At 45.7% G+C, this 43,010-nt stretch carries 36 protein-coding genes and 1 pseudogene; 18 read left to right on the forward strand and 19 right to left on the reverse strand.

The annotated features are described in order from the left end of the window. From CBX96_RS20480 to CBX96_RS20490, 3 genes are all read right to left on the reverse strand, one after another. Nucleotides 1-86: valyl-tRNA synthetase (locus CBX96_RS20480; RefSeq protein ID WP_109287910.1), on the reverse strand; the 86-nt coding region annotated here is incomplete at its 3' end. Between the two features lie 98 nt (nt 87-184). Continuing rightward, entirely contained in the window at nt 185-1,873 is a 1,689-nt protein-coding gene (locus tag CBX96_RS20485) for an NAD-dependent malic enzyme (RefSeq protein WP_109287911.1), read from the reverse strand. Nucleotides 1,874-2,123: 250 nt separating this feature from the next. Continuing rightward, nucleotides 2,124-3,680, reverse strand: a complete 1,557-nt coding sequence (locus tag CBX96_RS20490) for a cyanophycinase (RefSeq protein WP_170919376.1) — start codon at nt 3,678-3,680, stop codon at nt 2,124-2,126. Between the two features lie 538 nt (nt 3,681-4,218). On the opposite strand from CBX96_RS20490, the gene CBX96_RS20495 reads away from it, so the two are divergent. From CBX96_RS20495 to iadA, 3 genes are all read left to right on the forward strand, one after another. Then, complete coding sequence (locus CBX96_RS20495) at nt 4,219-6,825, forward strand: TonB-dependent receptor (RefSeq protein WP_109287913.1); 2,607 nt, start codon at nt 4,219-4,221, stop codon at nt 6,823-6,825. Nucleotides 6,826-6,895: 70 nt separating this feature from the next. Further along, nucleotides 6,896-8,341 carry a putative basic amino acid antiporter YfcC gene (gene yfcC / locus CBX96_RS20500; RefSeq protein WP_109287914.1) on the forward strand — a complete coding sequence of 482 codons (1,446 nt, stop codon included), beginning with the start codon at nt 6,896-6,898 and terminating at the stop codon, nt 8,339-8,341. Further along, a complete protein-coding gene (gene iadA / locus CBX96_RS20505; RefSeq protein ID WP_109287915.1) occupies nt 8,341-9,510 on the forward strand; it encodes a beta-aspartyl-peptidase in 1,170 nt (389 codons plus the stop codon). The genes yfcC and iadA overlap by 1 nt, the downstream gene beginning before the upstream one ends. Before the next feature lie 120 nt (nt 9,511-9,630). Here the strand turns inward: iadA and CBX96_RS20510 are convergent, their stop codons facing one another. The 3 genes from CBX96_RS20510 to CBX96_RS20520 form a co-directional block, all read right to left on the reverse strand. Beyond that, the gene (locus CBX96_RS20510) at nt 9,631-10,095 is read right to left on the reverse strand and encodes a DUF1456 family protein (protein WP_041412549.1); all 465 of its coding nucleotides are present in this window, start codon (nt 10,093-10,095) and stop codon (nt 9,631-9,633) included. Between the two features lie 151 nt (nt 10,096-10,246). Then, complete coding sequence (locus CBX96_RS20515; RefSeq protein WP_109287916.1) at nt 10,247-11,533, reverse strand: Nramp family divalent metal transporter; 1,287 nt, start codon at nt 11,531-11,533, stop codon at nt 10,247-10,249. 83 nt (nt 11,534-11,616) lie between these two features. Continuing rightward, entirely contained in the window at nt 11,617-12,159 is a 543-nt protein-coding gene (locus CBX96_RS20520; protein WP_109287917.1) for a PH domain-containing protein, read from the reverse strand. A 199-nt stretch (nt 12,160-12,358) separates the two neighbouring features. Between CBX96_RS20520 and CBX96_RS20525 the strand changes: the two genes are divergently transcribed. Together CBX96_RS20525 and CBX96_RS20530 are read left to right on the forward strand one after the other, a co-directional pair. Beyond that, nucleotides 12,359-14,944 (forward strand): TonB-dependent siderophore receptor, encoded by a 2,586-nt coding sequence (locus tag CBX96_RS20525; protein ID WP_086902017.1) that lies wholly within the window; start codon nt 12,359-12,361, stop codon nt 14,942-14,944. A gap of 117 nt (nt 14,945-15,061) precedes the next feature. Continuing rightward, on the forward strand, nt 15,062-15,691 hold the full coding sequence (locus CBX96_RS20530) for a glutathione S-transferase family protein (RefSeq protein WP_109287918.1): 630 nt from the start codon (nt 15,062-15,064) through the stop codon (nt 15,689-15,691). Between the two features lie 72 nt (nt 15,692-15,763). Here the strand turns inward: CBX96_RS20530 and CBX96_RS20535 are convergent, their stop codons facing one another. The 4 genes from CBX96_RS20535 to CBX96_RS20550 form a co-directional block, all read right to left on the reverse strand. Continuing rightward, nucleotides 15,764-16,264, reverse strand: coding sequence for a DUF4447 family protein (locus tag CBX96_RS20535; RefSeq protein WP_011623924.1), 501 nt, complete (start codon nt 16,262-16,264; stop codon nt 15,764-15,766). A 41-nt stretch (nt 16,265-16,305) separates the two neighbouring features. Then, the gene (locus tag CBX96_RS20540; RefSeq protein ID WP_109287919.1) at nt 16,306-16,713 is read right to left on the reverse strand and encodes an SMI1/KNR4 family protein; all 408 of its coding nucleotides are present in this window, start codon (nt 16,711-16,713) and stop codon (nt 16,306-16,308) included. Between the two features lie 250 nt (nt 16,714-16,963). Next, nucleotides 16,964-17,749 carry a RelA/SpoT domain-containing protein gene (locus CBX96_RS20545; RefSeq protein ID WP_109287920.1) on the reverse strand — a complete coding sequence of 262 codons (786 nt, stop codon included), beginning with the start codon at nt 17,747-17,749 and terminating at the stop codon, nt 16,964-16,966. A gap of 462 nt (nt 17,750-18,211) precedes the next feature. After that, nucleotides 18,212-20,296 (reverse strand): M13 family metallopeptidase, encoded by a 2,085-nt coding sequence (locus CBX96_RS20550; protein WP_109287921.1) that lies wholly within the window; start codon nt 20,294-20,296, stop codon nt 18,212-18,214. A 338-nt stretch (nt 20,297-20,634) separates the two neighbouring features. Here CBX96_RS20550 and rsuA point away from each other — a divergent pair, with 338 nt between their 5' ends. Further along, complete coding sequence (gene rsuA / locus CBX96_RS20555; protein WP_181382243.1) at nt 20,635-21,342, forward strand: 16S rRNA pseudouridine(516) synthase RsuA; 708 nt, start codon at nt 20,635-20,637, stop codon at nt 21,340-21,342. Nucleotides 21,343-21,428: 86 nt separating this feature from the next. On the opposite strand, the gene CBX96_RS20560 is transcribed toward rsuA, so the two are convergent. The 3 genes from CBX96_RS20560 to CBX96_RS20570 are packed head-to-tail and all read right to left on the reverse strand — an operon-like array spanning nt 21,429 to nt 23,493. Next, nucleotides 21,429-22,385 (reverse strand): DUF4097 family beta strand repeat-containing protein, encoded by a 957-nt coding sequence (locus tag CBX96_RS20560; protein ID WP_109287923.1) that lies wholly within the window; start codon nt 22,383-22,385, stop codon nt 21,429-21,431. Then, nucleotides 22,382-22,960: an anti-sigma factor gene (locus CBX96_RS20565; RefSeq protein WP_109287924.1), complete on the reverse strand. Its 579-nt coding sequence runs from the start codon at nt 22,958-22,960 to the stop codon at nt 22,382-22,384. Before CBX96_RS20565 ends, CBX96_RS20560 begins: the two co-directional genes overlap by 4 nt. Further along, nucleotides 22,960-23,493, reverse strand: coding sequence for an RNA polymerase sigma factor (locus tag CBX96_RS20570; protein ID WP_109287925.1), 534 nt, complete (start codon nt 23,491-23,493; stop codon nt 22,960-22,962). Before CBX96_RS20570 ends, CBX96_RS20565 begins: the two co-directional genes overlap by 1 nt. Before the next feature lie 402 nt (nt 23,494-23,895). Here CBX96_RS20570 and CBX96_RS20575 point away from each other — a divergent pair, with 402 nt between their 5' ends. Further along, on the forward strand, nt 23,896-25,758 hold the full coding sequence (locus CBX96_RS20575) for a methyl-accepting chemotaxis protein (protein ID WP_109287926.1): 1,863 nt from the start codon (nt 23,896-23,898) through the stop codon (nt 25,756-25,758). A gap of 184 nt (nt 25,759-25,942) precedes the next feature. On the opposite strand, the gene CBX96_RS20580 is transcribed toward CBX96_RS20575, so the two are convergent. From CBX96_RS20580 to lolB, 3 genes are all read right to left on the reverse strand, one after another. Beyond that, nucleotides 25,943-26,890, reverse strand: coding sequence for a ribose-phosphate pyrophosphokinase (locus tag CBX96_RS20580; protein WP_011623915.1), 948 nt, complete (start codon nt 26,888-26,890; stop codon nt 25,943-25,945). Nucleotides 26,891-27,002: 112 nt separating this feature from the next. After that, the gene (gene ispE / locus CBX96_RS20585) at nt 27,003-27,857 is read right to left on the reverse strand and encodes a 4-(cytidine 5'-diphospho)-2-C-methyl-D-erythritol kinase (RefSeq protein WP_109287927.1); all 855 of its coding nucleotides are present in this window, start codon (nt 27,855-27,857) and stop codon (nt 27,003-27,005) included. A 1-nt stretch (nt 27,858) separates the two neighbouring features. After that, entirely contained in the window at nt 27,859-28,503 is a 645-nt protein-coding gene (gene lolB, locus CBX96_RS20590) for a lipoprotein insertase outer membrane protein LolB (RefSeq protein WP_109287928.1), read from the reverse strand. Between the two features lie 254 nt (nt 28,504-28,757). Here lolB and hemA point away from each other — a divergent pair, with 254 nt between their 5' ends. The 3 genes from hemA to prmC are packed head-to-tail and all read left to right on the forward strand — an operon-like array spanning nt 28,758 to nt 31,977. After that, complete coding sequence (gene hemA / locus CBX96_RS20595) at nt 28,758-30,008, forward strand: glutamyl-tRNA reductase (protein ID WP_109287929.1); 1,251 nt, start codon at nt 28,758-28,760, stop codon at nt 30,006-30,008. 14 nt (nt 30,009-30,022) lie between these two features. Beyond that, a complete protein-coding gene (prfA, locus tag CBX96_RS20600) occupies nt 30,023-31,114 on the forward strand; it encodes a peptide chain release factor 1 (RefSeq protein ID WP_109287930.1) in 1,092 nt (363 codons plus the stop codon). Nucleotides 31,115-31,116: 2 nt separating this feature from the next. Beyond that, entirely contained in the window at nt 31,117-31,977 is an 861-nt protein-coding gene (gene prmC / locus CBX96_RS20605) for a peptide chain release factor N(5)-glutamine methyltransferase (protein WP_109287931.1), read from the forward strand. A 210-nt stretch (nt 31,978-32,187) separates the two neighbouring features. Here the strand turns inward: prmC and CBX96_RS20610 are convergent, their stop codons facing one another. Together CBX96_RS20610 and CBX96_RS20615 are read right to left on the reverse strand one after the other, a co-directional pair. Continuing rightward, nucleotides 32,188-32,754, reverse strand: coding sequence for an outer membrane beta-barrel protein (locus CBX96_RS20610; protein ID WP_109287932.1), 567 nt, complete (start codon nt 32,752-32,754; stop codon nt 32,188-32,190). Nucleotides 32,755-33,064: 310 nt separating this feature from the next. Further along, entirely contained in the window at nt 33,065-33,478 is a 414-nt protein-coding gene (locus CBX96_RS20615) for a GNAT family N-acetyltransferase (RefSeq protein WP_011623909.1), read from the reverse strand. A 118-nt stretch (nt 33,479-33,596) separates the two neighbouring features. Between CBX96_RS20615 and CBX96_RS20620 the strand changes: the two genes are divergently transcribed. The 4 genes from CBX96_RS20620 to kdsA all read left to right on the forward strand — a co-directional run bounded on the left by CBX96_RS20620 (nt 33,597) and on the right by kdsA (nt 37,078). Continuing rightward, nucleotides 33,597-33,992, forward strand: a complete 396-nt coding sequence (locus tag CBX96_RS20620; protein ID WP_011623908.1) for a SirB2 family protein — start codon at nt 33,597-33,599, stop codon at nt 33,990-33,992. Then, nucleotides 33,992-34,780: a tetratricopeptide repeat protein gene (locus tag CBX96_RS20625; protein ID WP_086902029.1), complete on the forward strand. Its 789-nt coding sequence runs from the start codon at nt 33,992-33,994 to the stop codon at nt 34,778-34,780. The genes CBX96_RS20620 and CBX96_RS20625 overlap by 1 nt, the downstream gene beginning before the upstream one ends. 144 nt (nt 34,781-34,924) lie before the next feature. After that, on the forward strand, nt 34,925-36,172 hold the full coding sequence (locus tag CBX96_RS20630) for a DUF819 domain-containing protein (protein ID WP_011623906.1): 1,248 nt from the start codon (nt 34,925-34,927) through the stop codon (nt 36,170-36,172). Nucleotides 36,173-36,229: 57 nt separating this feature from the next. Beyond that, the gene (kdsA, locus tag CBX96_RS20635) at nt 36,230-37,078 is read left to right on the forward strand and encodes a 3-deoxy-8-phosphooctulonate synthase (protein WP_011625269.1); all 849 of its coding nucleotides are present in this window, start codon (nt 36,230-36,232) and stop codon (nt 37,076-37,078) included. 141 nt (nt 37,079-37,219) lie between these two features. On the opposite strand, the gene CBX96_RS20640 is transcribed toward kdsA, so the two are convergent. Beyond that, nucleotides 37,220-38,989, reverse strand: a complete 1,770-nt coding sequence (locus CBX96_RS20640; RefSeq protein ID WP_109287933.1) for a flavocytochrome c — start codon at nt 38,987-38,989, stop codon at nt 37,220-37,222. A gap of 228 nt (nt 38,990-39,217) precedes the next feature. Between CBX96_RS20640 and CBX96_RS20645 the strand changes: the two genes are divergently transcribed. The 4 genes and pseudogenes from CBX96_RS20645 to CBX96_RS20660 all read left to right on the forward strand — a co-directional run. Next, entirely contained in the window at nt 39,218-40,246 is a 1,029-nt protein-coding gene (locus CBX96_RS20645; RefSeq protein WP_109287934.1) for a porin, read from the forward strand. A 114-nt stretch (nt 40,247-40,360) separates the two neighbouring features. Further along, a complete protein-coding gene (locus tag CBX96_RS20650) occupies nt 40,361-41,248 on the forward strand; it encodes a LysR family transcriptional regulator (protein WP_109287935.1) in 888 nt (295 codons plus the stop codon). Between the two features lie 15 nt (nt 41,249-41,263). Further along, nucleotides 41,264-42,487, forward strand: coding sequence for a DUF819 domain-containing protein (locus CBX96_RS20655; RefSeq protein ID WP_109287936.1), 1,224 nt, complete (start codon nt 41,264-41,266; stop codon nt 42,485-42,487). Nucleotides 42,488-42,666: 179 nt separating this feature from the next. Next, a pseudogene (locus CBX96_RS20660) lies at nt 42,667-42,885 on the forward strand (multidrug transporter); the annotation flags it as partial. Nucleotides 42,886-43,010: the final 125 nt, after the last annotated feature.

Genomic DNA, 43,010 nt, shown 5'->3' on the forward strand with positions numbered 1-43,010 from the left:
TCAACACGCTCTACAACGCCTAATTTAAAGGCTAATGTGTAATCTCGTTGTGTGCGCTTACTGCTTGAGTTAATTGATGTTGTCATAAAGAAATCCTCTTTATGTCAACGTATTTCAGGACGAGACATTGACTCAATAAAAAGCCCGTCGATTGACGGGCTTTTTATTGGAATAATGTCTGATATTAGAAAGACGTACGCTTATAACGGCGGTACTCTGGCTTCCAGAAATTATCTTCGATAGATTGCATCAGCAGCTCATCACTCGCAGGCAAGGATAGTCCTTGTTCAATCGCCACTTTACCGACGGCAAACGCAATATGCTTACTCACTGAGTGAATATCTTCCAGTTTTGGCAGGAGTGGTCCTGAGCCATTAATGGCTAACGGTGAGCATTCGGCGAGCGCGCGGCTCGATGCCATTAACATCGCATCTGAGACATGGCGAGCACCCGAGGCGAGTACACCTAAACCAATACCTGGGAAGATAAAGCTGTTGTTACATTGCGCGATTTCATAGGTTTCGCCATCGACAACAACAGGTTCAAACGGGCTACCCGTTGCCACTAAGGCTTGGCCAGACGTCCAGTGCAGAATGTCTTTTGGCGTCGCTTCAACACGGCTAGTGGGGTTTGACAGTGGGAAGATAATTGGACGTTCGCAGTGGCTATGCATTGCACGAACAATTTCTTCGGTAAACAGACCCGGTGCGCCCGATACGCCAATCAGTACCGTTGGTTTAGCGTTATTGACCACATCGAGCAGTGAAATATTGTCGCTGAAGTTATTCCAGTTGCTGATATCGGCACATTTTTGAGCCAATTTTTGTTGGAATGACAACAGGTTAGGCATGTTGTCGAGCAGCAGGCCCCAACGGTCAACCATGCAAACTTGGCTGCGGGCTTGCTCGTCGCTGATACCTTCAGACACCATTTGTGCAACGATAGCTTCGGCAATACCGCAACCTGCGCTACCGGCACCTAAGAAGGCGATGCGTTGTTTGTTCAGCTCAGTGCCCGCGGCTTTACAGGCGGCGAGTAATGAACCCACAGTCACGGCGGCGGTACCTTGAATGTCATCGTTAAAGCAGCAGTAGCGATCCTTATAACGCTCAAGGATTGGCATCGCATTCTTTTGGGCAAAGTCTTCGAATTGGATCAGTGTATCTGGCCAACGTACATGCACGGCTTGCATAAAGGCTTCGATAAACTCGGCATACTCTTCGCCGCCAATACGTGGATGGCGCCAACCCATGTACATAGGATCTTCCAGCAACTGTGGATTATCGGTACCTACGTCTAAGGTAATTGGCAGTGTGTATGCGGGACTGATCCCACCACAGCTGGTGTAGAGTGACAATTTACCAATCGGGATCCCCATGCCGCCAATACCTTGATCGCCTAAGCCTAAGATGCGCTCACCGTCGGTCACAACGATGATTTTTACTTTTTGGCGAGTCGAGTTATTGAGGATGTCGTCGATTCTGTCCTTATTCGGGTAGGATATGAACAGACCACGGTTTCGGCGATAGTTTTTCGAGAAGCGCTCACAGGCCAAACCTACCGTCGGGGTGTAGATAATTGGCATCATTTCGCTGATGTGGTTTTGCACTAAACGATAAAACAGGGTTTCGTTGGTGTCTTGAATGTTGCGCAGATAGATGTGCTTATCGAGATCGTTATTGAAACTTCTGAACTGATCGTAGGCGCGCGATGCTTGTTCTTCAATAGTTTCAATGGCATAGGGTACTAAGCCTTCGAGGTTAAAGAAAATACGCTCTTCTTCAGAAAATGCACTGCCCTTGTTAATCAATGGCGCTTCAAGAATGGCAGGTCCTGCAAACGGAAGATAGAGGGGGCGTTTATTATCGTCCATGGGTAACCTTTGAGTTATTGTTTAAGTGGTTCGGTACGTGCTTGAGACGTGCTATAGGTCACGTAAGGTTATCACGAAATGTGATCTTTGTTGCCTGTGTCGTGCGCTATTTGTGGCTTTTTTTGCAGCACAGGCAATTCTTACTGTTTAAAACAGGCTTCTGTTAAATTGTTGTAAATGCTTTTGCCGAGTAAATGGCTGTTTAACGGCTTTATTGAAACAAAAACGCAGCCTAGGCTGCGTAATAGAATCACTGCATTTCGAGCACTAAATTGATGGATTGATATCCCACAGCGCCTTGGGCTAGCTGGCAGCTATCATTTAGCAAAGGTTTAATCGTTAATCTGGCTTTATTTACCATGACTTGGTTTTGCTCTTCATCTAAGCATGCACTCTTCACCCATTGTGTAAAATTATTCACTACTGGCTTAGTTACTTGGGGTGAATTAGAGGTGGCTGTTACTGCAGTTTTCCTTATTGTTAATTCAGCAATTTTATTGCCCTCTTTGTCCATAGTGAGCACTGATCCCTTAGTGAGATAATGGGATATAGCGTTTATTTGAGAGTGAAAACTGTGTGCGGTTTTCTGCTTAACTTGTTCGATAACCCATACGCCATGTTGTCCAGAAACTGTGAGTTTTTGTGATTTAGTATCAACCAGTAAAGCTGTGTTTTCATCAATTCCAAACGCCGTCTCAGTACCAGTATTTGCGGCCAAGATCAGCAAGCGTAGCTGGCGATCCCGTTCAGTAAAGTGGGTATCGAGAATGCCAAAGGGGAAAAATCCTAAGCCCCCTTCAGGTCGGTAAGTCACTGCTGTAGCTGGAATTGCACCATCACAATTATTGAGTTCACAACGTTCACTTGGCGCCTTTGCTGCATACGTGCCAAAGGTGAGTGCCCCCTCGCTGGTGCCACCAGTAATCATATTATGTTGGGTCATGACTGCTGTGCCAGCACTGGTGCCGCCGATAACGATTTGTTGCTGAGCAAAGCGCTTTTTAACCAGTGTTAAGGCGTCACTTGGTTGACCCTCAGGCGTTAGCCAGGCTTTTAGGGTTAGACTTTGATCGCCTCCGTTGAGGAACAATCCATCCATTTGTTCAAGAAACTTGTAAAGTGTGTTTGGATTATCGCAGTAATCATGTTGACGTTGAGTCTTTGCAGGATAGAGCCTTTGTTTATCAATGTTTCCTTGGAGTTGCTGACGGAACAATGGCAGCATATTACATTCACCAGTGGCAATTCCCTTTTGCAGAGCAGCGTCAATGGGTAGCCAAATCACCTCTGCGCCCGCTTGCTCAAACACACTTAGATAAAAGTGAGCACTCTCAAAGGGATCTCTGGCCGATGCCGTAACGATAGCAATTAATGGCCGCTGTGCAGTCGGTTGCCTTTGTTGACGCTTTTTTAAGGCTTGCTGAACAAACAATCGATAAAGTTCAATAGTCTGTGAACTACGACTGGCATCAAGTATGACTTGCTCTTGTTTACTTGAACCATCCGCTTGCTGTTGTCCTTCGAGTAAATCGAGTAGGGCAAAATACGTTTTATCATCCAATGAGTTGAGTAACGCTGGATCGAATTTTCCAATCTTCTGTTTTAATTCGTTTAAGGGAATTAGCGCGGGGTATTTTTCTGCTGCTAAGCTGGCATTACGTAGATTGGTCTGTTGTGCTTGAGTGAGCATCTCAAGGCTTGGGTGAGCCAAAGCCCGCTCTAGCCATAATGGACTGAAATCATAGCGAATGTCACGTTTGGCGGTTGGCGAAAATGCGGTGTTGATTTTGCAATTTTCAGGTGACATTGAACTACAGGTCTTTATTCCTCCACCAACGAGCATCAGGTCAAATTGTAGCTGCTGAGGAGCTTGTTTTTGGGGTTGTAAAATAGGTAACGCATTGAGGTTGGGAGAAACTAAGACGCCAAAAAAACAGCAAAACGCTAGCAACTTCTTGGATCTAAAAAGTAAGTATTTTGATGATGGATGGTTCATGGTGGCACTCAATAAAAAAGTGTGCGCCATGTATTGACTCGGAGCTTATGTTACGGATAGCCTCTTAACGGGTCAATAACAAAAGACTGTTTTTTATAACATGAACTCTGCAGCAACTCTTTTCCAACGATATCACTATCGTACGTGGTATCTGTCCGAATGGTGGGACGAATAACCTACTGAACACGCTTGTGTTTAGTGGAGTTTTGTTCTGCTGTCTAACTCCCCTATCAATGATTTGATAGACGAAAGGCTTTCTGTAAAACATTAACTAATGCCATGCGTATTGACTCACGCACAGCAAAGCCACGTCTCAAAATTCTAATAAGATGATTTTCGGGAGCTTACCATGAGAAGTTCAGTACTTTTATGCACAATTTTTGGCTTGGCCTTGTCACCTATCGCAGTTGCAGTTGCAAATGAATTAGAAAAAAGTTCGCCAAATCAACCCGCGACAGAATCTGAGGTTGAACGGGTTGCCGTCACAGGTTCTCGCCTTAAGGGCGTGGATATGGAAGGGGCAAATCCCTTACAAAGTTTTAGTCAGGATGAAATCACTAAACGCGGTTATGCATCGGTCAGTGAGTTTCTCAAGGATTTACCTCAGGCTTCGAGTGCCGGAACCTTCTCCGAAACTGGCGGAGTGGGGGGCGCGGATGGCGCTCCTGCGGGAGCCTCTGGTGTGAGTTTGCGTGGATTAGGCTCTAGCTCAACCTTAGTGCTCGTCAATGGTCGACGGGTTGCTGTGGATTCATTTTCAAATGGCTCGGACTCCTTTGTTAACGTTAACGCGATTCCCTTATCTGCGATTGAGCGCATTGATGTATTAACCGACGGCGCCTCATCTATTTATGGCTCAGATGCGATTGCAGGTGTGATTAACTTTATCTTACGTAAGGATTTTGTTGGGCATGAGCTGACCGCTCAATATGGTGACGATACCTCGGATCATGATGCCAGCCGTAAAAATCTGACCTATGCGGGCGGTTTTGCAACGGAGAAAAGCAATACCACTGTCGTATTAGATTACGCAACCCGTAACCCCATTTTTAACAGTGATAGACCTGTCAACGTCACGTTTGAATCGAATACTCGCATGACAATTGATGGTAGCGATTATGCCGAAACCTGGTGTGGTAACGACACCCAAAAGGCAGGCACCCGTTGTAATTATGACTATGTGATCCAGCGGGCTATTCAGCCTGATTACGAAAATGCGGGGGCGACTTTCAATCATATTTATCGATTGGATAATGGTTTAGAGCTATTTGCTGAGGGCATGTATCAAAAAAATACGGGCTCAGCATATGAAGTACCTGCGGGCTATACCGTTGATGTAGCTGGTGACGCGGCGTTTATTCCGCAATATGTGAAGGATATTGATCTTAAAGATGGCAGCGTCAGTGATTTTATCACGGTGAGAACACGCTTTCCTGAGCGTCGAGTTCAGGAATACGATACACAAAGCTACCGTTTACTTGCGGGCCTGCGTGGTGAACTGGCGGAGTGGAGCTGGGAAAGTGCGCTGAGCTACGGCAAGTCGACTAATGAAATCAAAAACATATCTGGTTATATGAATGCGAATTTATTGGACGATGCTGTAGCGATGGGGAAATTTAATCCCTTTAATTTAGGTCGTGATAATACAGAGGCTGAGCTAGCGGCGCTAAGAGATCCCGGAGTTCGACGGGGTGAGTCCGAGGTGCTTTCTGTCGATTTTAATATTAGTGGCGAGTTATTTAATTTACCTGCTGGTACTGTAAGTTCAGTATTTGGCGGTGAATTCCGTAAAGAGGACATATTCGATAAACCGTCGGTTAATGCGGTCAATAACGAGATTATTGGCTTAGGGGCAAGTGATGCCGCAGCAGACCGCACCCAATATGCTGCCTATGGCGAGTTTAATTTTCCACTCACTGAGAGTTTGGATCTGATCGCAGCTTTACGTTACGACCATTACAGTGATTTTGGTGGCGATGTGAATCCTAAAGTATCGCTGCGTTATCGCCCAATAGATGAATTGGTGCTGAGGGCTTCATGGAGCACAGGTTTCAGGGCGCCATCGCTTTCCCAGCTTGGGGCGGGAACCTCCCTTAGCAGTCAATATATTAATTGCGGCGCTGACGAACCCTACAATAGTCTATGCGGTGTCGCGGGTGCTGAGTTTGGAGAGCTAGAATTTGATCAAGAAACCATTGGTAACAAAGGGTTAGAGGCTGAAAAATCTGAGGCATTGAATATAGGAATGTCTTGGAATGCTACTGACAATTTGCAATTTACTGTCGATTATTGGCGTTATGATCACGATGATATTGTCGATATTGATGCTAACACCACCTTAGATGCCTGCATTAAAAATCCTGCAAATATTGTCGATAGTATCGCAGCATTAGGAGACAACTTTGGCTGTGTTGTGGATAGCCAAGGAGATATTAGCTTCTTACGGACGGGTTATTTTAACGTCGGTAACCAATCGACCGATGGTTTAGATTATAAAGTGGACTATCGTCTTGAAACCGATGCGGCCGGCGAGTTTAGCTTTTATCTCGCGGGTACCGAAACCTTCTCCTTTGAGCGGCAATTGACTCCTTCTACACCGAAGGAGGATCTACTCGGTCGTTTAAGTGGCGCCTCTGAAATTGCTCGCCCTGAAAGCGTTATTGATCTCGGTACTGACTGGCAGCTGAATGATTTGAGCGTCAGTATCGCAGGACACTATATCAGCTCATTAGGTGACGGTGATTTTAAGTTTGATAATGAAACCGTAGATAGCTGGCTGACGTTTAGCGCTAGCGTGGGATATGAGCTAAGTGAGCACCATAGCTTGTTGTTGTCAGTGCGTAACTTAACCGATGAGGAGCCGCCTTATGCTTCATCCCCCACTAATGGTTATGCCAGTTCAGTACATGATTGGCTCGGCCGTCGCTGGAATATGAGTTACACCTTCAAGTTTTAATCAGTCTGTGGGCTGGCTTAATCGCGATTAAGCCAGCCCTTTGTCATCCTATTGATGAAGGTATTCCTCAATGAAATCACCCCAAGCGCGGCAAATGCCCGACGCCTTTGTTATCTTATTTTTTATTGTGTTACTCGCAGCAATCAGCAGCTACCTTGTCCCCGCGGGGTGGTTCGCGATGACGGAGATCATAGACTCTGCGGGAAATACCGTTAAGCGAATTGACCCACAGCAATTTTTTATTGCTCAAGATACTGCCCACCATGTGAGTTTGTTTTCCTCAACCGATAAAACGGGATTAGTTAACTTTGCCTTTGATGGTATGACCTCGGGCGACAGAATGGGCTCCGCCGTTGGGGTTGTTGCTTTTATTCTTATTGTGGGCGGCGCCTTTGGGGTGGTAATGGAAACTGGGGCTATTACCGCCTGTATCATGGCCGTGATAAACCAATTACAACGTAGTCAAATATTATTAATCCCGTTGCTTTTTGTTATTTTCTCACTGAGCGGTGCTGTTTATGGCATGAGTGAAGAAGCGATTGCATTTTGCATTGTCTTATTACCCCTATTTAACGCTCTGGGTTACAGTGCGGCAACGGTTGTGATGGTGACTTATCTGTCGACCCAAATTGGTTTTGCCACCTCTTGGATGAACCCTTTTAGCGTAGCTATTGCCCAAGGGATTGCCGATGTACCTTTAATGTCAGGTGCGGGACTTAGAATAGCTATTTGGTGTTTGTTTACCGCGGTAGGACTGGCTTTTACTCTGCATTATGCCAACAAACATCGTACTCCTTTGTTAATTAAAACAGAGCAACTTGAGCAAAGCACCTTAAGCACTCAATGCTCTTCCTTTGATATCATAGTGTTGCTTTGCTTGTTTGGCGTCATCCTGTGGGTTATTTGGGGGGGGGTAGCCAAGGGATATTATATTCCCCAAATTGCCAGCCAATTTTTTACCTTAGCCTTACTGGTTGGATTAATTAGCGTTTTATGGCGCAAACGCAGTTTGAACCAAATTTCAATGGCGTTCCAACGGGGGGCGAGTGAATTACTCCCGGCTGCCATGATCGTCGGTTTTGCCAAAGGGGTGGTGTTACTGCTGGGGGGAGATGATCCGCAGCAGCCTTCCATTTTGAATACTGTGCTGCATTATGCGGGTCAATGGCTCGCCTCCTTACCTGATGCTATTGCGGCACTGCTGATGTATCTGTTTCAATCTGTGATGAATTTTTTCGTCGCATCTGGTTCCGGACAAGCAGCACTGACTATGCCTATTATGGCGCCGCTGGCTGATATTGCTGGAATTAGCCGACAAATCGCGGTTTTATGTTTTCAATTAGGGGATGGTTTAACCAATTTGGTCATCCCTACATCCGCCTCCCTCATGGGCTGTTTAGGTGTAGCCAAGCTGTCTTATGGTCAATGGCTCGCGCTGATTTGGCGCTTTCAACTCTTATTGACGATTATGGCGAGTGCGGTGGTTTTATTTGCAATTTTTATGGGATATCACTGATGTTAACTTTAATTCGCAATGCCTTGGTCTACTCTCCACAATTACTGGGGCTACAGGATGTCCTATTTTGTGGGTCGAACATACTGCAAATTGCTAAAGGGATTAAATTACCCAATGCCGCTTGGGTCAAAGAAGTTGATGCCGATGGCTGTATCCTTATTCCTGGTTTGGTTGATCCTTTAGTGCATATTACTGGTGGCGGTGGTGAGGGGGGCTATCATACTCGAACGCCTGAAATGCAATTAACGGATGCCACACTTGCCGGAGTGACCACCTTAGTAGCCGCGCTTGGGACGGACGCGGTAAGCCGCAGTTTAAATGAGTTAGTGATTAAGGCGCGAGCATTAACCTATGAAGGCCTTAGCGTTTTTTGTTACACAGGCTCATATGAGTTTCCGGTTAAAACCATTACTGGTGACGTCACTCAAGATTTAATGATGATTGATAATGTGATTGGGGTTGGCGAGATCGCCATTGCAGATCACCGAGGCTCGCAACTTTCAGTTGCAGAACTCGCACGGGTGGCAGCGCAGAGTCGAGTGGGGGGGATGCTCAGTGGTAAAGCGGGTATTGTATTTGTTCATGTGGGCGATGGCGCATCGGGGCTCAAATTATTACATCAGGTTGCACAGCAATCGGATATTCCTCTGACTCAGTTTTATCCAACGCATATCAATCGCTCACAACCGCTGTTAGAGCAAGGAGTTGAATTTGCTAAAAAAGGTGGGGTCATTGATTTTACCACATCGACCAACCAACATTTCTTAAATGAAGGCGAAGTGTCAGTCACCGCGGCGGTTAAATTTGCACTGGAGCAGGGGGTTGATTTGAGCCGAATAAGCTTAAGCTCTGACGGTAATGCCAGCCTGCCCGTATTTGATCGTGCGGGGGAATGTATTGGGGTTGAGGTGGGGCAAGTCAGCAGTTTGTTTTACGCCATGTTGGCACTGGTTAAAAGTGGTTTTTCACTAGAGCAAATCCTCCCGTTGGTGACATCCAATGCGGCACGTAATCTCAAGTTAACGTGTAAAGGGGGCATTGCTCTCGATAAAGATGCTGATTTTGTTTTGTTAAACAATGATCTCACTATTAATAAAGTCTGGGGTAAGGGCAAACTGTTAGTGGATGATGGGATTGCCGTTAAATTGGGTACCTTTGAGGTTTGCTAGGACGTGTTGAGATGATTCTTTGAGCTAGATTGATGCTTTAGAACAAAAAATCCGAATATCATCGTTATTCGGATTTTTAAATTTCAGGCTAATCTTAGCGAGGCATTGATTTCAGCAGGATTATACGCCGCGGTATTTTAGCGATAAGCCACGGATAAAGTTACGCAGGATCTGGTCGCCACAGGCCTTGAAGTTTTTATGATCTGGGTTACGAAACAGTGCGCTTAACTCAGACTTAGACATTTGCACTTCGGCGAGCGCTAAGGTAGCCATAATATCTTCTTCACGCATTTCTAGGGCAACACGTAACTTTTTGAAGATTAAGTTATTGTTTAATTTTGATACTGGCTTTGGGATTTCAGCCCCTTCACGTAGACCGCGTTTTTCGATGATAAGACCATCTAAAAACTGACATAGGGTCGTGTCGTTACAGGCCTTATAGCCTTCTTCCTCTTCTTTGCGCAGCAGACTAATCATCTCTTCGGTTGGCACTTCTCTTCCAACTTTGGCAAAGATCTTAATCATTTTGGCATTGTTGAAATCAAACACGAAGCGCAAACGGCGCAAAATATCATTGTTAATCATGGTCATCTCTAGGCGCGGCTGCGCTGTCTGGTTTAAGAGCAGACATTATATACCCAAAGCGCCATAAAAGCAGGTGAGTCTATCTCACTGCTAAATACTCGCACCGTTACTGTGAGCGAAATGCTCTCCTGCATAGCGGCTGTGGGTTAGATTAAGCTTGAATGACGAGGTACCAGTAAATAAAAAGCACTGCAAAAATAAGCAAATAGCTTAATCCTATCCAAGAGAGGCCTTTCATTTTTATGCCATAACGATGAGCCTCTGGCAGTTGGGTGCTAGTCATTAAGCGATAGTTGAGCCATGCAAAAACTACTGTAGTCATAAAGGCTAAAATCATCACAAACTCCAACAGTGGCAGTAGGGCGCCCTTGAAAAACAGGATGAGCATTAACCCTAATGCGCTTACGCTGAGCATGATGCCCGTCAGGCGTTTGTCCGATTGCGCGTCGGTTACTGTGGTTTTAGAGAGCAGTTGCCAGCCCATGTTCAAGGTTCGGCTATAGCCATCGATGACAGTGACAGTGGTGCTGAAAATACATAAAAACGCCACTATGCCAATCAAATAGCGGCTTTCACCACCCATGACTTGGCTATATAAGTTGATTAATTGGTTCGCAAATTTGGCGCCAGAGTCGGAAAAGTGCTCACCACTGCCATGCATCACCAGCGCACCTAAGGCCAAAAAGACCACGGCTAACAGAGCGGTGACTAGATAACCTAAGTTGAAGTCTAAGATAGCTTGGGCGGGAGTAACGGGTGATGTCTTTTGTTTTTCCAATAACCACAACGAATTCCATGCGCTGACTTCAATAGGTGCAGGCATCCAGCCCATCATGGCGACCAAGAATCCCACATGGGCCCACTGCCAAGGTGAGGGGGAGACAAACTGGCTTTCTAGCGGTTTTACATGATCCAATGCCAAGGCGACGGCGATTAAGGTGGTGAGCGTCAGGGCGAACATGATGATCTTCGTCAGCCTGTCCAACAATGAATAGTGCCCTAAAATCAATAACAACAACGAACTTATCAGCACCAATAACGCCAACACATCAATAGGTAAGGGGATAAACTGGGTGAGCATGGCGGCGGTTAACATGCAGACCCCAGCGGTACTCGCAATAGAGGCTATCACATTAAGTCCAGTGAATAACCACAGATAACCTCGGCCCTGTTTAAGATAACCATGCAGCAGGCTTTCTCCCGTGGCGGCGGTGTAACGTGCACCCGCGGCAAAGAAGGGGTATTTCAGCAAGTTTACTCCCAGAATCACCCAGGCGAGTTGCCAGCCAAATTCTGCGCCAGAGCGGGTGGATGACACTAAATGTGAAGCCCCAATCGCGGCGGCGGCCATTAACACACCGGGTCCCATGGCTTTTATGCCGAGGGCCAGTTGGGCTGTCCAATTCATGGGGAGAGGTTTTACTTGAGAAGTCGCCATAATACGCAGGGTGTTTCCTTATCCGTTGGAAATGGTTTGCTCGATACTGAGCTATCTAAGCCGTTAAGTCGCGATGTTAACTGTTAAGAATTGTATTTGGCGGCGAGTAGGGCTTCGATGCGTTTTAAGCTTGCCGTCATTTCCACAAGTTGAGTCAACATTGCTTTATCTTCTGTGGGAGCGCTCGTCTCGCTGGTGGTATGTGCCTCACTTAAGCGTTCTTTTTGCTCCAAAATCTGCGCCCTAAAATCGGGGGCGTTGACTATGCCAACCAGACTAATTAAGGCGCCCGCGCCCGATTGTCCCGCAGTTTCTACCGTGAGTTTATGTAATCCCATCATGCGCATAATCGGCCCCTGAATGAGGGCGATATCGGTAATTTTATCTAAGGGAACCGTATTTTCTGTGCGAGTTAATATGCCTCTGCGCACGATCAGCTTTTTGCTGGTTAAGCGTGCACTCATATTGCTGATGTAGCGGCGAGTCCCCCATAACCCAATAGGAAACCAAAGTAATAACAAGGGAATACCAACAATACTTAAGGTGAAGTAAGCGGCCCCTGAGAGTAACCAGTACAAACCTAAATTATCTTCAAATTGGGCTTCATGAATTGTTTGTTCTTGCATGTTCTTCCTCAATGCCAATGTTCCATTTCGCTATCTTGAGAGATCTCAGCAGGAAAATACATGGTTTTTATTGGTAACAAAAGTTTAACTTTTTACAGTCCCCCATTGACTTTGTTTTACAACCGATTACCTTGGTTGTGTTAAAAATTAGTTTAATAAAAGTAAAATAAATTTAACGAATGAAGATTAGGGGATGTAAATGAAAAGACCTCAGATTCTACCCAGTGCTTGTGCTATTGCGATCGCAATGGCATTTGCCCCGAGTATTAGCTATGCAGCCGATAACGGCGCTGACAAAGTTGAACGCATTGAAGTAACGGGCTCTCGTATTAAGCGCACTGATATCGAGGGACCGTCACCCATTCAATCCATTGGCAAAGAAGATATTGCCAACATGGGTTTTGACAACCTGCAGCAGTTACTCGAACGTATGCCTGCCAACGGTGCTGGCGCTTTCTCTACCCGTGGGAACAGCCAAGACTCGACCGCAAACGGTGGTGCTTCAATCAGTTTGCGTGGCTTAGGCCCTGACGCCACTCTGGTATTGATTAACGGTCGCCGTGTTGCGGCAAGTGCCTTTGCCGAAGGTATCACTAACTCCTTCGTCGACATTAACAACATTCCGGTTTCGGCGATTGAACGCATTGATATTCTGAAAGATGGTGCATCGGCGATTTACGGTTCCGATGCGATTGCAGGCGTAGTTAACATCGTCTTGAAAAAAGACATCGAAGGGATTGAGGTTAACTTAGGTTACGGCGATACCCCAGGTACGGGTTACGATGAAACCACGGCAAGCGTCGTTTGGGGCGTCAAGTCCGAAAAGGGTAGCGCGTCGGTTATTCTCGATTATTTTAAAAACGATACCTTAGCGGCAACCGATTTGGGCCGTTTTGGCACAGCCGATCAAAGCCCTTACGGTGGTGAAGATTTCCGCTCCTCACGCGGTTTCCCCGGTTATTTTTATGTCGATGGTGTGAAGACCATCGACCCATCCTGTCCGCCCGATCGTGCAACGGCCAGCGGCAGCTGTTTATTTGACTATGGCCCATACAACTTAGTGATCCCTGAGGCTGAGCGTATCGGGGCTATTGGTCAATTCGATTACCATTTCAATGACGATTTAACCGCGTTCCTCGAGTTAGCCGCGCAACATAACTCTTCAATTGCGGGTGGTGCGCCAACACCTTTGGATGAAGATGCTGCCTTAACAGTGCCTGGCACTCACCCAAATAATCCTTGGGGCAAAGATATTGAAATCGGTCGTTTCCGTACTGTGGATGCGGGCGCACGTCGTTGGGATATCGAGTCCGACACCCTGCGTTTAGTCGCGGGTTTACGTGGCACGATTAAAGAGTGGGATTGGGAAGCCTCGGTACAACGCGGCCGCAGTGAATCGACTCAAACGGGCGATCGTACTCAAGGTTGGGTCAGAACCGATTACCTGCAAGCCGAAATTGATGCGGGTCGCTACAATCCCTTTGGCGGCACCATGAACTCGCAGGATGTGATCGATGCGATTACCACTAGCCTAGTTCGCCAAGGTTTATCGAGCATGACGTCTTACGCGGCAAACATTTCGGGCCAAGCGTTCACGCTGGCGGACCGCGATATTATGATGGCGGCGGGTGTGGAATACCGTGAAGAAAGTGTCAGCGACGTACCAGATGAACAGTTCCAACGAGGGCTGATTTTCGGTACCGAAGCGGTTTCTGCTGCGGCCTCCCGTGACCAATACGCAGGTTATGTGGAGTTCTCTATTCCTGTCACGGATAACTTTGAGCTGCAACTCGCGGGTCGCTACGACCACTACAGCGATTTTGGTTCAACCACTAACCCTAAAGTGGCGTTCCAATGGGGCATCACCGATGAGCTGACGAGCCGTGGTTCTTGGTCAACGGGTTTTCGCGCGCCTTCATTAGCACAAATCGGTTTAGGCCCATCACGCGAAAGTAGCTTCTTTATCGATACTTATCGCTGCGCCGCCGATGGTGTGGATTGTGAAGCGCTCGACTACAACACTGAATTCCAGGGTAACTCTGAGTTGGATGCCGAAGAGTCAGAAACATGGAACCTTGGACTTATCTGGGCGCCAAGCCAGAAGTTTGATATCGGGTTCGATGTTTACAGCATCACTCAAGATAACAAGATCGATAAGCAGCCATTGGGCGATATCTACACCGCAAACTGTAACGATCAAAACAGCACAGTGTGTGAGCGTTTAGCACCGCAAGCGGGTCAGACCTTAGGTCCTATCAGCATTATTCACTCAAGCTTTATCAACTTAAGCTCGCAGGATGTGCAGGGTGTTGACCTGTCAACCCACTATGGTCTTGAGCTAGATAGCTTTGGTGATTTGAAGTTTGGCCTAGAGTACAGCTACCTACATAACTTCGAAAAAGACGGTCTCGATTACACTGGCGAGTACAAGTTCCCACAACATCGCTGGTTACTCACCACGAATTGGACCATGGATAACTTCGCCGCCAACGTAAACTTGAGCTACATCGGTGAGTTCGAAGATACTCCAGATATCGACTTTGACGGCGTGTTAGACTTCGAAACTAACAAGTCTCGTATGGTTGATGCACAGTTATTAGTTGATATGTCAGGCAGTTACCGTTTCAACGAGATGTTTAAGCTGACATTAGGCGTGAACAACGTGTTCGATGAAGAGCCACCGTTTGCGATTGGTGACGGTGATACCGACCTCTATGGTTATGTGATTTCTGTACACAACCCAATGGGACGTTATATCTACACCAAACTGACAATGAACTTCTAACGAGTCATTGGTTGAGTCATTGGAAACGGCGCTTCGGCGCCGTTTTTGTATTTTACTCTGCCGTAACACAGTGTATCTTCGTTCTCGTTAATCAGTCATCACTAAAAGGACGTTAATATGATCACCTTATATGGCATGCCCCGCAGCCGTGCATTACGAGTCGCTTGGGTGTTAGAAGAGTTAGGCGCCGAATGGGCCTTTTCGTTTGTGGATATGAATAAGGGCGAGCACCGTAGCGCCGCGTTCTTAGCGCTCAATCCCTGCGGCAAAGTGCCAGTGTTAACCGACGATAATCTTGTATTGTCTGAGTCTGCGGCCATTTGCCTGTATCTGGCGGAGAAGTTTGGCAACTTGTTACCTGAAGCTGGCAGTGCAGCATCGGGTCTGCATCATCAATGGGTGAGTTTTATTATTACCGAACTCGAGCAGCCTCTATGGACCCTAGGCAAGCATAAATTCGCGCTGCCGGAAGCGCAGCGTCATCCTTCTATCATGCCTTGCGCTGTGTGGGAGTTTGATAAGGCGGCGGCCTTGGCCGAAGCTATGCTGCCCGATAGTGACTTTTTACTCGGTGACACCTTATCGGTTGCCGATATTCTGCTGGCGCATACACTGATGTGGGGCACCTTATTTGAGCAGCAGATCCCGCCTAAATTGGCGGCGTATCGCGATAGAATTGCGGCGCGTCCTTCGCGTAAATCGGCACTCGCCAAAATGGAAGCCGTCGCCAACGCAGCGCAGGCGTAATTGGCGCAAAGCGATAAAAAACAAAAGGGCAGAAGATTTACTTCTGCCCTTTTTGCTTAAGTCGTTTAGCGTTTATAGCTGAGTCGCCGCCCATTTGGCGCGGCTTTCACGGCTTTCGCTTAACCCATTTTGCTCACGGAATGCCTTGTAGGCTTCGACATCGAGATTGACTAAGCTAACATCCACTTCGAGCACCAGTTTACATTCTTTCTTAATGCGCCATGCCGCCGTATTGTATAGCTCAGTCAACGGCAGCGAGCTTAAAAATTCAGGATTATATTGGGTGTAAACGGCTTGAGTTGGATACACCACGAAGGCTAGGTGACGCTTAGGCTCTTTCTTGAATAAGGCTTCGATGCCGTCAGTGGTATTCAGTACTTGCATCTCGATAATATCATCGAGATCTAGCAGCTTTTTCTGTGCCAGTTCAGGGGCCTGTGTTTCAGCATTTTCCCAGGCTAATACATCGGCTTCGCTGTGGTTGGTCAGTTGTCCTACTTGAGCCGCACTGAGGCTGAGTGATTGGCGTAAGTAGCTCATTTCGATGGCGTTCAAGCCAATATTTTTAGACATAATGCGGTTCTCAAGTTGATAAAAATAAAATCTCGGTAAAATCAGTATCTGTTTTTAAGCCAAATATCTTCGACCCATTCCCAGAAGGATTCCCAATAAGTATCGGTAAAGTCACCGTTTTGCCAGAAGTGAACTTGGCCATCCTGATCGATACAGTAAAAGTCATCGCCCAATTGGCAGATGGCGATTAAGTCCCTTGGCAAGCCGATTGACCAAGCATAGCAGGTGACTTCGGGTAAATAGGTGTGTGAATAGGGATCGGCTGCAGTCACAGGCTCAATCGCGCCATAAATCACATCACTGGCATGGAGTAAGTATTCCTTTAATTCCCGTGGCAGCGGGATCAAAATCTGTTCCTCAACCTCCACTAACTGCTCGAATGTCGGTAACTCGAGTGGCACAGGCACGGTTTCGCTGCGTTCTTGGAGTTGCTCAATAATGTCGTGCATGGAATTTCCTTAAGGGTCGCCTTATGGCGCGGGATTATATAGGGAAACAAGGCTGGATGCGAGGGAAGGGCAGTGAGCTTGTAGTAGGGATAGTTCGGCTTTAGTTTGCGTATTTGCAGCAGTGACGCTTCGGGTTGAGTCAGGTGTGACTCCGTAAAAAAAAAGCGCTGGCATCTGTTTTCACAAATAGCCAGCGCAACAGTGGAAGTGGTACAGAGGTAAACGGTAAAGCGATTAAGCAAATGGGTGATTAAGCAACTGAGTTAGTGAGCAGCAATCCCTCATCGACGCGTTTATAGTTAAGCCAAGCTTTGTGATACAGCTTATGTGATTCTTGGCGCAGTTTAGCGATCTGCGCGGTTTCAAACTCACTTAACCCCCGTTGCTGTTTGATCGCGTTCGCCTCAATCTGTTGAACCTGTTCGTAAACCTTGTGTTCTGGGCCGCTTTTAATGTCGGCAATATCCTTAAGGTGTAATTGGACCTCGGCAATCATGCCGCTTTCTGGCAAACGTACCAGTAAGTTAAGGTCGCGATAACCTGAGGCTTTAGGCTCGGCGAAACGGTTTTTCTGTTTCACGACCTGAGCTTGCTCGCTTAAGGTGTAATAGCTTTGCATCAGCTCGGAGATACTGTTACTGACGATGCTGGCGCGGGCAAGGTCGGTGATCTGGCTTGCATCCCCATTAAATTTGGTGGCGACCTTCTCGGCGGCGCGTTGATAACTTTTCACATCAGGCAAAATCACCTGCGCCTGTGAACTGGCAGCCACTGTCTGCAACAGGCTTGCGAGTTCATTTTGGGCCGCGTGGGCATTGGAATATAAGTTGTCTAAACAGGCCGAAGCTTGACGTGGGGTGTCGAAGGTTTGAGTGTTTAGCGCATAAAGACCATGCAGATCATGGCTTTGAGCCTGTCTTGCACTGTAATTACCGCGTTCGGCTCTGCTGTCATTGATATCTAAAGGATTGGCTACGCCTGTGCGGGTCGATAATAAGAGTAGAAAGATAAAAAAGGTACGAAATAACTTATTCATAACGGCCTACTTCCTTATGGGAGTGATACACATCACAGGGATACCATAGGCTGGAGTGGCTTAATTAAAGCTGAATCAATGATGAAGACTTGTTCATGTTTGGTTTATACCAATCGTATTAAATATCTGTTCATTCAGCGGGAGTTAAACGGGCTTTAGACAAGGCGAAGGCTTGAAGGCATAGTGGCGCTCTGTCGAAAGCCTTAAACGCAGTATAAAGCACGTTCAACCCCGCCCTGCGGGAGCCTCACAGGCATCTCACTCCCGTGTTACATTGACTTAAAAGGGAATAACCATTTCTGCGTCAATGCGCCTTGGATTGAGATGCCTGTGAGGCTCTGAACTGATTAGATATTTAATGTGATTGGTATTAAGTTCACATTTTTCGCGCCTAAAAAATAGCGCCGCTCTTGTGAGCGGCGCTATTGGGTCAGTTTACTACTGTCTTGAATTAATTTGGGATTACCAAATTTTTACGCGTTTCTCTGGCGCTATATACATGGCATCACCTGGTTTCACATCATAGGTGGTGTAGAACTCAGGCATGTTAGATAGCGCACCCAGTGCACGGAATTCCGCAGGTGAGTGTGGATCTGTCGCTACGCGGTTACGCAGGGCTTCTTCTTTGGCTTTTGCACGCCAAATTTGCGTGAAGCCGATGAAGAAACGTTGGTCGCCAGTCAGACCGTCGATAACCGGTGCTTCTTTACCATTTAGCGACTTTTTGTACGCACGGTAAGCGATAGTCACACCCGATAAATCACCGATGTTTTCGCCTAAGGTCAGGCTGCCGTTCACGTGCAGATCGTCAAACACATAGTAACCATCGTATTGTGCGATCAGCGCCTTACCACGGGCTGAGAATTCTTCTAAGTCTTTCTCTGTCCACCAGTCACGCATATTGCCTTCGCCGTCGAACTTAGCGCCTTGGTCGTCGAAACCATGGCCCATTTCGTGACCGATAACCGCACCGATACCACCGTAGTTGACGGCATCATCCGCTTCCATGTTGAAGAAAGGTGGTTGCAGAATGGCAGCAGGGAACACGATTTCGTTCATGGTTGGGTTGTAGTAAGCGTTAACCGTTTGTGGGGTCATGTGCCACTCGTCTTTATCGATTGGCGCGCCTAACTTAGCCAGTGACTTAGCGTGCTCAACTTCGCTTGCGCGAACCGCGTTACCAATCAAATCATCGGCTTTGATGGTCAGCTTGCTGTAATCTTCCCACTTGTTTGGATAACCAATTTTCGGGTTGAATTTTGCTAATTTTTCGGCAGCAGCTTGCTTAGTTGTATCGCTCATCCAAGTCAGATCTTTGATGCTGTCGCCGTAGGCGCCGCGCAGGTTTTCAACCAATGCTTGCATGCGTTCTTTGGCTTCTGGTGCGAAGTGACGCTTCACGTACACTTTACCCACTACTTCACCTAATACGCCGTTGACTGCCGCAACACCGCGCTTCCAACGTGGCTCTTGTTCTTCTTGTCCGTTCAGGGTTTTAGAGAAGAAGGCAAAGTTCTCGTTGTCTAACTCTTCGCTCAAGTTGCTTGCCGCGTGGGTCAGCACTTGCCATTGCATGTAGGTTTTCCAAGTGGCCAGTTCGGTCGTTTTGAGGACTTCGTTCAGGCCTTGGATATAGCTTGGTTGGTTAACGATAATGTCGGTTTGCTTGTCAGCACCTAATGTCGTTAAGTAGCCTGTCCAGTCGATATCTGGCGCTAAGCTTGGCAGATCTTTAACTTGGTACAGGTTATAGGATTTAGTGCTGTCGCGGGTTTCAACCACATCCCAATGTTTAGAGGCAATCGCAGTTTCGAGTGCGAGGATAGATTCTGCGCTGGCTTTTGGATTAGCAAGGCCGGCTAGAGTAAACATTTTTTCGATATGGGCAAGGTAAGCCTTACGAATATTAACGAAACGCTCTGACTCGTTAAAGTAGTAGTCTTTTTCTGGCAGGCTTAGGCCGTATTGATACAGGTGAGTCGCGTAACGGCTAGAGTTTTTTGCATCGATATCGATGTAGAAAGCCATTGGCGTACCGGAGCCCATGATTTGGCTGTGGGCGAAGTATTTCACCAGCTCGTTTTTGTCTTTTAAGGCGTTGATAGCATCAAATTCGCCTTTCAGTGGCGTCACGCCCAGTTTGTTTAGCGTTGCTGTGTCCATAAATGAACGGTAAAGGTCAGCCACTTTTTGCTCGTCAGTGCCTTCGACCAGATTTGGCGTTGCAGCGACTTCTTCGATAATGGCTTTAACGTCATCACGGGATTTTTCACGCAGATCGTAGAAGGCACCAATGCTAGTGCGATCGGCTGGGATCTCGGCTTTCTTCAGCCAAGCGCCGTTAACATATTCATAGAAGTCGTCCTGTGGACGCACTGATTTATCGAAGTTTTCAAATTCGATACCTGAACCTAATGCTTTAGTCACAGCGGCAGCAGTGGCGGTTTTAGTGGTTTCTGGCGCTTTAACTTCAGCGGGTTTGTCATTACAGGCAGTGAGGCCCGCGATGAGTGAGGCACACAGTCCCCCAATGAGTACTTTTCTCATGTCGTTTCCTTCGAATTTGTTATTGTGCCCATCTCTGGGTCTGTTTGGCTGCAAAATGGGATTGCTTCAGGCGCAACGCTACGTATGTTAATGCTTTAGTGGGAATCTAAACAAGGTGATTACACTTTTTCAGCCGGATTTATTATCCATCAGTTGTAACTAAAAATTACCATGGTTGAATTTGGCCTAAAAACCGCCAAACATACCGTACGCAAGCTCTGTCAAGTAAGTAAGCACTTAGGTTTGCATTGCGTAATCGAGCACGCGTTTGGGTAATTTGATTGGCTAGGCTTTGCCCTTTCGTTCGTTGGGCCTCATAATACGGCGGTTTTCATTTATTGAAGTTGAGTCGTCCCGTGCGTTTAGACAAATTTATCTGTGAAAGTACCTCGCTTACCCGTTCTTTAGCGAAAAAAGCCCTGCACCGTGGTGACATCACCTGTGATGGGGTTGTGATTAAAGATGCTGGCTTTAAAGTGCTCGAGGGGATGCAAGTGTGCCTCGAAGGTGAGCCTATCTCCCTCGTCGGTCAGCGTTACCTGATGCTCAATAAGCCCGTGGATACGATTTGCTCGACCATAGATGAAGTCTACCCTTCGGTATTGTGCCTGCTGGATATCGAAAAGCCCGAAACCTTACACATTGCCGGCCGTTTAGATGCCGATACCACGGGCCTTGTGTTGATCACGAGCGATGGTCAATGGTCGCATCGGATCACCTCGCCGAAAAAAGACTGTGGCAAGCGTTACTTAGTGACGTTAGCCGATCCTGTGGATGAGAGTCTGATTGGCGTCTTTGCCGCTGGAGTGGAGCTGAGAAACGAGGACGGCCTGACAAAACCCGCAGTGCTTGAAATCATCGAGCCGCAGTTGGTGCGTTTAACCATTACCGAAGGCAAGTATCACCAAGTGAAGCGGATGTTTGCCGCCGTAGGCAATCATGTGGTTGGCTTACACCGCGAAAGCATTGGCAAAATTGAATTAGACGCAGAACTTGCTCTAGGCGAATGGCGCTATCTGACGAGCGAAGAAATCGCCTCGATTTAACACCGTTTGGCTAATAAAAATGCCGCTCCTGATGAGCGGCATTTTTATTGCTATTTTTTATCGTTAATTAGCGTTTTCTGATAAGGCTATTGTTTTTTCAGGATCAGATTACCGCTAATGGTATCCATCTTCACACTGGCGCTACCAGAGCCCGTTTGGAAGCTTAAGGATTCATTCGGCACGTATTTTTGTCTTTGTGGCACATCTTGGCTCAAGCCATTTTTGATTTTACCGCCTGGGCCGCCATTGAGCTCGAAATTAGCATCGGGTGTATCAGCAAATGTCACAATAATATCGCCACTAACGCTCTCTAGATTGGCTTTATCGAAGCTTTTTGCCAGTGACACTTGAGTGTCGCCGCTCACGGTGCGGACATTGACTTCTTTGGCGGTATTTAAGTCGGCTTTGATTTCCCCCGAAACCTGCTCGACTTTCACTTTATCGGCTAAGGTTTGGCTGTCGAGATCGCCGCTCACTAAACGGTATTTGATTTCGCCTTTGCTTTGGGTGTCTTTAATCTCACCGGAGACGGTATCTAACATTACTTTACCTGCTAACCCCTTAGTGGTGATATCGCCAGACACAGTGTGCAATGTCGGTGTGCCGTCCAGTGCTTCGGCGGTGATATTACCGCTAACGGTATTTAGCTCCAGCTCGCCTTGAGTCTGGCTGATTTGCAGATTGGCTGAAATCGTATCGGCGTTCAGTTTGACGGTTTTAGGAACCTTAATGGTGAGTTTTGAGCCGTTATTGTCGCTGCCGTTATAGTGACGTGGCATTTTATCTTCGATATTCAGGTTGTTACCTTTCTGCTCGAAGACAAAGCCTTCGCTCAACTCATCGAGAGTACCCGTCACGCTGACTTCATTTTTATCCCAGCTTTGAATTTGCACTTCGCCCCGTTGGACTTTGATTTGCAGCAGGGTATCGCTGCTCATCGGCAACTGTTTGTCCACACTTTCAGCGGCGAACACACTGCCCATAAGGCCAAGATAAAGCGTCGACACTAAGAGACTGGTTTTCGTGAGGGTAAAATGGCTCATATGCTATTTCCTTGTGTTGAGTTTTGAATCGGAAGTTTTTGGCCTTGCTGTAGCAAATCGAGTTCACGTTGTTGCACCCAAAGCCAGAGTTGCCAAAGTTGTTTGTCGGTTGGATTAGCTTGTAACGCTTGATAAATCTGTTCGCCGGCACGGCGTAATTCCGCTAAGCCTTGCTCTAATGGCGCGCCAAATCGACTGGTTTGCCAAGCCACAACCGTCGGGGTTTGTTCGAGGCTCGTCACTTGGGCTTGATGTGTCTGGGCAATTTGGCTTAGCAGCGTGTGCAGCGCTTGTTCATCATCCGCCGGTTGGCTGACGATTTGTTCAGGGAGCAACGTGTTTACCGGAGCTTGAGTGTAAAAACCGAAGAACACCGCTAGCACTACAGTTGCGGCAATCGCCCATTGCACGCCTTGCAGTCGCGGCGCTTGGCGACTCGCCGTTTGCGACGCCAATGGCTTATCCATACGTTTTTCGATGCCTTGCCAAAGATCCCGTTCGGGAGTTAATGCTTTGGGGGCATCATCAATCAACTGCTGGAGCTTGGCCTCGCGGGGATCGTTAGATAAGGACATTACAGCATCTCCTGTAGTAATTGCTTGGCTCTGTGGTACTGGGTCTTGCTGGTTCCCACGGCAATACCAAGTAATTGCGCAATTTCTTCATGTTGATAACCTTCAATGGCGCAGAGCACAAACACGATACGCGCCCGCTCTGGCAATTTGAGGATCAACTTGTCTAACCCTTGATAATGCTCATCTGCGCTTGAATGTTCATCGTCACTCTCCATCGGGATAAAACGTGCCCAAAATGACTTTTGCTTACGGATAAAGCTCAGTGCCTGATTCACACAAATGCTGTGTAACCAAGTGGAAAATTGGCTCTCTCCCCTAAACTGCGGCAATTTCTGCCAGACCAGAATAAAGCACTCTTGGGTGATTTCTTCCGCCTGCGAGGCTTGGCCTGATAAGCGCAGTGATAGGGCATATACCCTTGGATGATGCTGTAAATACAGTTGCTTAAATGCGGCTCTATTGCCTTGGCAGGCCAAGGTGATGAGGTCAAATTCTGACATTGCATCGTTGAGTGGGAGTCTCCCTGCCGTCACTGTATTTTCCTGTCATCTAGGTGAATGGTTATTGATTGGACGCTATGAAAAGCCGAAAAGGTTTGTATCCAATAAAAAAATAGTCGGTTTATTTTTTAAATATTGAGTAACTCTTTTGTTAGTTGTAGTAAAATTAGTTAGGTTTTTTGATGCTAACTTTTTGAAGTTATTAATTTTATACCAAATGGTATTCAGGTGTAATCGCTAATACAGCAGGATAAATCATTCGTGATATTAAGCCTAATACTGGTGTTGCAGTTCATGGTGATGGTGTGAAGAGGAGCATTGCTTGACCAGTGCACAATAAATAAAAGATAAACTTTGTATATCAGGGATATTTTGCTGTTAAAGGCCTAACTCCCAGCTATCTTTTTAAGAGATGTTATTTATTAGGGGCTTTTTATGTTAATCCGCTCAAAGTTGTTACTCAGTGCCGCTGTATCCGTTACGGCCTTGATTGCCATGTTTGGATTGCAGCTTCATTCTAATTCGGTTGAGTCGGAACTCTCCCACGCCGCGCAAACCGTTCTCGAGCTAGAACGAGACGTATTGCTACTGCGTAAAAATGAGAAGGATTTCTTTGGTCGTAAAGATATGCAGTATGTTCAACAGCATAGTGAGGTACATGCCAAGATTGACCAGCTAGTCCCGAGTCTTGAGAGTATTTTTAAAAAATACCAAGTTTCTACTACGTCACTCGAAAGCTTTGATCGTAACCTAAATCAGTACCAGGTCGCCTTCAATGAAGTGGTGCAGCTTCAGCAAGAAATTGGTTTAACGCCTAAAACGGGTCTCTACGGCACCCTAAGAACGGCTGTGCATAATGTCGAGTCCATGCTGAAGGAATACGACCAGTTACCCCTCGAAGTCGCTATGTTGCAGTTACGCCGCAACGAAAAAGACTTTATGCTGCGCCGCGAGATGAGCTACGTTGAGACCTTCGACGCTAACATCGCCAAGTTCAACGCTAGCCTAAGGGTATCGAGTTTAGACACGGATACTCAAAATAAAATTGCGGCCTTAATTGAGCAATATCAAAAGGATTTTAAAAGCTTAGTCAACAAAGAGCAGCAGCTTGGACTCAGTGAAAAAGATGGCACCATGGCGAAATTGATCGCAGCCAATAAGTTGACCGAAGTCAGTGCTGACGAGCTGCATAATCTTGCGTTAAAAGCCATCGATGATACTCAAAGCAGCAGTGTGAATATCGGGATTTTGGTCTTTGTTATTATCGCCTTGATCCTTGCTGTGATTACCTACCTCATCATCCGCAGCATTATTACCCCGGTCGAGCGTATTACTCAGGTCATCTCGCGTATCGAAGTCAGTAAGGATTTAACCCTTAGATGCGATGCCTCAACCCAAGATGAATTGGGCGAAATTGCACAGCATTTCAATAGCATGGTGGGAAGCTTCCAGCAGCTTATCGAGCAGGTTATTGAGTCGGTTGCGACAATCAACACTTCCTGTAAGAGTGTGTCAGAGAACGCAATGCTCGCCTCCGAAGGCGTTGCCCAGCAGCTTAATGAAACCGATATGGTGGCGACGGCGATTACTGAAATGGGCGCGACCATTGATGAAATTGCTAAAACTACCGAGCTTGCGGCCCTCAAAGCGGGTAAAACCCATGAGAATGCCCAATTAGGGCAAACAGAGGTTGAGCAAACCATTCTTAAGATCAGACAATTGTCAGATCAGATTAACAGCAGCGCCTCTGTGGTGGATGAGCTCGAGCGTGATAGTGAAACCATTGGTAGTGTGCTCGATGTGATCCGTGGCATTGCGGAGCAAACCAACTTACTGGCACTCAATGCGGCGATTGAAGCAGCTCGCGCGGGTGAACAAGGCCGTGGTTTTGCCGTGGTTGCCGACGAAGTGCGTAGTCTGGCGATGCGAACTCAATCATCGACTCAGGAAATTGCCAACATTATTCAAACCTTGCAAAGTCGAACCCGCGCCATAGTGCAATTAATGGATGCGAGCCAAAAGCAAGGTGCCGAGAGTGCCGAGCAGGCCGCAGCGGCGGGAGAATTGCTGAAGCTTATCAATACCGATGTGCATAATATTATGGATATGAGCACACAGATTGCCGCAGCGATTGAAGAGCAGAGCATGGTTGCCGCCGAAGTGAATAAGAACGTGGTCGTTATCCGTGATATTGCTGAGGATTCTTCCCGGGCTGCCGATGCCAATGCGTCGGCTTCGGATGAACTTAAATCCCGCGCCGAATATCTGGTCAGTGCCGTGAGCCACTTTAAGATCTAGTCGCACTTTTATCTGTTAGAAACGCACCTTAGGGTGCGTTTTTTATGGTGAAGTTAAGCGCAGAGGTATGTCTTAGGTTGCTTGAGCGGGCTAATTCACGCGAATGGCTCTAAATGAAAACTGCGATAAACCCACAAACAAAAAACGCACCCTAAGGTGCGTTTTTTTATGCAAAGCGCCGAGATTAGTGGCTGAACATTGCAGAGATAGACTCTTCGTTGCTGACGCGGCGAATGGCTTCTGCCAATACGGCCGACATCGTCAGTTGAGTCACTTTAGCTACTTTAAGCATTTCAGGGCTTAAAGGTACGGTATCGGTCACGATCACTTCATCGATCACTGAGTTTTCGATATTTTCAGCCGCTTTGCCAGAGAATACTGGGTGAGTCGCGTAAGCAAATACGCGGTTTGCACCGTGTTCTTTTAAGGCTTCAGCCGCTTTACACAGAGTGCCGCCTGTGTCGATCATATCGTCAACGATAATGCAGTCACGGCCTTGAACGTCACCAATGATGTGCATCACTTGCGCAACGTTTGCCTGTGGACGACGCTTGTCGATAATGGCCAGATCTGAATCATCTAATAGTTTTGCCACTGCACGAGCGCGAACAACACCACCGATATCTGGAGAAACAACCACTGGGTTATCTAATTTTTTCGCCAGCATGTCTTCGAGCAGCACAGGGCTACCGAACACGTTGTCTACTGGTACGTCGAAGAAGCCTTGAATTTGCTCTGCGTGTAAATCACAGGTCAGAACGCGGTCAACACCGACGCTTGACAGGAAGTCAGCAACAACTTTCGCAGTAATAGGTACACGTGCGCTACGTACGCGACGGTCTTGACGAGCATAACCAAAGTAAGGAATAACGGCAGTGATACGACCGGCAGATGCACGGCGTAGCGCGTCAACCATAACGATAAGTTCCATTAGGTTATCGTTGGTTGGGGCGCAGGTGGATTGGATGATAAACACATCGGCACCACGTACATTTTCGTTAATTTGGACACTGATTTCACCATCGCTGAAACGACCAACCACTGCGTCTCCGAGTTTACAAAATAGACGATCGGCTATCTTCTTAGCGAGACTGGGGGTGGCGTTCCCAGCAAAGAGCTTGATGTCGGGCACTGTATGAACCTCAGGCGTTTGCTTTATATTTTAGTGGCTAGAGCAACGACGATGCGGGGACGGGAGCGGAACCCGTGGGCTATCGTAAAAAGTTGCTCTAGAAGAAAGTAGTTTATGGATGATTGAGTCGCACTATCAGCGGCGAAATATTCATCCCTTTTGCAACAAATCCTTGCATATCAGACGGTAATTTCGCCAAGGCTGCGAGAGCTTGCTGCTGCGAAGAAAACTCCCCAAACACGCATGCGCCCGTTCCGGTCATTCTCGACGGCGCATATTCTAGCAGCCAGCCTAAGGCCTTGGCAACTTGAGGGTATTTGGACACGACCAGATCTTGGCAATCATTTGCCCAAGGTTGGCTCATTAACGTGTCGATGCCAAGCTTTGGTGTATTGCGCGGCAGAAGGGGATCTTGGAACACCGCCGCAGTGGAAACATGGGCATCGGGCGCTATCACTAAATACCAAAACTCAGTGGGCGTCACCTCCTGTAAACGTTCGCCAACGCCTTCGGCAAATGCCGCGAAACCGCGAATAAAAACAGGGATATCGGCACCGAGTTTTAATCCAATCGTCGCCAATTCATCGTTAGATAATTGGGTATCCCACAATTGATTTAACGCCACGAGCGTGGTGGCAGCATCCGAGGAGCCGCCGCCTAAACCGCCACCCATAGGCAAACGTTTTTCGAGCCAGATTTCGGCACCGCCAGGATAACCTGTCGCCTGTTGTAATGATTTTGCGGCTCGCAGAATTAAGTTATCGCTATCCGCGACAACGGCTGACATGTCCGAGTGCAATATCAGCTCAGGTGTTTGTGTCACCCGAAAATCGAGCAGATCGCAACAATCGATAAACTGAAACAGGGTTTGCAGCTCATGGTAACCGTCGGCGCGGCGTCCGTTGATATGCAAAAACAGATTTAATTTGGCGGGTGCGGGCCAATTGCGTGAAATCTCATTCGACATGCTAAGGTTTTTCTCCGAGCAATATTGAGGGTTTACCTAAGGCTTGCCATTGATTAAGTTGCAGCTTGAGCTGTAAATCACCGCGTTCAAGCTTTAACTGATAGGGTACTTCGGCACCGCTTTGGGGCTGCCAACTCAAAAATGTGACTAACCAAGGCGGCAAGGTTTGCGAGTTTTGAATTTGTTTGGTTTTGCCATTGCTATCTACGGCGATAACGCGATCTAAACCACCGACTTGACCTGTGATCCATAAGGGTAAATCGTTAATCGGGATAGACCAGCCGCTGACTCGTTCTAACAATGCTTGGGCGTTGCTATCGCGAAAATCTTTGCCATCGATATGCAGATGAGCAGAGTTAGGTGTCGCATCCAAGGTCAACACTGTGGTGCCGAGCATAGTGGTGAGGGTGAGCTCATCTCGCTCCTCACTGTGGCGCCAATAGAGATTGGCACTGAGCTTATCCTGCGGCGTGCGGATAGCGAGTTTCCCCTGTAATTCCCACGCCTTGGCTTGCGCAGCATTGTCGACGGTTATAGGGCTGAGATCTGTCGTTGGCGGCAGGGTCTCGCAGCCGCCTAAAAACAATAGGCCGCTCAAGGCGATACAAGAGAAAATGGATTTTGTGAAGCGCTTCAAATTATTCATCTATAACTGATATACCAAAGTCCTTATGATACGAGGGCTTGTAAAGAATACCAATGCCAATCGTAAAATTTCCATTGGCGGTCAGTTGGGATAACTTCAGTCGTGTTAAGCCGCATTTGTCTATCCTTGATAGAAAATTTAGGTAAGAAGTTAGACCTTTATTCGGTTTTGTTAAGCGTATTCTGTTTTTAGTTGGGCCAATTCAGTAGAATGCCCTTATTAAGAGAGACGCCAAGAATCTAGAAAAGAGTCAGATGAGCCTTGTAGCAATCGGTATTAACCATAAAACAGCCACGGTAGACCTGCGTGAGAAAGTCGCCTTCTCTCCGGACAAAATTCATGATGCCATGAAGAGTCTGGCCAGTCGTACACGCTCGGGTGAAGCCGTTATCGTCTCGACCTGCAATCGCACCGAATTGTATTGTAACAATGGCGATGAGGCCGACATCATTGAATGGCTAGAAGAATATCATGGCCTGGATCATAAAGATGTTGCCCCCTGCCTTTACAATTACCACGGTCAAGCGGCGGTGAGGCATTTAATGCGCGTAGCTTCCGGTCTTGACTCGCTGATCTTGGGTGAGCCGCAAATTCTGGGGCAGGTTAAGCAGGCTTTTGTCAAAGCCAAAGAAGCGGGTACCGTTGCGCTGACCATTGACCGCATGTTCCAAAATACTTTCTCCGTGGCGAAAAAAGTGCGCACTGAAACCGAAATCGGTGCCGCGGCTGTCTCTGTGGCCTTTGCCGCCGTGAGCATGGCAAAACATATCTTCTCTTCGCTGTCGACCACTAAGGTGCTGTTAATTGGCGCCGGTGAAACCATTGAGCTGGTGGCTAAACATCTTAAGGATAACGGTGTTGCTTCTATGGTCGTGGCAAACCGTACTCTCGAACGTGCCCAAAGCATGTGTGAAGAGTTTAATGCCACGGCAATTACGCTGGCACAGATACCAGATTTTCTCCCTAAAGCCGATATCGTGATATCCTCTACCGCCAGCCCGCTACCAATCCTTGGTAAAGGCATGGTAGAAAAAGCGCTAAAGCAGCGTCGCCATCAACCTATGTTATTGGTTGATATAGCAGTTCCCCGGGATATTGAGCCGGAAGTCGCCGATTTGGACGATGCGTTTCTGTATACAGTGGACGACCTGCATAGCATTATTGAACAGAATAAGGCTTCCCGTAAGGAGGCCGCCGAGCAAGCTGAATTAATTACTGAAGAACAATCCTACCTCTTTATGGATTGGGTGCGTTCTTTAGAGTCGGTCGACAGTATTCGCGAGTATCGCAGCCAAAGCATGGCGATAAAGGATGAGTTAGTGGAACGCGCCCTGAATAAATTAGCGCAGGGGGGCGACACTGAGCAGGTATTGATTGAACTAGCCAATCGCCTGACGAATAGACTCATTCACGCACCAACCCAAGCCCTCACAGTGGCGAGTCGTCAGGGTGATTTGAATACCTTAGGTCAGTTAAGAACAGCGCTCGGATTAGATAAAAACTAAGGTTAGCGAGTTAAATGAAGGAATCCGTTATCCGCAAGCTGGAAGGCTTGCTCGAGCGCAATGAAGAAGTCTTAGCCTTGCTTGGTGATGCGTCCGTTATCGCCGATCAGGATCGTTTTCGCGCGTTATCCAAAGAATATTCTCAGTTAGAAGAAGTGGTTGCAGGCTTTAAAGCTTACCAGCAAGCACAGGCAGATCTCGAGTCTGCCAAGGAAATGCTGGAAGAAGATGATGCTGAAATGCGCGAAATGGCGCAGGAAGAAATCAAGGCTGCTAAAGCTGAACTCGAGCGTCTCGAAGCCGAGCTGCAAATTCTGTTATTACCAAAAGATCCTAACGACGACACCAACGCCTTTATCGAAATTCGTGCCGGTGCGGGTGGCGACGAAGCCGCAATCTTCGCGGGTGATCTGTTCCGTATGTATAGCCGTTATGCCGAAGCCAACCGTTGGCAGCTCGAGATCATGAGCTCGAACGAAGGCGAGCACGGCGGTTTTAAAGAAATCATCGTTAAAGTCAGTGGTGAAGGTGCCTACGGTAAACTCAAGTTTGAATCCGGCGGTCACCGTGTTCAACGTGTGCCTGAAACTGAATCTCAGGGCCGTGTACACACCTCAGCCGTCACTGTAGTAGTCATGCACGAAGTGCCTGAAGCAGAAGCGATTTCAATCAACCCAGCCGATCTGAAGGTCGATACCTTCCGTTCATCGGGCGCCGGTGGTCAGCACGTTAACAAGACCGATTCTGCTATTCGTATTACCCACATTCCCACCGGGATTGTGGTGGAATGTCAGGACCAACGTTCGCAGCATAAAAACCGCGCCCAAGCGATGAGCGTGTTAGCGGCACGTATCCAAGCTGTTGAAGACGAAAAGCGCCGCAGCGCCGAAGAGTCGACTCGCCGTAGTCTGGTGGCCAGTGGTGATCGCTCCGAGCGTGTACGTACCTATAACTTCCCGCAAGGCCGCGTGAGTGAACACCGTATCAACTTAACCTTATATCGCCTAAACGAAGTGATGGAAGGCGACTTAGATGCGATTTTAGGACCGCTGATGCAAGAGCATCAGGCCGACCTATTAGCCGCTCTGGCTGATGAGCAGGGGTAATTTTGGCTGATCAATCGAGTATCGCCGAGGCCCTGCAATGGGCCTACGTTCAGTTAGCGCCTACCTCTGAATCCGCCCATCTGGATGCAGAGGTTTTCCTGCTGTATTGCCTCAACAAAAACCGTGCATTTCTCTATACTTGGCCCGAAAAAGCCTTGACGGTGGAGCAGTGGAAACGTTTCCAGCAAATGGTGCAACGTCGCCAGCAGGGCGTACCCGTTGCGCATATTGTGGGTGAGCGTGAGTTTTGGTCACTGCCGTTTATCGTGAATGACACCACGTTAATTCCCCGCCCTGATACCGAAATCTTAGTCGAAACTGCCTTAAACTTGCCCCTTGAGAGCAATGCTAAGGTGCTCGATTTAGGGACTGGAACCGGTGCAATTGCGCTGGCGCTGGCTTCTGAGCGGGCGACTTGGCAAATCACTGCCGTCGATAAAGTGGAAGATGCGGTGGCATTGGCCAAGGCGAACCGGACTAACCTTAAGCTTGAGCAGGTAGAGATCCTCCAAAGTGACTGGTTTAGCGCTATCAAGGCCCATGACTTTGATTTAATTGTCTCAAATCCGCCTTACATCGATGAGGCAGATGAGCATTTACATCAAGGTGATGTGCGTTTCGAACCACAAAGTGCGCTCACCGCCGCCGATGAGGGCTTTGCCGATCTTTACTACATCGCAAAAACTGCTCGGGATTATTTAAAACCCAACGGCTACATTCTGCTCGAGCATGGTTTTGAGCAGGCGGTAAAGCTCAGGGCAAAACTGACAGAGTTGGGTTATCAAAATGTCGCAACCGTGCGGGATTTTGGCAGCAACGACAGATGTACTATGGGTAAGTGGATGGGTTTGATTGGCATTTAAAATTTAATCCAGTCCTGCCAAGCACTAAACAACGCCATTGCTTATTTATCAATGGCGTTGTTATTTAAGCGTGTTCTGAAGAGGAACACTTAATTTATTTTAAAGCACATTTGGATGGAGATATTTGGTTTGCTTTTAAAGTAAATTTCAAACATTGCGAAGTAACAAAATATCCGTGTTTATTGATGGATAAGGTAGATACAAATAGTGTTAGAAGCTGTAACCGAAACCAAATGTAATATTAGTCATTTCAAATGGGCCTGAGTTTTGATACGCAACTGAGCTTAAGATTTCAAAACCACTAAAGAAGCGGCAGCGCCAACCTATGGCAGTGTAAATACCATAACCATCATCAGAATATTCATCTAATAGTACAAGTTGGTCATTATCATGATCATAATCATGGCGCTCATAGTTGGCTTCTGCTTGGCCTAAACCGGCCTTAAAAATAATACTATGACGGGGACTAACCTGGTAGGTATAAGTCGCCGCAAGCCGAGTAGCATAAGAGTTATCTAAAGTATATTGCTCTGCAACACCATTTATCACAGCGGTCCACAATTCACTTTGAAAAAGTGAATAACCAATTTCAGCTCCCCAATCAGGGGTAAATTGGTAACGATAAGTAAAATCATATAATGTCATACCGCCATATGTAGCAACTGAGCCACCACCAATCGCTGCGGAAAAACCATGCTTTTCATCTGCGCTCAATGCTGCTGGTGAAGTTAATAAGGCTAATATAACCAACGATAATTTTGTTTTATTTCCTAACATTCCCATCATACTCCCTGTAAGATTTTTGCTCTCGAAAAGTACCACATCTGTACAGGTATTGTAATTTTTTTGTTTGCTTTTATTGCGAACGTTGTATCGATAAATTTGTCGAATGTTGATGTATTGGTCGTTTCTGAAGGGGGGGTTATCCTGAATAGCTCAAACGTTGCCTAAGTCTAAAATATCGATTTGGGCGCTTTATCTTTATGTCATTAATTAGTTGTGCAACTTAAATATAGTAGGCTGTGTCCTTTCGTGAGCTCTTTAGATAAAACTAATTTTTTCACTATCTCTGGATGATCAATTATTTTTAGAGCACTTTGACCATAAAAAATTTACTGCCGGTTTCGGGATAGGCTTGTTGTACCCATTGCACGCGATATCCGTGGCGCTCATAGAAAGGTTTAGCTTGAAAATCTAAGGTATCGAGCAGGACAAATTGGCAGCCGCGTTGTTTGGCCTTGGTTTCGGCCTCGAGTAATAAGCGTGAGCCGATGTTTTGCTGGCGTAATGCGGCATCGACCCAAAGGTAGTCAATCAATAGCCAATTACCAAAGGTTTTGCCGCTTAAGCCCGCGAGCAAGCTGCCATCCTCATCCTGTAATTTTAATCCTAGGTTTTGGCGTTTCAGTGTTTGCCAGTGCAGCTGATTAAATTCGACGATTTTTTGCTTTACTGCATCGGCAAATTCGGCGGACTCATCGTCAATTATCATTAAATTCATTGTGGTTTCCTGCAAACTGAGGGACGGGGTTTCGTCAGTGAATCTCGCGCGTTAGGCATTGGTCTGGCGTTATGATTAGGGTAAACTAGCGCCTTTGTCACTGGCCATAAGTATCACAATGGAAACTTTTTACAGTCTTTATCCTGCTGTTAAGCACCTGCATTTAACCTTAATTGCCGTGAGTGTGCTGTTTTTTGTCGTTCGTTTTGTGTTGCATTTACGTCAGTCAGCACTGATGGGCAAGAAAGTATTCAAAATCGCGCCCCATGTTATCGACACTTTTTTACTGCTGTCGGGCTTAACCCTGTGCTTTATGATCAAGCAATATCCCTTTGTGGACCCTTGGTTGACCGAAAAGATTGGCGCCGTGCTCGCGTATATTGCCTTGGGCGTGATTGCGATAAAAGCGAACAGAAACAAATTGTTCAAAGTTTTTGCCTTTTTAGGTGCATTAGGTTGGTTAGTTTACGCCGCAAAATTGGCGCATTTTAAACAAGCGGTATTATTGGGTTAATGGGTAAATACAATCTGCAAGATGGCATTTCTTTGCCCGAGTCGGCATTGGATGTAGGTGCTCACCTTGGATTTTCAAACCTCGAAGCGGCGAAATGGGCTTGGTTTGAATTGGCGGGAGCCGTATTAAGTCATTACCTGGTGGATCAACAGCAACGCTTAAATGCGTTGCTGCATTGGTTTTATCAGGACTTGGGTTTTTGTGTCCGCGACAATTACTTCAGTACCGAAGCGGCGGACTTAGGCACTTGCCTTATCACTAAACAGGGCAATAGCACCACACTGGCGACGGTTTTGATGCTACTGGCCAAGCAGCTCGATTTAGAGCTCGAAGCCTTACTCTTACCGGGTAATACCGTGCTTCGCAGTCATGTTGCTGGTGTTGTGCGTTATCACGACCCACTGACGGGCAAAGAGCTAACGAAACACCAACTCCATGTGTTAGTGCGCGGTGAGCTGGGTAACGCGGCTGAACTTAAGCCAAGCTACTTAAAGGCTGCGTCGGTGAAGAAGCTGATTTCACGCATGCTGCATGAGCTTAAGGCGGGGTGTATCGTGTCGCATCAATTTGAGGCGGCGATGGAATGTTGCAACTTACTGCTACAGTGGCATCCAGATGATGTGCACCTAAATCGGGAGCGCGCCTTTATCGCCCAGCAACTGGGGTGTATCAATGTCGCTGCGGCCGATCTGCAACACTTTGTCGATAACAGCCCGCATGATCCTGTTATCGAAATCGTCAAAATGCAGCTCAAAGAGCTCAGTGAACACGCTGAAATCTATCACTAAATCTTAAAAGAGAGCCTAGCAGGCTCTCCTTGTTTTTCTAAAAAACAACAATAAATCGGGCGAATGGGAAGTTTGCCCACTAACTGCAAACGGCAGTTTTTAGCATAAATACAATAACAACTGTACCAAACAGGGAGAATACACATGGCAAGCACGGCATTAGTCACCAATGACGCGGTGGCGCTGGGAATATTGGCAACGATTCTGGGATTTGTGTTTTATACCAGTAGTAGTAGCCATCCATTTTGGCAAAAGTTTTACCGTTTTATCCCCGCGTTATTACTCTGCTATTTCTTGCCATCGTTGTTGAATACCTTTGGGGTGATCGATGGTGGCACATCGCAGCTTTACTATGTGGCCTCGCGTTATCTATTACCCGCCTGTTTGGTGCTACTGATTTTAAGTGTGGATTTAAAAGCCATCTTAGGACTGGGGCCTAAGGCGGTGATCATGTTTTTAACTGGGACAGTCGGCATTGTGATTGGCGGGCCGATTGCACTGCTCGTGGTGTCCTTTATCGAACCCTCATTGATTGGTGTCGATAGTCCTGATGCGGTGTGGCGCGGTATGACGACCCTCGCGGGGAGCTGGATTGGCGGCGGTGCTAACCAAGCCGCGATGAAAGAAATTTATGAGGTGGGCGGCAATATCTTCTCCGTGATGGTGACAGTCGATGTGATTGTGGCCAATATTTGGATGGCAGTATTGTTGTTTATGGCGTCAAAAGCCAAGGAAATCGATGCCAAGACAGGTGCAGATACCACAGCAATTGAGACCTTAAAGAACAAGGTTGAGCAGTATCATGCTGAAAATGCGCGCATTCCTAGCTTGCGTGATTTGATGCTGATTGTGGCCGTCGGTTTTGGGATTACGGGCGTGGCCCATATTGCCGCCGATTTCCTCGGCCCTTATTTTGAGGCCAACTATCCTTGGACTGAGGATTACAGCTTAACCTCTAAGTTCTTCTGGTTAGTGGTGATTGTGACCACCATAGGTTTAGCCATGTCCTTTAGCCCTATGCGCCATTTAGAGGCGGCGGGGGCTTCTAAGGTAGCGTCGGCATTCTTGTATATTTTGGTGGCGACCATTGGTTTGCATATGGATGTAAGCAAGGTCCTTGATACGCCGCTATATTTTTTAGTGGGTATTATTTGGATGATAGTGCACGCTGGCTTTATGTTATTGATTGCTAAGTTAATTAAGGCTCCTTTGTTTTATATGGCAGTGGGCAGTCAGGCAAACGTAGGTGGGGCGGCATCGGCGCCTGTTGTGGCGGCGGCGTTCCACCCAGCTTTAGCCCCTGTTGGGGTATTGTTAGCCGTATTTGGTTATGCGCTAGGCACTTATATGGCGTGGCTCTGCGGTCAGTTACTGCAAGCCGTCGCGGTATAGTAGCCTTAGCTCCTGTTCAGCGCTGGTAAGGTTCCAGCATTTTAGAGAGAAGTTGCGATGAGTAATAAAATCATAAACCTAGGTTCAATCGAGATCGCTAACGATAAACCTTTCGTGTTGTTTGGTGGCATGAACGTGCTTGAGTCTCGCGATCTCGCTATGTCGATTGCTGAAACCTATGCTGAAGTGACGCAAAAACTGGGTATTCCCTATGTTTTCAAGGCGTCGTTCGACAAGGCAAACCGCTCTTCTGTTAACTCTTACCGTGGTCCTGGCATGGAAGAAGGCTTAAAGATTTTTGAAGAAATCAAAAAGACTTTCAATCTGCCATTGATTACCGATGTGCATGAGACTTACCAATGTGCGCCTGTCGCTGAAGTGGTTGATATTATTCAGCTCCCTGCTTTCTTAGCGCGCCAGACTGACCTCGTTGTCGCCATGGCGAAAACGGGCGCTATCATCAACGTGAAAAAGCCACAGTTTTTAGCGCCCCATGAAATGCGCCATATCATCACTAAGTTCAACGAAGCGGGTAACGATGAGATTATCCTGTGTGAACGTGGTTCATGCTTCGGTTACAACAACTTAGTCGTTGATATGCTGGGTATGGATGAGATGAAGCAATCCGGTTATCCGGTGATTTTCGATGCCACCCACGCATTACAACGTCCAGGTGGTCGTGCCGATTCGGCGGGCGGCCGTCGTGCTCAAGCGACTGAATTAGCCCGTAGTGGCATGGCGTTAGGCTTAGCGGGTCTGTTTATTGAGGCTCACCCAGATCCAGATAACGCTAAGTGTGATGGTCCATGTGCCTTACCACTGCACCAGTTAGAAAACTACCTGAAGCAGATGAAGGCGATTGATGATTTGGTGAAATCTTTCGACCCGATTGATACCAGCAAGTAAAAAAGAGAGGTTAAATTAACCTCTCAAAAAAGCGGGGGAGCTTTTGAAATCAGGCAATAAATTGATTGCCAAAGTTTATGATGAATAAAGCTTGTGATGAGATGTGAAGAGAGGCGATTCCTGCGCCTCTCTTAGCTTGAGTTACTTAGCCTCTAACGCATGTTTTGCCGCATTGGTACCTGCAATTTTGCCAAAAATTACGGTGTCAGCAACGGCATTACCACCTAAACGATTATAACCGTGTACACCACCAGTTACTTCGCCAGCTGCAAATAAACCTTTTAACGGTTTACTTTGGATATCTAGTACCTCAGCCTTTGTATCGATTGCAACACCACCCATAGTGTGGTGAATACCAGGAGCTACTTTTACTGCATAAAAAGGAGCATTTACTAATGGTAATGGCATTTGTTCGCGAGCAAACTCCTCATCTTTACCTTGTTTAAAATAACGATTGTAGTTCGAAACCGTTTTTTCTAACGCGCTTTCTTTCATGCCCGTAATTTTAGCAAGTTCAGAAACCGTATTTGCTTTTTCCAGCATATCTAAATGGTCATAGCCTTGAACCATTTTAGCCTTTTTATAAAGCTCATTATCAAAGACTAACCAAGCATATTGTTCAGGTTGTTTTAGAATGGCATCGGATGCTTTATCACGGGTAGTTAATTCACTGATAAAACGATTACCATCTTTATTGACCATAATAGCACCGACACCTCGAACGGTTTCCGAGATTAAAATGCGGCTGTCTTTGCCGACTGTAGGATGCGCTTGTATCCAGTCAATATCGGTCATACTTGCACCAACCGCTTTCGCTAGCTCGATACCATCGCCAGTAGAAGTAATATTGTTTGAACTGGTCATTCCTTTAAATGTAGGACGATAAAATGCGATCATTTCTTTATTAAAGCCATATCCGCCCGTCGCTAAAACAACGGATTTGGCGGCGACCATATAATGACCAGAATGTTTGCCATGAACAACTACGCCGACAATTTTTTGGTCTTCATCAACGACAAGTTTAACCACTTTAGAGTTTAATCGAGTATCAACACCTTCGTTTATAGATGCTTTTCTCAATACATCGATAATATGAGGACCAACACTCAAGCCACCAGATGGTCTATGTGTACGGTCAACTCGTGCGCCTCCAGAACGTTTTAAGTCGTCCATGTTTGCACCTAAAGATTCGAGCCATTTAATGCCATCTGCAGATTGCTCAGCTAAAATTTGCACCAATTTTGGATCGTTAGCGTTACGTCCACCCTTCATAGTGTCTTCAACAAACCATTCGATTTTATCATCCACTTTATGTGCTTTTTGCTGTTCGGTTCCTACGGCATTGTAACCACCTGCAGCAAGCATAGAGTTACCACCACTAAATGGTGCTTTTTCGAGTAAAATTACTCGCGCGCCTGCTTTTTTAGCTGCAATTGCGGCATTAAAGCCAGCACTACCCGCTCCTACAACAATGACATCGGTTGTTTCTTTTGGACCCGCTGCAATGGCTTTGTTGATAGCTTCGTTATCCCAACCCTTATCCCATACTTCTTTTGATTTTGCATCATTAAAAGGCATTTCAAGCCCTTTAAATGAGTGGCATTCATTACAATATAGCTTGGGTTTTTCATGGCCTTTATGACAGCTTGTGCAGTTAATATCACCTAAGTGGGATGCATGCGGATCTATCTTAAGCTTGGGATTCGCTAAAGCACTGTAGTCACCATGACATGACTTACATTGTTGATTCTCATGGGTTTCACTGTCGGACACTTTACCAGGTTGAGTATGACAACTCTTACATCCACCCATTTCTTTATGAAAAGAAGCTAAATCATTTTTGTCATTTGCAGCCCAAGATGTAGTTGAAAATATTGAGCACAAGACAAAACTCAAAACTGTTAACTTCATATAATTCTCCAATTATAGTTTTATTGAGATGATACGGACGTATAGTAATTTTTTATTTATAGGTAAATAGTGATGCTGCGCAATAATCTGTATCTATTAAGTTATATTTAAACAGGGTTAAATTTTTATTAAATAGCAGGATTTATATTGGAGGTGTGACTTAAATTCAAATGGGGAATTTAACATGGAATTATCATGTGTAGGGTTTTATGTTAAAGGATGAGATTTATGAAAAACACTAAATATTTTATACCTGTTGTTATGTTATTTTGTTCTACTCAAGTATTATCTGAACCATTAGATTTTTATGGTAGATTATGGTTAGGCGTAGCAAATTCTAATCATGGGATTTCTGGAAATGAAAAAGTTGATGGTTTTTCACTTGAAAATTATGCTTCATACGTTGGCTTGAAGGGGGATTATGAAGTATATGATGATTTTAGTTTAATATATAAATTTGAGGCTGGCATTGAAAGCTTTGATAATGATGACTCAAATATTTTTAAACCGAGGAACTCATACTTAGGATTTAAAGTTAAGTACGGCAGTATTGTTTTTGGGAGAAATGATACAGTATTCAAAACTTCGGAGGGGAAAGTCGATTTATTCAATATAACATCAAGCGATATGAATATGATTATTGCAGGTAACGATAGGCTTGGAGATTTAGTCACTATCAATAGTGCTAGATTTTCTGGTGTTTCTGTCGGGGTTACATATGCATTTAAAGATGATTTTAACCAAAAAAATCCAACATTATCTGATAATCAAAACAATTATGCTTTGAGCCTAGTGTATGGGGATCCAACCTTCAAAAAGGGTAATGCATATTTTTCAGTTGCCTATGCAGATGGCTTAAATTCATTAGATGCAACAAGAGTTGTTGCTGGTGCTTCTATTTCATCAGTGAAAATCGGAGCAGTTTATCAACATTCAAAATCAACTATCTATGAAAATGTTAAAGGAAACTCATATTTATTAAGTATGAGTATTCCGTTTGAAAAATATGATTTTAAACTTCAATACTTGAGTGATGATGCTGGTTTAGGGAAGATTACCAAAAATGCTGGTGCAGATCTAAAAACACTTGAGGAGAGTGATGCTAGTCAATATTCTATTGGTGTTGATTATAATTTGGCAAAAGAATTAACCTTTGGAGCGGCTGTTAGCTACTTTGACGGAAGGTATGTGGATTCTAAAGACGAGAAGGATTTTAATGATACATTAATCATGTTTTCAACAAAATACCTTTTCTAATACGCTGTCTTGAAAGCGGCCAAGTTGGCCGCTTTATTAAAATTAGAGATTAGTCATATTTTAAAATGTGTCTTTCATATATTTTGTATCAATTGAAACAGATTGGGGATGTTGATGCGTATAACATTAAGACAGCTAATGATTTTTAAAGCTATCTGCATTGAGAAACAGATCTCAAAAGCGGCGAAAATGATGCATATGTCAACTCCTGCGGTGAGTATGGCTCTAAAAGAGTTGGAGAGTTCGTTAGGATGTCGCCTGTTTGAGAGGGCTAGTGGTGGATTGGAATTAAATGCCCATGGGAAGGTTATCCTTCCATATGCTAACGAAATGCTTAGTAAAGGAAATGAGTTAGAAAAGCTATTTAACTTCTCAGAAGATGGTGTTAAGGGATGTTTAGTCATCGGTAGTAGCAAAACTGTCGGAAATTATGTTCTATCTAGAAAAATTCCTTTGTTTAAATATAAATATCCTGATGTAAAAATAAAGTTGATTATTGAAAATAGTTTGATTATTGAGAGGATGGTATCTGAAAAAGAAATTGATTTAGGTTTTATCGATGCTAAACCAGCGAGCAAAAATCTAGTTTGTGAGCAATGGATGCAAGATAATCTTTGTATTGTCAGTGGTCAATCTCATCCTCTAGCAAATAAAGAATGTTCTAATGATTTACTAAGTGAACAATTGTGGGTTTTTGACCATGAATCCTCGCTATCACATATTCGCGCAGTTCAGTTGCTAAAGAGCTTAAACGTTTATGTAAGAAGTGATATTTGCATGTCTACTATCGGTGCGATTAAACGGGCGATTGGAACAGGTATTGGTTTAAGTATTTTGCCATATATTGCAATTAAAGAAGAGCTAGAACGAGGCGAGTTATGTTTGATTGATTTGGAGGGTTGGGATTATAAGCGTACTTATTGGACAATCCAACGAGAGTCCGATGGACTTTCATTGCAGTCGAATAGTTTTATGAAATTTTTAAATAATGAATGCTCGTAAGTATTGGTGATGTGATTGATTTCTTCAGAATATGGAATTGTTACATTTTTAATCTTGCTTATTGCACTCGTTTTATATTCTAATCATTTATCTTTTGGGTTTATCAGGCGTTTCTATAGTATATTTCCAGTAATGTTTGTTTGTTATACCCTGCCGGCCGTATTCAGTTATTTTGGTATCATAGATGCTAGTGAGTCTAGTGTTGATGATTACTTTAAAGCACATTTTATTCCATGTAGTTTATTTTTGTTAGTGATGAGCACAGACTTTGTTACATTGAAGTCTATCGGTGGGAAAATCTTATTGATGTTTTTAATTGGGGCGATAGGTGTTTGTATCGGTGGTCCGATAAGTTTATGGATAGGCTCCATATTATTCCCCGATCAACTTTTGTGGGATGGTAGCAACGCAACATGGCGCGGAATGGCTACGTTAATGGCGAACTGGTTAGGTGGTACAGCAAACCAACTTATTGTTAAAGAAATTCATAATGTTGGAGATGCAGTGTTTGCTGTTATGGTGACCATTAATGTACTTTTCTCAGGTATCTGGATGGCGATATTACTGTTTGTCGCTAAAAAACAACCTGTTATTGATAGATTTATTAATGCAGATTTAAGAAATGCACCTGCTTTTATAGAAAGCGTGAAACCATCGTTAGATCGTAGAAAGCGTTTTTTTGGGGTAAGTCTACTTATTCTATCTTTATTGTTTATCTTTTTATTTTGTCACTCATGTTCTGAATATATATCGATGATTTTAATTAATAAGTTCCCTGTTTTGTTACAGTATAACCTCGGTTCAAGTTTTTTTTGGTCTATGTTGTTATCGACACTTTTGGGTTTGTTGCTTTCAATGAGTTATGCCAGACACGTATTTGTTAAACAAGTACGTTTCATCTCATTTTTTTTGTTGTATTTCATGATTATGAATATCGGGTTGAATGTTGAATTTACGTCTTTTCAATCTATTTTTTATTATTTTATTGTTGGCTTGATTTGGTTTTTTATCCATGTAGTTATTCTTTTATTGTTTACGTTGTATTTTAGGTTGCCAATATTTTATTTTGCAATTGCTAGTCAGTGCAACATTGGCGGCGCAGCCTCTGCACCTGTTGTAGCAAGTGCCTTTAATCCTAAGTTTGCATCAGTGGCAGTTTTAATGGCCGTGTTAGGCTATACATGGGCATCCTTTTTAGCTTCGATTATTGGTTCTTTTATGCAATATATAAATCCATAATTTATTTAATTAAAGCTGTTATATCTTTTCTCGTTTTATCTATGATCTCTGGTTAATGTTACGAGTATAAATATCTCAATCATATTTTGCGTAATCTATAGCATTTCCATGTAGTATATGACTCTGTTTTATCTTTTTGCCCAAAGTGTAAGAGGCTATTCTTTGATGGATATAAATTCATGTGGATTTTCTTTACCTTATTAGCCGCATTTATGCAGGCGTGGCGCAATGCCTTTCAGAGCCAACTGAGTAAAGAGGTTAAGGTGGCGGGTGTCACCTTGGCGCGGTTTATTTGGGCTGGCCCGATTGCGGCCTTGTATCTTGGGCTGTTATATCTTTGGGACAATGTGGGGTTACCGCATTTTACGGCGGAATTTATCGGCTTTATTGTCGGTGCATATATGGACCCATCCGGTTTGCAAGACATTCGATAGCGATTTTGAGAAGAGTTCATTGCACCCATATATCCGGCCTGTTGTTGAGGGATCTCTCTGGCCCTGATGGATATCTGCTTCTACTGCCC

The sequence above is a fragment of the Shewanella sp. BC20 genome (assembly GCF_003129585.1).
GTDB classification, from domain to species: Bacteria; Pseudomonadota; Gammaproteobacteria; order Enterobacterales; family Shewanellaceae; genus Shewanella; species Shewanella seohaensis.

What these genes read in the sequence shown, in the direction of transcription:
- CBX96_RS20485 (WP_109287911.1), bottom strand. Translation starts at nt 1,873, where the DNA reads ATGGACGATAATAAACGCCCCCTCTATCTTCCGTTTGCAGGACCTGCC.
- CBX96_RS20490 (WP_170919376.1), bottom strand. Translation starts at nt 3,680, where the DNA reads ATGTCACCTGAAAATTGCAAAATCAACACCGCATTTTCGCCAACCGCC.
- CBX96_RS20495 (WP_109287913.1), top strand. Translation starts at nt 4,219, where the DNA reads ATGAGAAGTTCAGTACTTTTATGCACAATTTTTGGCTTGGCCTTGTCA.
- yfcC (WP_109287914.1), top strand. Translation starts at nt 6,896, where the DNA reads ATGAAATCACCCCAAGCGCGGCAAATGCCCGACGCCTTTGTTATCTTA.
- iadA (WP_109287915.1), top strand. Translation starts at nt 8,341, where the DNA reads ATGTTAACTTTAATTCGCAATGCCTTGGTCTACTCTCCACAATTACTG.
- CBX96_RS20510 (WP_041412549.1), bottom strand. Translation starts at nt 10,095, where the DNA reads ATGATTAACAATGATATTTTGCGCCGTTTGCGCTTCGTGTTTGATTTC.
- CBX96_RS20515 (WP_109287916.1), bottom strand. Translation starts at nt 11,533, where the DNA reads ATGGCGACTTCTCAAGTAAAACCTCTCCCCATGAATTGGACAGCCCAA.
- CBX96_RS20520 (WP_109287917.1), bottom strand. Translation starts at nt 12,159, where the DNA reads ATGCAAGAACAAACAATTCATGAAGCCCAATTTGAAGATAATTTAGGT.
- CBX96_RS20525 (WP_086902017.1), top strand. Translation starts at nt 12,359, where the DNA reads ATGAAAAGACCTCAGATTCTACCCAGTGCTTGTGCTATTGCGATCGCA.
- CBX96_RS20530 (WP_109287918.1), top strand. Translation starts at nt 15,062, where the DNA reads ATGATCACCTTATATGGCATGCCCCGCAGCCGTGCATTACGAGTCGCT.
- CBX96_RS20535 (WP_011623924.1), bottom strand. Translation starts at nt 16,264, where the DNA reads ATGTCTAAAAATATTGGCTTGAACGCCATCGAAATGAGCTACTTACGC.
- CBX96_RS20540 (WP_109287919.1), bottom strand. Translation starts at nt 16,713, where the DNA reads ATGCACGACATTATTGAGCAACTCCAAGAACGCAGCGAAACCGTGCCT.
- CBX96_RS20545 (WP_109287920.1), bottom strand. Translation starts at nt 17,749, where the DNA reads ATGAATAAGTTATTTCGTACCTTTTTTATCTTTCTACTCTTATTATCG.
- CBX96_RS20550 (WP_109287921.1), bottom strand. Translation starts at nt 20,296, where the DNA reads ATGAGAAAAGTACTCATTGGGGGACTGTGTGCCTCACTCATCGCGGGC.
- CBX96_RS20560 (WP_109287923.1), bottom strand. Translation starts at nt 22,385, where the DNA reads ATGAGCCATTTTACCCTCACGAAAACCAGTCTCTTAGTGTCGACGCTT.
- CBX96_RS20565 (WP_109287924.1), bottom strand. Translation starts at nt 22,960, where the DNA reads ATGTCCTTATCTAACGATCCCCGCGAGGCCAAGCTCCAGCAGTTGATT.
- CBX96_RS20575 (WP_109287926.1), top strand. Translation starts at nt 23,896, where the DNA reads ATGTTAATCCGCTCAAAGTTGTTACTCAGTGCCGCTGTATCCGTTACG.
- ispE (WP_109287927.1), bottom strand. Translation starts at nt 27,857, where the DNA reads ATGTCGAATGAGATTTCACGCAATTGGCCCGCACCCGCCAAATTAAAT.
- lolB (WP_109287928.1), bottom strand. Translation starts at nt 28,503, where the DNA reads ATGAATAATTTGAAGCGCTTCACAAAATCCATTTTCTCTTGTATCGCC.
- hemA (WP_109287929.1), top strand. Translation starts at nt 28,758, where the DNA reads ATGAGCCTTGTAGCAATCGGTATTAACCATAAAACAGCCACGGTAGAC.
- prfA (WP_109287930.1), top strand. Translation starts at nt 30,023, where the DNA reads ATGAAGGAATCCGTTATCCGCAAGCTGGAAGGCTTGCTCGAGCGCAAT.
- CBX96_RS20610 (WP_109287932.1), bottom strand. Translation starts at nt 32,754, where the DNA reads ATGTTAGGAAATAAAACAAAATTATCGTTGGTTATATTAGCCTTATTA.
- CBX96_RS20615 (WP_011623909.1), bottom strand. Translation starts at nt 33,478, where the DNA reads ATGAATTTAATGATAATTGACGATGAGTCCGCCGAATTTGCCGATGCA.
- CBX96_RS20620 (WP_011623908.1), top strand. Translation starts at nt 33,597, where the DNA reads ATGGAAACTTTTTACAGTCTTTATCCTGCTGTTAAGCACCTGCATTTA.
- CBX96_RS20625 (WP_086902029.1), top strand. Translation starts at nt 33,992, where the DNA reads ATGGGTAAATACAATCTGCAAGATGGCATTTCTTTGCCCGAGTCGGCA.
- CBX96_RS20630 (WP_011623906.1), top strand. Translation starts at nt 34,925, where the DNA reads ATGGCAAGCACGGCATTAGTCACCAATGACGCGGTGGCGCTGGGAATA.
- kdsA (WP_011625269.1), top strand. Translation starts at nt 36,230, where the DNA reads ATGAGTAATAAAATCATAAACCTAGGTTCAATCGAGATCGCTAACGAT.
- CBX96_RS20640 (WP_109287933.1), bottom strand. Translation starts at nt 38,989, where the DNA reads ATGAAGTTAACAGTTTTGAGTTTTGTCTTGTGCTCAATATTTTCAACT.
- CBX96_RS20645 (WP_109287934.1), top strand. Translation starts at nt 39,218, where the DNA reads ATGAAAAACACTAAATATTTTATACCTGTTGTTATGTTATTTTGTTCT.
- CBX96_RS20650 (WP_109287935.1), top strand. Translation starts at nt 40,361, where the DNA reads ATGCGTATAACATTAAGACAGCTAATGATTTTTAAAGCTATCTGCATT.